At 60.2% G+C, this 57,671-nt stretch carries 54 protein-coding genes and 1 pseudogene (2 of these 55 cut by a window edge); 46 read left to right on the top strand and 9 right to left on the bottom strand.

The window, feature by feature from the left end; genetic code table 11:
• Positions 1-376, top strand: the 3' portion of a protein-coding gene (locus KJA79_RS17005; RefSeq protein WP_213043251.1) for a class II fumarate hydratase. Its footprint begins 1,079 nt before the window's first position; only the last 376 of its 1,455 coding nucleotides appear in the window; the start codon falls outside the window, past its left edge; the stop codon is at positions 374-376.
• Between the two features lie 180 nt (positions 377-556).
• Positions 557-1,927, top strand: coding sequence for an FAD-dependent oxidoreductase (locus KJA79_RS17000; RefSeq protein ID WP_213043250.1), 1,371 nt, complete (start codon positions 557-559; stop codon positions 1,925-1,927).
• Between the two features lie 16 nt (positions 1,928-1,943).
• Here the strand turns inward: KJA79_RS17000 and KJA79_RS16995 are convergent, their stop codons facing one another.
• Complete coding sequence (locus KJA79_RS16995; RefSeq protein ID WP_213043249.1) at positions 1,944-2,804, bottom strand: NAD(+)/NADH kinase; 861 nt, start codon at positions 2,802-2,804, stop codon at positions 1,944-1,946.
• Positions 2,805-3,103: 299 nt separating this feature from the next.
• Here KJA79_RS16995 and KJA79_RS16990 point away from each other — a divergent pair, with 299 nt between their 5' ends.
• From KJA79_RS16990 to thiE, 14 genes are all read left to right on the top strand, one after another.
• The gene (locus KJA79_RS16990) at positions 3,104-5,533 is read left to right on the top strand and encodes an ATP-dependent Clp protease ATP-binding subunit (protein WP_213043248.1); all 2,430 of its coding nucleotides are present in this window, start codon (positions 3,104-3,106) and stop codon (positions 5,531-5,533) included.
• 230 nt (positions 5,534-5,763) lie between these two features.
• Positions 5,764-6,852, top strand: coding sequence for a tRNA (adenosine(37)-N6)-threonylcarbamoyltransferase complex transferase subunit TsaD (tsaD, locus tag KJA79_RS16985; protein ID WP_246507751.1), 1,089 nt, complete (start codon positions 5,764-5,766; stop codon positions 6,850-6,852).
• Positions 6,801-8,573 (top strand): GTPase HflX, encoded by a 1,773-nt coding sequence (hflX, locus tag KJA79_RS16980; RefSeq protein WP_246507749.1) that lies wholly within the window; start codon positions 6,801-6,803, stop codon positions 8,571-8,573. The genes tsaD and hflX overlap by 52 nt, the downstream gene beginning before the upstream one ends.
• Before the next feature lie 34 nt (positions 8,574-8,607).
• On the top strand, positions 8,608-9,279 hold the full coding sequence (gene nth, locus KJA79_RS16975; protein WP_213043247.1) for an endonuclease III: 672 nt from the start codon (positions 8,608-8,610) through the stop codon (positions 9,277-9,279).
• The gene (locus KJA79_RS16970) at positions 9,276-10,154 is read left to right on the top strand and encodes a YicC/YloC family endoribonuclease (RefSeq protein ID WP_213043246.1); all 879 of its coding nucleotides are present in this window, start codon (positions 9,276-9,278) and stop codon (positions 10,152-10,154) included. The genes nth and KJA79_RS16970 overlap by 4 nt, the downstream gene beginning before the upstream one ends.
• A 30-nt stretch (positions 10,155-10,184) precedes the next feature.
• Positions 10,185-10,901: a guanylate kinase gene (gene gmk, locus KJA79_RS16965; protein WP_213043245.1), complete on the top strand. Its 717-nt coding sequence runs from the start codon at positions 10,185-10,187 to the stop codon at positions 10,899-10,901.
• On the top strand, positions 10,894-11,256 hold the full coding sequence (gene rpoZ / locus KJA79_RS16960; protein ID WP_213043244.1) for a DNA-directed RNA polymerase subunit omega: 363 nt from the start codon (positions 10,894-10,896) through the stop codon (positions 11,254-11,256). The genes gmk and rpoZ overlap by 8 nt, the downstream gene beginning before the upstream one ends.
• A 9-nt stretch (positions 11,257-11,265) precedes the next feature.
• Complete coding sequence (gene coaBC, locus KJA79_RS16955; RefSeq protein WP_213043243.1) at positions 11,266-12,513, top strand: bifunctional phosphopantothenoylcysteine decarboxylase/phosphopantothenate--cysteine ligase CoaBC; 1,248 nt, start codon at positions 11,266-11,268, stop codon at positions 12,511-12,513.
• A 10-nt stretch (positions 12,514-12,523) separates the two neighbouring features.
• Positions 12,524-13,216 (top strand): tetratricopeptide repeat protein, encoded by a 693-nt coding sequence (locus KJA79_RS16950; protein WP_213043242.1) that lies wholly within the window; start codon positions 12,524-12,526, stop codon positions 13,214-13,216.
• A 131-nt stretch (positions 13,217-13,347) separates the two neighbouring features.
• On the top strand, positions 13,348-13,842 hold the full coding sequence (gene aroQ, locus KJA79_RS16945) for a type II 3-dehydroquinate dehydratase (RefSeq protein ID WP_343224271.1): 495 nt from the start codon (positions 13,348-13,350) through the stop codon (positions 13,840-13,842).
• 25 nt (positions 13,843-13,867) lie between these two features.
• The gene (gene efp / locus KJA79_RS16940) at positions 13,868-14,428 is read left to right on the top strand and encodes an elongation factor P (RefSeq protein WP_213043240.1); all 561 of its coding nucleotides are present in this window, start codon (positions 13,868-13,870) and stop codon (positions 14,426-14,428) included.
• Complete coding sequence (gene accB, locus KJA79_RS16935; protein ID WP_246507747.1) at positions 14,425-15,003, top strand: acetyl-CoA carboxylase biotin carboxyl carrier protein; 579 nt, start codon at positions 14,425-14,427, stop codon at positions 15,001-15,003. The genes efp and accB overlap by 4 nt, the downstream gene beginning before the upstream one ends.
• A 178-nt stretch (positions 15,004-15,181) precedes the next feature.
• On the top strand, positions 15,182-16,531 hold the full coding sequence (gene accC, locus KJA79_RS16930; protein ID WP_213043239.1) for an acetyl-CoA carboxylase biotin carboxylase subunit: 1,350 nt from the start codon (positions 15,182-15,184) through the stop codon (positions 16,529-16,531).
• Between the two features lie 63 nt (positions 16,532-16,594).
• On the top strand, positions 16,595-17,218 hold the full coding sequence (thiE, locus tag KJA79_RS16925) for a thiamine phosphate synthase (protein ID WP_213043238.1): 624 nt from the start codon (positions 16,595-16,597) through the stop codon (positions 17,216-17,218).
• Here thiE and bioD read toward each other — a convergent pair.
• Both bioD and KJA79_RS16915 read right to left on the bottom strand, forming a co-directional pair.
• Positions 17,169-17,906 (bottom strand): dethiobiotin synthase, encoded by a 738-nt coding sequence (gene bioD / locus KJA79_RS16920; RefSeq protein WP_213043237.1) that lies wholly within the window; start codon positions 17,904-17,906, stop codon positions 17,169-17,171. The genes thiE and bioD overlap by 50 nt on opposite strands.
• 197 nt (positions 17,907-18,103) lie before the next feature.
• The gene (locus KJA79_RS16915) at positions 18,104-18,859 is read right to left on the bottom strand and encodes an SDR family oxidoreductase (RefSeq protein ID WP_246507782.1); all 756 of its coding nucleotides are present in this window, start codon (positions 18,857-18,859) and stop codon (positions 18,104-18,106) included.
• 118 nt (positions 18,860-18,977) lie between these two features.
• Between KJA79_RS16915 and KJA79_RS16910 the strand changes: the two genes are divergently transcribed.
• Positions 18,978-19,883 carry a hypothetical protein gene (locus KJA79_RS16910; protein WP_213043235.1) on the top strand — a complete coding sequence of 302 codons (906 nt, stop codon included), beginning with the start codon at positions 18,978-18,980 and terminating at the stop codon, positions 19,881-19,883.
• Here KJA79_RS16910 and KJA79_RS16905 read toward each other — a convergent pair.
• Positions 19,773-22,751, bottom strand: coding sequence for a proline dehydrogenase family protein (locus KJA79_RS16905; protein ID WP_213043234.1), 2,979 nt, complete (start codon positions 22,749-22,751; stop codon positions 19,773-19,775). The two genes, KJA79_RS16910 and KJA79_RS16905, sit on opposite strands and share 111 nt — an antisense overlap.
• A gap of 218 nt (positions 22,752-22,969) precedes the next feature.
• Here KJA79_RS16905 and KJA79_RS16900 point away from each other — a divergent pair, with 218 nt between their 5' ends.
• The 14 genes from KJA79_RS16900 to amrB all read left to right on the top strand — a co-directional run bounded on the left by KJA79_RS16900 (position 22,970) and on the right by amrB (position 35,171).
• The gene (locus KJA79_RS16900; protein ID WP_213043233.1) at positions 22,970-23,827 is read left to right on the top strand and encodes an acyl-CoA desaturase; all 858 of its coding nucleotides are present in this window, start codon (positions 22,970-22,972) and stop codon (positions 23,825-23,827) included.
• Positions 23,828-23,934: 107 nt separating this feature from the next.
• On the top strand, positions 23,935-24,822 hold the full coding sequence (locus tag KJA79_RS16895; RefSeq protein ID WP_213043232.1) for an Mrp/NBP35 family ATP-binding protein: 888 nt from the start codon (positions 23,935-23,937) through the stop codon (positions 24,820-24,822).
• Between the two features lie 44 nt (positions 24,823-24,866).
• Complete coding sequence (locus KJA79_RS16890; RefSeq protein ID WP_213043231.1) at positions 24,867-25,172, top strand: Rieske (2Fe-2S) protein; 306 nt, start codon at positions 24,867-24,869, stop codon at positions 25,170-25,172.
• A 74-nt stretch (positions 25,173-25,246) separates the two neighbouring features.
• Complete coding sequence (locus tag KJA79_RS16885; RefSeq protein ID WP_213043230.1) at positions 25,247-25,615, top strand: hypothetical protein; 369 nt, start codon at positions 25,247-25,249, stop codon at positions 25,613-25,615.
• Between the two features lie 6 nt (positions 25,616-25,621).
• Entirely contained in the window at positions 25,622-25,975 is a 354-nt protein-coding gene (locus KJA79_RS16880; protein ID WP_213043229.1) for a hypothetical protein, read from the top strand.
• Positions 25,976-26,113: 138 nt separating this feature from the next.
• Complete coding sequence (locus KJA79_RS16875; RefSeq protein ID WP_213043228.1) at positions 26,114-26,578, top strand: hypothetical protein; 465 nt, start codon at positions 26,114-26,116, stop codon at positions 26,576-26,578.
• A gap of 100 nt (positions 26,579-26,678) precedes the next feature.
• On the top strand, positions 26,679-27,053 hold the full coding sequence (locus tag KJA79_RS16870; protein ID WP_213043227.1) for a hypothetical protein: 375 nt from the start codon (positions 26,679-26,681) through the stop codon (positions 27,051-27,053).
• Positions 27,050-28,900 carry a glutamate mutase L gene (locus KJA79_RS16865; protein ID WP_213043226.1) on the top strand — a complete coding sequence of 617 codons (1,851 nt, stop codon included), beginning with the start codon at positions 27,050-27,052 and terminating at the stop codon, positions 28,898-28,900. Before KJA79_RS16870 ends, KJA79_RS16865 begins: the two co-directional genes overlap by 4 nt.
• A 154-nt stretch (positions 28,901-29,054) precedes the next feature.
• The gene (locus KJA79_RS16860) at positions 29,055-30,182 is read left to right on the top strand and encodes a hypothetical protein (protein WP_213043225.1); all 1,128 of its coding nucleotides are present in this window, start codon (positions 29,055-29,057) and stop codon (positions 30,180-30,182) included.
• Between the two features lie 5 nt (positions 30,183-30,187).
• Positions 30,188-31,426: a fibronectin type III domain-containing protein gene (locus tag KJA79_RS16855; protein WP_246507745.1), complete on the top strand. Its 1,239-nt coding sequence runs from the start codon at positions 30,188-30,190 to the stop codon at positions 31,424-31,426.
• Positions 31,423-32,073, top strand: coding sequence for a hypothetical protein (locus KJA79_RS16850; protein ID WP_213043224.1), 651 nt, complete (start codon positions 31,423-31,425; stop codon positions 32,071-32,073). The genes KJA79_RS16855 and KJA79_RS16850 overlap by 4 nt, the downstream gene beginning before the upstream one ends.
• Positions 32,070-32,915, top strand: a complete 846-nt coding sequence (locus tag KJA79_RS16845) for a hypothetical protein (RefSeq protein ID WP_213043223.1) — start codon at positions 32,070-32,072, stop codon at positions 32,913-32,915. The genes KJA79_RS16850 and KJA79_RS16845 overlap by 4 nt, the downstream gene beginning before the upstream one ends.
• A 5-nt stretch (positions 32,916-32,920) precedes the next feature.
• Positions 32,921-33,676: a hypothetical protein gene (locus tag KJA79_RS16840; RefSeq protein WP_213043222.1), complete on the top strand. Its 756-nt coding sequence runs from the start codon at positions 32,921-32,923 to the stop codon at positions 33,674-33,676.
• A 244-nt stretch (positions 33,677-33,920) separates the two neighbouring features.
• Positions 33,921-35,171, top strand: a complete 1,251-nt coding sequence (gene amrB / locus KJA79_RS16835) for an AmmeMemoRadiSam system protein B (protein ID WP_213043221.1) — start codon at positions 33,921-33,923, stop codon at positions 35,169-35,171.
• A 383-nt stretch (positions 35,172-35,554) separates the two neighbouring features.
• Here the strand turns inward: amrB and KJA79_RS16830 are convergent, their stop codons facing one another.
• The 4 genes from KJA79_RS16830 to KJA79_RS16815 form a co-directional block, all read right to left on the bottom strand.
• A complete protein-coding gene (locus tag KJA79_RS16830; RefSeq protein ID WP_213043220.1) occupies positions 35,555-35,926 on the bottom strand; it encodes a type II toxin-antitoxin system VapC family toxin in 372 nt (123 codons plus the stop codon).
• Positions 35,923-36,132: an AbrB/MazE/SpoVT family DNA-binding domain-containing protein gene (locus tag KJA79_RS16825; protein ID WP_213043219.1), complete on the bottom strand. Its 210-nt coding sequence runs from the start codon at positions 36,130-36,132 to the stop codon at positions 35,923-35,925. Before KJA79_RS16825 ends, KJA79_RS16830 begins: the two co-directional genes overlap by 4 nt.
• A 235-nt stretch (positions 36,133-36,367) precedes the next feature.
• Complete coding sequence (locus tag KJA79_RS16820; RefSeq protein ID WP_213043218.1) at positions 36,368-36,781, bottom strand: hypothetical protein; 414 nt, start codon at positions 36,779-36,781, stop codon at positions 36,368-36,370.
• Between the two features lie 19 nt (positions 36,782-36,800).
• Positions 36,801-37,322 (bottom strand): peptidylprolyl isomerase, encoded by a 522-nt coding sequence (locus tag KJA79_RS16815; protein ID WP_246507743.1) that lies wholly within the window; start codon positions 37,320-37,322, stop codon positions 36,801-36,803.
• 242 nt (positions 37,323-37,564) lie between these two features.
• On the opposite strand from KJA79_RS16815, the gene KJA79_RS16810 reads away from it, so the two are divergent.
• The 8 genes and pseudogenes from KJA79_RS16810 to KJA79_RS23195 all read left to right on the top strand — a co-directional run.
• Positions 37,565-39,094, top strand: coding sequence for a ComEC/Rec2 family competence protein (locus tag KJA79_RS16810; protein WP_213043217.1), 1,530 nt, complete (start codon positions 37,565-37,567; stop codon positions 39,092-39,094).
• A 299-nt stretch (positions 39,095-39,393) separates the two neighbouring features.
• Positions 39,394-40,944 carry a type I restriction-modification system subunit M gene (locus KJA79_RS16805; RefSeq protein ID WP_213043216.1) on the top strand — a complete coding sequence of 517 codons (1,551 nt, stop codon included), beginning with the start codon at positions 39,394-39,396 and terminating at the stop codon, positions 40,942-40,944.
• Positions 40,944-42,074: a restriction endonuclease subunit S gene (locus KJA79_RS16800; protein ID WP_213043215.1), complete on the top strand. Its 1,131-nt coding sequence runs from the start codon at positions 40,944-40,946 to the stop codon at positions 42,072-42,074. Before KJA79_RS16805 ends, KJA79_RS16800 begins: the two co-directional genes overlap by 1 nt.
• 2 nt (positions 42,075-42,076) lie before the next feature.
• Positions 42,077-42,262 (top strand): hypothetical protein, encoded by a 186-nt coding sequence (locus KJA79_RS16795; RefSeq protein ID WP_281412698.1) that lies wholly within the window; start codon positions 42,077-42,079, stop codon positions 42,260-42,262.
• A 69-nt stretch (positions 42,263-42,331) separates the two neighbouring features.
• Positions 42,332-43,522: a Fic family protein gene (locus tag KJA79_RS16790; protein ID WP_213043214.1), complete on the top strand. Its 1,191-nt coding sequence runs from the start codon at positions 42,332-42,334 to the stop codon at positions 43,520-43,522.
• On the top strand, positions 43,519-46,932 hold the full coding sequence (locus KJA79_RS16785) for a DEAD/DEAH box helicase family protein (protein WP_213043213.1): 3,414 nt from the start codon (positions 43,519-43,521) through the stop codon (positions 46,930-46,932). The genes KJA79_RS16790 and KJA79_RS16785 overlap by 4 nt, the downstream gene beginning before the upstream one ends.
• Positions 46,933-47,050: 118 nt before the next feature.
• Positions 47,051-47,770 (top strand): DUF3313 domain-containing protein, encoded by a 720-nt coding sequence (locus KJA79_RS16780; protein ID WP_213043212.1) that lies wholly within the window; start codon positions 47,051-47,053, stop codon positions 47,768-47,770.
• A gap of 6 nt (positions 47,771-47,776) precedes the next feature.
• Positions 47,777-47,980: pseudogene (locus tag KJA79_RS23195) on the top strand (DUF433 domain-containing protein); the annotation flags it as partial.
• 34 nt (positions 47,981-48,014) lie between these two features.
• Here the strand turns inward: KJA79_RS23195 and KJA79_RS16770 are convergent.
• Positions 48,015-49,259, bottom strand: coding sequence for an MFS transporter (locus KJA79_RS16770; protein ID WP_213043210.1), 1,245 nt, complete (start codon positions 49,257-49,259; stop codon positions 48,015-48,017).
• Between the two features lie 162 nt (positions 49,260-49,421).
• Here KJA79_RS16770 and KJA79_RS16765 point away from each other — a divergent pair, with 162 nt between their 5' ends.
• The 7 genes from KJA79_RS16765 to KJA79_RS16735 form a co-directional block, all read left to right on the top strand.
• Positions 49,422-52,841: a DUF3971 domain-containing protein gene (locus tag KJA79_RS16765; protein ID WP_213043209.1), complete on the top strand. Its 3,420-nt coding sequence runs from the start codon at positions 49,422-49,424 to the stop codon at positions 52,839-52,841.
• Positions 52,842-52,892: 51 nt separating this feature from the next.
• Positions 52,893-54,050, top strand: coding sequence for a M24 family metallopeptidase (locus tag KJA79_RS16760; RefSeq protein ID WP_213043208.1), 1,158 nt, complete (start codon positions 52,893-52,895; stop codon positions 54,048-54,050).
• 133 nt (positions 54,051-54,183) lie between these two features.
• Positions 54,184-55,158: a succinate dehydrogenase/fumarate reductase iron-sulfur subunit gene (locus KJA79_RS16755; protein ID WP_213043207.1), complete on the top strand. Its 975-nt coding sequence runs from the start codon at positions 54,184-54,186 to the stop codon at positions 55,156-55,158.
• 5 nt (positions 55,159-55,163) lie between these two features.
• Positions 55,164-55,604, top strand: a complete 441-nt coding sequence (locus KJA79_RS16750; RefSeq protein WP_213043206.1) for an archease — start codon at positions 55,164-55,166, stop codon at positions 55,602-55,604.
• 47 nt (positions 55,605-55,651) lie between these two features.
• Entirely contained in the window at positions 55,652-57,103 is a 1,452-nt protein-coding gene (locus tag KJA79_RS16745) for an RtcB family protein (RefSeq protein WP_213043205.1), read from the top strand.
• 87 nt (positions 57,104-57,190) lie between these two features.
• Complete coding sequence (locus KJA79_RS16740) at positions 57,191-57,529, top strand: PilZ domain-containing protein (RefSeq protein ID WP_213043204.1); 339 nt, start codon at positions 57,191-57,193, stop codon at positions 57,527-57,529.
• 47 nt (positions 57,530-57,576) lie between these two features.
• Positions 57,577-57,671 carry the 5' end (the start) of a hypothetical protein gene (locus KJA79_RS16735; protein WP_213043203.1) on the top strand. The gene runs 640 nt beyond the window's last position, so 95 of the gene's 735 nt are visible here — the first part of the coding sequence; its start codon is at positions 57,577-57,579; its stop codon lies beyond the right edge, outside the window.

Raw genomic sequence — 57,671 nt, 5'->3', positions numbered from 1 at the left:
CACGGTCGGCGGCCAGGCCGCCAACTTCGAATTGATCGTCATGTTGCCGGTCATGGCCTACAACCTACTGCAGTCCATCGAGCTCCTCGCGACCGCCTCGACGAACTTCGCCGTGAAGTGCATCTCGGGCATCAAGGCGAACGAAGCACGCTGCAAAAGCCTGATCGAGGAAAGCCTGGCGATGTGCACCGCCCTCGCTCCGGTCATCGGGTACGAGGCAGCCGCAAAGCTGGCCAAGGATGCGTACAAGTCCGGAAAGACCGTGCGCGAAGTGGCCCGCGAGCAGAACGTGTTGCCGGAGAAACGACTCTCTCAACTCCTCGACCCCTGGAGGATGACCCAGGCCGGCGGGCCGGTCGGCAGCGCCGGCGGATAGAAACCTAATGTGCCGTCACAATGGCAGCGACACGAGTCGGTGCCGGGCTGTCGGAAGCCCTCTCCGCTTTTGACAGCCCGACAACCCCTATGCTAACGTGCCAAAAATTTTGGGTTCTTTGGCCATCGGATGGTCGAAGATCATCACGATTCATTCTAGATATACATTGAAGGGTAGATAATGAGCGCAACCGGTTCCGAGACAAGCGGACATGTGGTAATCGTCGTGGGCGCAGGCCCCGCCGGAATGGCCCTGGCCAAGAACATGGCGGATGCGGGTCATGAGGTCATCATCCTCAATCGCGACATCAAGTTTGGCGGGTTGGCGGAATATGGGATTTTCCCCAGCAAACTCAAACTACGTGGCGGATTGAAGAAGCAATATTGGGACATGCTCGAACAACCCAACGTGCACTACTTCGGCAACGTCTCCGTCGGTCAGGGGAAAGACCTCTCCGTGGAGGACTTGCGGGCATTGGGCGCCAGCGCAATCGCCTTCTCAATCGGAGCGCAAGGCACGAAAGCCATCGGTGTCGAAGGCGATTCTGCCAAAGGTGTGTTCCATGCAAAAGACGTCGTCTACCACTTTAATCGCCTGCCTGGATTCGGCGACCGTCCGTTCGACATGGGCAAACACGTGGCTATCATCGGAGTCGGCGATGTGATGGTCGATATCGCCCACTGGTTGATTCGGTACAAGAAAGTCGAACGCGTCACGGCGATCGCCCGCCGCGGCCCCGTCGAACGCAAGTACAATCCAAAAGAAATCAGGGCCGTCTGCTCAAACATGGATCAGGAAGGCATCGCTAAGGAATTTGCACGTATCAAGGAGCGACTCGCCGCCGTCGGTCAAAACGCAGACGAGGTGCTGGCGAGCCTGACGGCAGAGTTCACCAAATGTGAGCAGACCGACAGCCCCTCGAAAATGGGCTTCCGTTTTCTCGCTTCACCCAAACGGGTGCTGGTCGACAGCAACAACCGCGTGCGGGCGTTGGAGATGGAAGAAAACAAACTGGAACCGAAAGGCGACGATACGGCCGCAGTCGGCCTCAAACAGTACTACGAATTCCCCGTGGATAGCGTGGTCTTTGCCGTCGGTGATCGGGTCGATGACACAGTGGGGCTGCCCTACAAGAACGGCGTCTATGTCACGAATCCTACCAAGACCGGCAACGATCCGGACGATGCCCTGTTCCAAGCGTATGATGAGAAGTCCGGTCAGGTGGTCGACGGCGTGTTTCTCGCCGGATGGGCGCGAAAGGCGAGCGAAGGTCTCGTCGGGATCGCTAAGCGGGATGGAGACTGGTGCGCGGAAGTGATTGCGCGCTACTTGGGGACCAAGGCCGGACAGCCACGCCCCGGAGCAGGGGAAGTGCTGGCAAAGCTACAGGGCTTGCTGAAGGAACGGAAGAGCAGGCCGGTTGACCTCGACGGTCTGAAAGTCTTGGATGCCGTCGAGAAGGCTCATGCCGGTTCACCGGATGCCATCGGAGAATTCAAGTTCGCGTCGAACGCAGACATGTTGGCCCATATCGAACGCGGGCGCGCCTAGCGCGCCCGCCGGTTCGTCACCCGTCGCCCCACTTCAGCTTCTCCCGCAACACTTCGTAATAGCTGCTTTCCGGAAAGCGAATGAGCCTGGTCAAATGCTCGGAGGCGTGAATCTCGACCGTATCTCCCTGTGTTAATGCCACGCCAACCTGGCCGTCCAGCGTCGCCATGGCGCCGTCGTCCCTGCTGGTCAACATCACTTCAATCTGGGCTGTGGCCGGCACGATCAAGGGGCGATGCGTCAGGGTGTGAGGACAGACCGGCGTCAGAATCAAGGACGGGACAGCTGGATTGATGATGGGTCCGCCCGCGGAGAGCGAATAGGCGGTAGAACCTGTCGGCGTACTCACGATCAACCCGTCACCGCGTAAATTCGTGACGAACTGCCCTTGGATGGCAATCTTCAGTTCGATCATTCGAGCAAGGGTGCCCTTGCTGACGACCACATCGTTCAGCATGACCCCGCGCGCCACCGTTTCTCCATGTCGATGGACATGGGTTTTCAGCATCAACCGCTCGTCGAGCACGAAATCATTCGCAAAGACCCGCTCAAGCGACGGATACAAATTCTCCAAGCGCACTTCCGTCAGGAAGCCGAGTCCGCCCATGTTCACCCCGAGAATCGGAATTCCACGCTCGCCGGCCAGCCGCGCCGCATTCAACATGGTCCCGTCTCCGCCCAACACCAGAAGCACATCGGCTTTGCTGGCCAGTTGGGTTTTTTGAAACCCGCCCGGTTCCCCGAGCAGGGCGGTTGCGGTCGTATCCAATAGCACGTCGATGTTCCGGGAACGCAGCCAGCTGACCACAGCCTGGACGGTCGCCTTGACTTCCGGAAATTTTGGTTTCGTCAGGATGCCGATACTTTTACTTTTCATACGTGAGACCGCGAGACGCTGAGGTGCGGAGCCGGTTGAAAGGTGCGGGATTGTATCGAGATGATTCTTTGACTGTCAAACACGAGCACCGTGATGACGCCGGTTTCACGATCACGTGCGCGTGCACAGGCGCGTGCGATTCGACAGTCGTAGCGCGCCTTCCGCGATTCGCTCAATACCTTGACACCCCATATTGCGGTAGTTAGAATCACATCATGACGAGTGTGTGAGTCGTCAATCTGCATCACATCACTCAGCTAAGGCTTCTCATACAGACCCCATCACCATAAGGAGGCGGGATGTTCGAACGGTTCACGGACAAGGGTCGCAAGATCATCATCCTGGCACGTGAAGAAGCCGAGCGCCATCAGAACGATTACCTGGGCACCGAGCACCTGGTGTTGGCCATCCTTCGCGAGACGGATGGGATTGCGCTGATGATCCTCAAGAAAATGGGCCTCTCCACGGAACAGATCCGTCTCGAGATCGAGCGAAATCTACCGGGCGGCGGGACAACGATGACCTTCGGCGAAATTCCATTCAGCCCGCGGGTGAAGAAAGTCATCGAGTACGGAGTGGAAGAAGCCCGGTTACTCGGTCACAACCATATCGGCAGTGAGCATCTCTTGCTCGGCCTCCTGCGTGAAGAGGAAGGCATCGGCGGAAAGATTCTGAGGAGTCTTGGCGCCAACCTGCTCACCGCCAGGCAGCTGACGGTCACCTTCCTCAGAAAGTCGGCCCCGCGGGAACGAGACCGCAAGAGCAACACCCCCGCACTGGATGAATTCGGGCGTGACCTGACCCAGTTGGCCCAAGAGGGGCAATTGGATCCCGTCATCGGACGGGCGGATGAAATCGAACGCGTCCTGCAGATCCTCAGCCGCCGCTCCAAGAACAATCCCGTACTGATCGGCGAATCCGGCGTTGGCAAGACCGCCATCGTCGAAGGCCTCGCGCAGCGGATCATTGCGTCGGAGGTTCCCGACAATCTCCTCTCCCGTCGGGTGATTGCGCTCGATCTGGGCTCCCTCGTCGCCGGCACCAAGTACCGCGGCCAGTTCGAAGAGCGGTTGAAGGTGGTGATGAAGGAGATCGTGCAGGCGGGCAACATCATTATCTTCATCGATGAATTGCACACGCTGGTCGGCGCAGGCGCAGCTGAAGGCTCGATCGACGCCTCCAACATGCTCAAGCCGGCGCTGTCGCGCGGTGAAATTCAGTGCATCGGGGCTACGACGCTGGACGAATACCGCAAGCACATTGAGAAGGACGGCGCACTCAAACGGCGTTTTCAACCGATTCATGTGCAACCGCCGAGCACGGATGAGACCGTCCGTATCATCCAGGGCCTGCGCGACCGATATGAAGAGCACCATGGCGTAGAGATCACCGAAGACGCCATCGTCGAAGCGGTCAAGTTGGCGGATCGCTATATCACTGATCGATTCCTGCCGGATAAGGCCATCGATCTGATCGATGAAACCGGTTCGCGCGCCAAGTTACAAACCTATGCGCTGCCGACTGAACTCAAGGCGCTGGAGCAGGAACTCAAGAAGATCTCGCGTGAAAAAGAACTGGCCATCTCGATGCAGAACTTCGAAGAAGCCGTGCGCCATCGGGAAGAAGAAGAACGCTTGAGAAAACTGCTCGACGAGTCCAAACGTGAATGGAAAAAGAATCAGGAAAAGCACAAGCCGACGATCGGCAAGGAAGAAGTCGCCTATGTCGTGTCAAAAATGACCGGCATTCCTCTCTTTAAGTTGGAAGAGGAAGAGTCCAACAAATTACTCCGCATGGAGGAATTCCTCCACAAGCGGGTCATCGGGCAGAATGAGGCCATTTCGGCAGTCGCCCGCGCGATTCGTCGATCCCGGGCCGGCCTCAAGGAAGCGAAAAAGCCCATCGGGTCGTTTATTTTCCTCGGCCCGACCGGTGTCGGGAAAACGGAGTTGGCCCGCACGTTGGCCGAATTCCTCTTTAACAGTGAAGATGCGCTGATTCGCATCGACATGTCGGAATACCAAGAAAAGTTCACCAGCTCGCGTCTCTTCGGAGCACCCCCCGGATACGTGGGTTATGAAGAAGGCGGGCAGCTGACCGAAAAGGTTCGCCGCCGCCCATACTCCGTGGTTCTGTTCGACGAAATCGAAAAAGCGCATCCGGACGTGTTCAACGTGCTTCTCCAAGTCCTGGATGACGGCGTGCTCACGGACAGCCTGGGTAGGAAAGTCGATTTCAAGAACACGGTCGTCATCATGACGTCCAACATCGGAACCAAGCTGATCCAGAAGGGTGTCTCGCTCGGATTCCAGAATGATGAAAAGAGCGGACAGGAAGGACGCAGGAAGGATGAAGTGATGGGCGAGCTTCGCCGGTCCTTCAGTCCGGAATTCCTGAACCGGATCGACGAAATCGTGGTCTTCCACCCGTTGGAGAAGGATCACCTGATTCACATCCTGGATATTCTGCTGCGGGAGTTGAATCTCCGCCTCATCGACAAGAGCGTCAGCATCGACGTGGACGACGAGGTCAAGCAGTGGCTCATCAAGGAAGGGTACGAACCGCTGTATGGCGCGCGCCCGATGCGCCGCATCATCCAGCGGGCCATCGGTGATCCGTTGTCCGAAGAACTCATCAAGGGCCGTTTCAAGGACAACCGGAAGATTAAGGTCGTCCTGCGAGACGGCGCACCAGCGTTTATCGAACAGGAGGCCATGGCGGGCGTGTAGCTCGACGGCCATCCGTCAGGGTAGGGTCAACGCGTACTTGAGATCCTGTAGTACTACCGGCAACCCCCGCGGTCCTCAATCGGATCCGGGGGTTGTCGTTTTTTCGAAGCGCAAACCGTCCTTCATGAGATTTCGGCTCATCCCGTCCCAGCTCCTACCCATGGCTATTGGGCTTCAACGCTGTTCTTGCTCATCCTGCGTAGGGTCATGTCGGCAACCGCACGAACTGTATGGCACCTGTCTGTAGCATGACCACCTTCGGCGCCACTACCGTCCTCGGCCCAATCCTGGGAATTGAAACATCCTGCGATGAAACCGCTGCGGCCGTGCTCGATGGCACCGGACATGTCCTCTCCAATATCATTTCCTCCCAACAGGCGGTGCATGAGCGATTCGGCGGGGTCGTGCCGGAATTGGCGTCGCGCGCGCATATTCAAAATGTGGATCATGTCACTCGCCGGGCCTTGGACAACGCGAGACTCGGATGGCAGGACCTCACCGCCATCGCCGTGACGCAAGGGCCTGGCCTGGCCGGCGCCCTTTTGGTCGGGCTGAGTTACGCGAAGTCCATCGCGTACGCCCTGGGAATTCCGTTGGTCGGCGTCAGTCACCTTGAGGGCCATATCGCTTCGGCCTGGATCGATCGCCCGGCGTTTCCTCGAAACTGCGTGGTGTTGATCGCATCAGGTGGCCACACCCATCTGTTTCATGCGGACGAGTCGGGTGGCTTTCGGCTCATGGGACGTACGATCGACGACGCGGCCGGAGAGGCCTTCGACAAAGGCGCGCAGATGCTGGGCCTGGGCTATCCCGGTGGGCCACTCATCGATGCTGCCGCCCGCAAGGGGCGCCCGACAGTGGTGCGGTTCCCGCGCTCTCGTGTGAGAACCGGGGCCTTGGATTTCAGCTTCAGCGGATTGAAAACCGCCTTGCTCTATCACCTTCAAACCCTGACCCCGAACGCGATCGCCGAGCAGCAGGCCGACTTGGCAGCCTGTTATCAGGAGGCCATCGTGGACGTCCTCGTGCGACAGGCGTTCGCAGCGGTCGAGAGAGCAGGGGTGTCCGCACTCGCGGTCGTCGGCGGTGTGTCTGCGAATTCCCGGCTGCGGGCCAAATTGACCGAGCGGGCCACCCAAGAGGGGATAGAGTTGGGACTCCCGGCTCTCTCCTATTGCACCGACAATGCAGCGATGATCGCCGCCGCAGGGCAGCGGGCACTGCTCCTCGGCCAGGTCACGGCGCTGGACGGCGAAGCCCTGCCGGATTGTGTGTTGCCTTCCGCCGCACCTGGCGGAGCCACTGGCCGAAGACGGTAACACTCAAGTACTTTGGGAGTCTGACCATCGCCACCATTCACGGACAAATCAGTGGCCTGAAAGCCAGTCACCTTGCGGCGTTGGAGCGGTTGTACCGTCGGCGCATTCCGGCCTCGGTCGTGATCACGACCGAACTGGCGCGCACGGCGAGCCAGCTCTCACGCGACATGCGCCGTCCCATCGGACTGCTCATCACGCGCCGCGGAGTCATCGAACAGGTATTGGTCGGGCCGGGGTGCGCCCCCACCATCGAATCATTGGCAAAATTCAGAGTCGGCGCACACTCACTCCGAGGACTCCGACTCATCCGGACACATCTGCACGAAGAGCCGCTCAGTCAGGAAGACATCACCCACCTCGCGATGCTGCGGCTGGATTTGATCGGCGTGCTCGGTGTCACCCAGGAAGGGGAACCCAGTCTGTTGCATCTGGCCCATCTGCTGCCGCCCAACCCTGAGGGCGAGGTCTGCCGTCTGCTTAAACCGGTCCCCTTCCACGAACTCGACCTCCAATTGGATACGTTCCTGCATACGCTCGAAAGCGACCTCCAGCGTTCAGCTACTCACCATACGGTATCCGCCGGCACGGAATCCGCGATTCTGGTGAGCGCATCACCCCGAAGTCGCGCCGAGCAGGAAGAGCATCTGGAAGAGCTCAGCGAGTTGGCCGAATCGGCCGGCGTTCGCGTCCTTGACCGTGTCGTTCAACGCACCCAGGAAGGCTACGAACGGTACTTGCTCGGCAAAGGGAAATTGAAGGAGATGGTGATGCGCGCGCTCCAAAAGGGCGCCGACCTGATCATTTTCGACCAGGATCTTGCTCCCGCACAGGCGAGAGCGATCTCCGAGGTGACGGACATCAAAGTCATCGATCGGACCCAGCTCATTCTGGATATTTTTGCCCGCCGCGCTCACACGCGGGAAGGAAAGGTACAGGTCGAGTTGGCCCAGCTTCGTTACCTGCTCCCCAGGCTCCTTGGACACGGTACCTCGCTGTCACGTCTTGGGGGAGGCATAGGATCCAGAGGGCCGGGCGAAACCAAACTGGAGACCGATCGCCGCCGCATCCGCGATCGCATCGCGCACCTGGAGCGGGAAATTGCGGATGTCGCCCGCCATCAGGATCAGCGCCGAGCGAAGCGTATCCGGCAGGGGCTCCCCATTCTTTCCATCGTGGGATATACGAACGCCGGGAAATCCACGCTGCTCAACACCCTGACCCACAGCGAGATCCCCGCACAGGATCGGCTCTTTGAAACACTCGACACCACCAGTCGCCGCCTACGCTTCCCGCACGACCGGGAAGTCATCGTCACCGATACCGTGGGATTTATCCGGGACCTGCCCAAAGACTTGGTTGGCGCCTTTCGTACGACCCTGGAAGAACTCCGTGATGCCGACCTGCTGCTCCACGTGGTGGATGCCTCCGCAGTCGATATTGATCAGCAGATCAAGGCGGTCGACAGCATCCTTCAGTCGCTGAACATGGATACCATTCCACGGGTCATGGTCCTCAACAAGTGTGATCGGCTTGCCGCACAGGAAGTCACCGCGCTGAGTGCGCGTTATCATGCCATCGGCATCTCGGCCTTGAACCGGGACAGTTTACGCCCGTTGATCGCGCACCTTGAGACACTCCTCCCTGTGGTGCCGTCCTTCTCAGCGCCTGCGGAGCATCCGGACCAACCGCCACAGGACCTGGCACTTGCATCTCGATCTTAAGCGCTGCACAATTGGTGCCCATCAGCAACGCATCATGAAATCTGTCGTGACACCGACATCTTCCGCCTCCGCGGAACGCCGCCGCCTCCAGCGCATCCTCACGACGTTACGAGACACCGCACCGGCTATGAAGGTGGAATTGGACCACCGCACCCCCTGGGAACTGCTGGTGGCCACCATCCTGTCGGCGCAATGTACGGACCAGCGTGTCAACCAGGTCACGCCGAATCTGTTCCGCCGGTATCACCACCCACGCGATTATGCGGAGGCCGACCCGGCAGAACTGGAAGCCCTGATTCGCCCAACCGGATTCTTCAAGACAAAAGCCAAGAATCTGATGCAGTGCGCGAAGGTCGTCACCGAGCAATTTCACGGTGAGGTGCCGGATACGATGGACGCCCTCACGACCCTGCCGGGAGTCGGGCGAAAAACAGCGAATGTGCTCCTCGGCAATGTGTTCGACAAGCCGGCTGTGGTGGTTGATACCCATGTCAAACGCGTCTCCGGACGCCTGCACCTGACTCGCCATACTGATCCGGACAAAGTTGAAGCTGACCTACAAATGTTGCTGCCTGCACGCCAGTGGACGGAAGGATCACAACGGCTCCTTCTGCACGGCCGATACGTGTGCCTCGCGCGCGCACCGAAATGCCGAGACTGCGCGATCGCTTCAGAGTGCCGTTGGGAGGGGAAAACCGTACGATGATCCGGAGCATGACGGGGTATGGGAAAAAAGACGTGACGTCGCAGACCGCAAGCGTCACCGTGGAGATCCGTTCAGTCAATCACCGGTTTCTGGAAGTGGCGGTGCGAGTGCCTCGTTCCCTCGCACAGTTGGAAGACCAGATTCGAAAAACCGTCCAGCAACGCTGCCTGCGAGGTCGGGTCGATGTGTCGGTCTCCGTTCATGCCGCCGGCGGGAGCCTGAAAACCGTCCAGATTGATCAGGCGCTCGCCAAGCAATATCATGTCGCCCTCAAGAAACTGCAAAAAGGTTTGGGGCTGAAAGGCACCGTCGATATTTCCCTGTTGGCCGGATTTCGGGACATCGTCTCGATCACCGATGAACCGGTCGACACAGAACATCTGGGCAAAACGGTCGTGCGAGCCCTCGGTGGCGCGTTGACGGACCTGGAAAAGATGCGTAGACGAGAAGGGGATGCGCTGGTGAAGGACCTGCATGCGCATCTGGACGCGATTCGCATCGCGAAATCCGTTGTGGCGGATCGAGCACCGGAACTGGCCGCCAACGCATTTGGTCGCATGAAGGGGCGGATTGAAGCCCTTCTCCAGACCGAACTCCCGGACCCCGCGAGACTCCAGCAGGAGCTCGCCCTCTATGCCGACCGGTCGGACATCTCGGAAGAATTGGTCAGACTCGAGTCACATATGCTACAGTTCGACCAGACGCTCCACAGCAAGGAGTCCGTGGGGAAGACCTTGGAGTTTCTGCTTCAGGAAATGGGACGGGAAGTGAATACAATCGGCTCTAAAGCAAATGACGCCGACATTGCCGCGCTGGTCGTTCGCATGAAAGCCGAACTGGAAAAATTGCGCGAACAAGTCCAAAATGTGGAGTAACGCCGGTCTTGTCGACGGCACGATGAATCTATGAGCACCGCGCCCGTTCCACCCAACGAGAAACCGGCACAAGTACGACGGGGCATACTCTTCATCATTTCCGCACCATCGGGAAGCGGAAAGACAACTCTGTGCAAACAGATCACGGCTAACGTCCCTGGTCTCTGGCACTCGGTATCCTACACCACGCGGAAGCCGCGGCCGGGAGAGGTAAACGGTAAGGATTATCATTTCCTGGACGAGACGGCATTCCGGCAGATGATCGATCGGAACGAGTTCGTGGAATGGGCTCATGTCTACGGTAACTTGTATGGCACCCCGCGTAAGGAATTGACAGAAAAGATGGAGCAGGGCATCGACGTGCTCCTCGAAATCGACGTGCAGGGTGCCCGCTCAGTGAAGAAAAAGTTTGAAGACGGCGTCTATATTTTCATTCTTCCGCCCTCGTTTGATACCTTGCGCACACGATTGCAGAATAGGGCCGGGGACTCGCCGGAAGAGATTCAACGCCGCCTGCAGAAGGCCAAAGAAGAAGTGTGGAGCTACCGCGAGTATTACTACATCGTCCGGAATGACGACCTGAAGCAGTCGTTGAAGGAACTGGAAAGCATTTTTCTGGCGGAACGGACCAAAACCAAACGCCTGAATATGACCTGGTTGGAAGAAAAATTTATTCTCGACAAAGAGGGGAAGTCTGGCAATGCCGCTCAGGCCCCCGCATCAAAGGAGCAGCCGAATCATGGGTGAAATGTTGACGTTATTGCCTGAATACTCCAGCGACGAATTCGATTCCCGACACCGTTTGGTGATCGTTGCCGCGCAACGGGCGAAGCAGTTGGTCCAGGGGGCACGCATGACCGCCTCGTCCAAGTTCACCAAAGAGACCAGCATTGCCCTCGACGAAGTCTTGCGCCACAAGGTGAAATTCCTGGTCGGCAAGGAAGCCCGAGATGCGATCAAGGAATCCAAGCGCGTGAAGGAAGGCGAAACCGAGCGCCTCGCCATGATGACCGGCGAAGACGCGAAGGAAATCAAGAAAGAGCTGAGCGTCTACGTCGACGATACCGCAAAGCCCGCTGCCGCCCCGGAGGGCGAGGAGTAGTCTTCCTTCGTGCAGACCACCGGCCCCTCACTCCCGGGTGTCCGCCTTGTGCTCGCCGTCACGGGGAGTATCGCCGCCTATAAGGCGGTGAGTCTGCTGCGCCTGCTTCGGCGAGAAGCCGCGACAGTCAACGTGGTCATGACGGCCGGCGCCTGCCGGTTCGTGACCCCCTTGACCTTTGAAGTGTTATCCGGGTCGCATGTCGCGACGGATCTCTTCGAAGCCCACCAGGAAATGCTCCATCTCTCCTTGCCGGAGCAAGCCCAGGCCATCGTCATCGCGCCGGCCACGGCCAATTGTCTCGCCAAGGCCGCGCTTGGACTCGCCGATGATCTCCTCTCGACGATGCTCCTCACGACCCAATGTCCCGTGATTTTCGTCCCCGCCATGGACGGGGACATGTGGCAACATCCGACAGTGGTAGAACATGTCGCCACGCTCCGTGCACGCGGGGCGGTGATCGTGGAACCCGAGGAAGGGCCGCTCGCGTCCGGCCGCTCCGGCCAGGGACGATTAGCTGATGAACAGCGAATCTTGGCAGCCCTCCAGACCGCACTGTTCCCGCGAAAAGACTGGTCCGGGCGTCGGGTACTCATCTCCGCCGGCCCGACACAGGAGGCGATCGACCCGGTACGGTTTATTTCCAACCGGTCGTCGGGAAAGATGGGGTATGCACTGGCCGAGGCCGCCAGGATGCGGGGTGCGGAGGTGGTGTTGGTGTCAGGCCCCACGGCACTTCCTGCGCCGACCGGCGTCGACTATTGTCCCGTGACCACTGCCGAAGAGATGCGGAAGGCCCTGCTGAGCCGGTTTACCTGGAGCGACACCGTCATCATGGCCGCCGCGGTCGCAGATTTTCGTCCCGCACACCCATCTCAGCACAAACTCAAGAAGCGTCACCACCCGATCACTCAGTTGGATCTCACCCCGACAGACGATATTCTCCAAGAGTTAGGCGAGCGCCGCACGACGCAAGTGCTGGTCGGGTTCGCTGCAGAAACCGAGGATCTCCTTGCCCATGCGAGAGAAAAGCTGCATGCTAAGCACGTTGACCTGCTCGTCGCCAACGACGTGTCGGCGGCAGGCTCCGGGTTTGGGTCGGACACCAACCGGGTTGTCCTGCTGGCTGCAGACGGCGAGGCCGAGGAGCTTCCTCTTCTGCCAAAACGCGACGTCGCAGACCGGATTCTCGACCGAATCCTGACAGTGCCGACCGCTCGTCGGACGACGAAGCCGGTTGGACGTTCCCGCCGTTAAGGAGTCGCACGTGGCAGCATCTCCGCGCATCGATCCGGCCATTGCCGCGGAAATTGATCGGTTGGCGACAGCCGTGGCCAAAGATCCTCGCTCGAAAGACTTTCTTCCCCTCGCAGATGAGTACATCAAGGCCGGCATGTGGCAGGAAGCCGCCGCCGTCCTCGAAGATGGCCTCAAAGCCTATCCCGGTTTTGTGACCGCCATGGCCGCGCTTGGGCGGGTCTACGACCAGCTGGGCCAGCCGGCGAAGGCGAAGTCTATTCTCGAAGACGTGGTGAAACAACGCCCCGATAATCTGCGCGCGCATCGTATTCTGGCGAAGCTCTACCAGAGCGAAGGGCACACCGAACAGGCCCTGAGTTCGTGCATGGCCATCCTCAATGCCAATCCCTTCGACGAGGAAGCGCTCTCCCTGAAGCGGACCATTACCGGCGCACCAATCGACGCGCCGCCCGCGAGGCGCGAGAAAAAACGTCTCGGGGTTGAGTCTACATCCGAGAAGCTCAGGATCGAGAGCCCTGCTGCCGTCGGTTCCGACTCGATCCGGCCATCGACACCAGCGACAAACGCAGCGGCTGCCACACCCGTGAGTGCATCGGTACCGGAACCGTCCACCATGAAACATGCGGCGACGATTGCCCGCCTCGAAGCGTGGCTCGGAACCATTCAATCCAAACGCCACCCTGAGTCTGGCCCACGCTAGTCCTCCTGGCTTCTCGTGCCACTCTGCGATCAGCGTTTGACCCACCCCCGGTAGCCTGTTAGAATGCCGCCGCTGCTGGCATCCCTATCCATTGCAGCCTACTGACAACCGGGGCGCGCGACAGACAGATGCTGCGGCTGCTTGTGCTTCATGGTCCCAATCTCAATCTCCTGGGCACGCGAGAACCGTCCGTCTACGGGCAGATGTCGTTACCGGACATCAACAAGTCCATCGCCCGCCGTGCCGGCGAGTTGGGGATTGCGGTACAGACCAAGCAAACCAATATGGAAGGGGAGCTGGTCACCTGGATTCAGAACGCCCGTGGGCATTTCGACGGCATCATCATCAATCCGGCTGCGTATACCCACACCAGCATTGCGATTCGTGATGCGATTGCCGCCGTTGCACTGCCCACGGTGGAAGTTCACTTGTCGAACATTCATCAGCGAGAGGAGTTTCGCCACCACTCCTTCATCGCGGCGGTCGCCCTGGGCCAGATTGCCGGATTCGGTCCGACCGGGTATCTGCTGGCCTTGGAAGCCTTGACCGCCCATCTTGAAGCAGGTGGCACACCGTCGCGCTCGCGCACGGACGTGAAGAAGCACCTTACGACTTCGCGCCGTTGAACCTGTTGTACCAAGGAGAGTTGTTGTGATTTCGACCGCAGAGTTTCGGAACGGCAGCCCGTTAATGGTAGAAGGCCAACCCTTTTATATCGTGGAATTCCAGCACGTCAAACCCGGCAAGGGGGGGGCATTTGTCCGGACGAAGCTGAAGAGTTATCTTTCCGGCAACGTCCTCGACCGGACCTTCCGTTCGGGAGAAAAATTCGACACGCCCCAGATCGAAGAATGCGACATGCAGTTCCTCTACGCCACGAACGACTCCTACACGTTCATGGATACGGAGACCTTCGAGCAGTCGACTTACGAAAAAAGTCAGTTGGGCAGCAATGCCGACCTGCTCAAAGAAAACATGATCGCCAAGATCCTCATCTACGAGCACAAGCCGATTACGGTCGTGTTGCCGAACTTCATCGAGCTGAAGGTGGTAGACGGCGAACCGGGTGTTCGAGGCGACACGGCCTCCGGCGGAAGCAAACCGGTGACGGTTGAAACCGGCGCCACGATCAAGGTGCCGCTGTACCTGGAAATCGGGGAAACCATCCGCATCGATACCAGAACCCGTGAATTTGTGGAGCGCGTGCGTTGAGCCCATCACGTAAAAAGACCGGAAAGAGCCGGAACGCCGGCAAACCGATTGTCATTCCGAGCGCCTTCGCCCCTCGCCCGTCGGGAGCCGACCAGATGCTGCTGCAGCCGGAACATGCGGCGCACATTCAGCAATTGGCCGACCTGTTGAAGCGCAATCACCTCACAGAATTGGAAATCGAACGCAGCGGGGTGCGCATTCGTCTCCGGCACGAACCGACCGTTCGCGCCACTACAACGCACACCGTCGAAACGGTACAACACCCATCGACCTCGTCCGGCACGGCTCCGGTGGCGCAAGCCCACCAACCCGCGGACACCGATGGCTTAGTCACGATTACGTCGCCAATCGTCGGCACCTTCTATCGATCGCCGTCCCCCGATGCCGATCCCTATGTGGAGGAGGGGGATTACGTCCGGAAGGGCCAGGTCTTGTGCATCGTGGAAGCGATGAAGCTGATGAACGAGATCGAGTCCGAGGCCGACGGACGGATCACCAAAATTTTGGCGGAAAGCACCAAACCTGTCGAATATGGACAACCGCTCTTCCTGATCGACCCCGGCGCCACACCCTAGACGCAACGGTCATGGGGATTCGTGATGGAACCGGTCCGGGACGTTCCTGCCCCATGAATTTCCAACTCCATGTACGGGCCATCGCCGGACCAGTCGGCCGATCCTGATGGAGTCGTGACCCTGACGATGGCGTGGAGTAGGACACAGAGACCTGGCATGACACGCAGCGGAGTATCTCGTGTTTAAAAAAGTGCTGGTTGCCAATCGCGGAGAAATCGCCCTCCGGGTCATCCGGGCGTGCAAAGAACTCGGCGTCAAGACCGTCGCGATTCATTCCGAAGCCGACGCGGCAAGCCTGCACGTGCGAGCGGCGGATGAACATGTGTGCGTCGGCCCACCCGAAGCCGCCCTCAGCTATCGCAACATCCCGAATGTGCTCAGTGCCGCGGAAGTCACCGGCGCGGATGCCATTCATCCAGGATACGGGTTCCTGTCTGAGAATGCGCACTTCGCTGAAGTCTGCGAATCGATCGGCGTCAAGTTCATCGGCCCGACCTCTGAAAACATCGCCTTGATGGGCGATAAATCCAAAGCCCGTGAAGTCGTGGCCAAGAAAGGTCTTCCGGTCACCCCTGGTAGTCCAGGCGAACTCCGGAGCGAACAGGATGCGCAAGAAGCCGCCAAGACGATCGGCTTTCCCGTCATCATCAAGGCCTCGGCGGGCGGAGGCGGACGCGGCATGCGCGTGGTGAACAAGCCAGAGGAATTGACGCGCGCGTTCCAGGCAGCGCAAGCCGAAGCCAAGTCCACGTTTGGGCACGACGGCGTCTATCTCGAACGGTACTTCCTCGAACCGCGGCATATCGAAGTACAGATCGTGGCCGACAACCGTGGCCATGTCGTGCACCTCGGCGAACGTGACTGCTCGATCCAACGGCGCCACCAGAAGCTGGTGGAAGAAACCCCGTCGCCGGCCATCGATGAACGGCTCCGTCGCGAAATCGGACGAACTGCGGTCGAGGCCGTCAAAGCCATCCGCTATTGCAACGTCGGTACGGTGGAATTTCTCCTCGACAAGGACCGCAATTTCTTCTTCATGGAAGTGAACACGCGTATCCAGGTCGAGCATCCCATCACCGAAATGGTCACCGGCATCGACTTGGTCAAGGAACAGATCCGTATCGCCTCGGGCATGCCGCTCTCGTTCAAGCAACCGGACATCAAACTGAACGGGCACAGTTTTGAGTGCCGGATCAATGCCGAAGACCCGGAGAAATTTACGCCCTGCCCCGGGCAGATCACGAAATACTCCGCCCCCGGCGGATTAGGCATCCGGGTCGATTCCGCCATGGAACCCAATGCGACCGTGGTCCCGTACTACGATTCGCTGATCGCCAAACTCATCACCCATGGCCGGGATCGCCAGGAAGCCATGGCGAGGATGCGCCGGGCCCTGGATGAGTTTGTCATCGAGGGAATCAAGACGACAATTCCGCTTCACCGGAAGATTTTCAACGATCCGGATTTCCAAAAGGGGCATGTCTCCACGACGTTCCTCGATCGCTTTCTCGCCGGCCAGTCCTCCTAGCCGAGCGGCGAGGCCAGGGAGCACGCCACGTCTCACGCCACACACCACCAGTTCCTCACCGGGTTGTATCTCGTCTTAGACCCGAGCGTCCGGCCTGATCGTCCGCTCGTCGACGTGCTGCGCCAGGCCGCGGCCTTGGGTGTCCGCCTCTTTCAATATCGCGACAAACAGGCCACGATGAAAGCCGCATATACCCAGGCTCTGGCTCTGCGCCAGGCCGCCACGGAGGTCGGAGCCTGCCTGATCATCAACGATCGTTGCGACCTCGCCTTGGCCGTGAACGCAGATGGCGTGCATCTCGGTCAGGACGATCTGCCCGTCGCCGATGCGCGACGGCTGTTGGGGCCAGAGAAGCTGATTGGGCTGTCGACCCATGGGCCGGAACAGGTTCGGCAGGCCATACAGCTCAAGCCGGACTATATCGGGTTCGGCCCGATCTTCAGTACGGCCACCAAGGCCGATCACGATCCTGTCGTCGGGCTGGAGGGGTTGCGTGCGGCCCGCACACTGACCACCTTGCCTATGTTTGCGATTGGCGGCATCACGGCTGACCGGGTTGGAGATATCCTCGCGGCAGGAGCGAACGGAGTGGCGGTCATCTCGGCAATTCTCAAGGCTCAGGACCTCGAACAGGCGATCAAGACCTTCCAGCAACCATGGTCAGGACCATCTCGGCCAACTCCCTGACCGGAAGACTGTCGGCGGCCGCATCGACCGCATCAGGCCACGCGCAATCCGCACGAGACTGATAGGGGAGCGGACCGAGCAACGGCACCGAGACCCGCTCGCGCAACAACGCCACCGTGGATCTCTGCTGTTCCGCTTGAATGGGACCGCCGGGAAACGCTGGTTCATTCAACATCAACGCCACGACGGGAATCTTGCGATGCTCGAGCGCTTCCAAGGTCAGCAGCGCGTGGTTGATCCCGCCAAGCCCAACCCGCCCAACCAGAATGACCGGCAACCGGAGGCGGACGATCAATTCGCGGAGATCCCAATCCTGGCCCATCGGTACGAGCAGACCACCGGCGCCTTCCACCACCATACAGTGGTGCCGCACAGCCAACTGCTCGTAACGATCCATGATGAGGTCTTGATCGATCCTCTGTCGTTCGGCGGAGGCGGCGGACAACGGCGCCAGCGGCAAAGGAAAGCGATAGGGTGACACCAGATCGAGCGAATCATTCACGTGAGCGGTCGCCATCAACCGGGCCGCATCGCTTTGATCCGGAGAGCCGGAAGACACGCCGGTTTCCACCGGCTTCATCACGCCGGCCGAACAGCCCAGCCGCACAAGCCTCCGAACCAGCGCGGCAGACACGAGTGTTTTTCCAACTCCCGTATCCGTTCCCGCGACAAATACGCCGTTACCCATTCTCAGTTCTTCCCATCTACCACACGTGACACACACTGTATCGTCCTGCGAAATCGACGACTCAATTTCCCAGCAGGATGCTCTACACGACTTCCGCCAGGCCGCAGGGAACACGACGACTGGGGAGGACCGTTATGGTACGTTGCAAGGAGACGCACCACTGAAAAGGTAGCTCGGGGAACGTTTTCAGCATCCTGTCAGACAATCCGGCTGTCCAAATTCCACACCTGCCCGGACACGTCCGGCAGTTGCGCCAGCCGACAGATGGTCATGCTCACATCATTCAGGTTGGATACCCGCCCCAGCACATGATCCTGCAAGTGCTCAACGGAAGGATAGGACTCGCCGGCCAGACCGGTTGGTTGCCATCCAGGGCAGGCGAGGTTGACCCGGATATTGTACGGCCCCCATTCGCGGGCCGCAGTCTGCACCAGGCCGAGGAGTCCGGCCTTCGAGGCTGCATAGGCGCCCTGTCCGAACGTTCCGTGCAACCCGGCATACGAGCCAATCACAAGGATGGACCCGCCTCCGGTCGTCATCACGGCGGCCGCCGCTGTCATGCTGCGATAGGTCCCGCTCAGGTTTGTCTCGATGATCCGCTGCCAGTCTGCTTCCGGGAAGCGCACCACCAAATGGCTGGCCGCGATCCCGGCATTGCAGAGCAGCACATCCAACCGGCCACGCCTGCGCTGCAGGTCGTCGACCATCGCCTGCACGTCGTCTCGACAACGGATATCCGCCTGGAACAAGTCACCCTGTCCACCAGCTGCCGTCAATTCAGCAAGGGTGTCTTCCGCCGCTTCTCGGTGACTGAAATAATGGACGCCCACCCAAAACCCGTCGCGTGCGAATGCGAGACAGAGGCGGCGACCGATCCCGCCCGACGCGCCGGTCACGAGTACCGTACGGGACTGAGGAGTTGGGAAAGAAGAGGATGAGTATGTATCCGGCATCACGGCTGGCGATTATGCGAGCCGGACGGGGAGAAGGCAAGACACCGCCACAGACTCAGGGCGTCTTGCTGCGGCCCATCGGGTATGGTACCGTGATTTTTTTGACTGGAGGACAGCCGTGACAGTTCAGCATCTCCTTCGTGCCACTGTGATTGCAGCAGGCGTGCTCGGCGCCACCACCCTCTTCTTCGGACCGGCTCAGGCACAGGCAGCCGAGGGCGGACAGACCATCGCACAGTCTGCGGATTATTTTCCCGACACCGTCGGCACCCGCTGGCAATATCGCGGACAGATCTCGGAAGGGCCGTTGCAGACCATCGAAAATAAGTATTTCAGCAACGTGTCCACCGTCACCGGCACCCGTACGCTGAAGGGCGGGCTCATCGTCACCGTGTTCCACGATACCAATCCCGGCAACCATGGCCCCTCCGACAGCTTCTACCGGCGCGATGCCGCCGGCGTCGTCTACTACGGCTCCGAGCCCGGCACACCGTTGGAGAAGCAATTGACGCCCTACCAAATCATCCGTTTCCCCATGAAAGTGTCGCAATCGTTTCAGCAATTCAACCGCACCGACATCGACTTCGGCAGCGACATCGATGGAGATGGCACCAACGAACATGTGGACGTGGAAGGGTTGTCGACGGTGATGGGCCAAGAATCGATCACCGTCCCCGCCGGCACTTATCCGGACGCCGTCCGAGTGGAAGCGCGCATGACGCTCAAGATCCGGCTCTCTTCGGTCGATCGCACGGCGGTCGGCACCGATGTCATGACCGCATGGTTCGCCAGAGGCGTAGGGCTGGTGAAGTACATCGAACGGCAGGAATTGGCCGCCATGAAGGACGACCGCGGTAACATCACGGACATCACCGAAGAGTTGGAAGAAGTCAGCGTGAAATCGGCACCGGGCCTACAGGGTCGGAACGAATCCGCGCCGGAGGGTCTGTTCGCTGACCACGCGGGCGACCAGGAATTGCTTCACATAGTCGTCGCCCCCAGCCTTCGCACCGACGCCCGATAGCCGGTGTCCGCCGAACGGCTGACGACCGACCAACGCACCGGTGATGGCGCGGTTGATGTACAGATTCCCGACATCGAACGCCTCACGGGCACGCGCTATGTGCCGGGGACTGCGCGAATAGAGTCCGCCGGTCAGCGCATAGGCCGTGCCGTTGGCCAGATGCAGCGCCTGCTCAAACGACGCGGCTCGCATCACGGCCAGCACTGGACCAAAAATCTCTTCTTGGGCCAGCCGGTGGTTTGGTTCGATGTCCGCGATCACCACCGGACCAACTGTATACCCGGGCCCCTCCGTCGACCGATCCACCACCACGCGTCCCTCACGCCGCCCGATTTCGATGTAGTCCAGAATGCGCCGCTTGGCGCGTGAATCGATGACCGGCCCGACCTGCGTGGCAGGATCGTCGGCCGTGCCGATGCGCAGGCTCATCACGGCATCACTTAACCGGTCGAGGAAAGCGTCGTGCACCATGTCCGACACGATCACCCGTGAGCAGGCGGAACATTTCTGCCCGGCATAGCTGGTAAACGACTGCACCACGCCGGTGACCGCTTCGTCGAGGTCCGCGGTTTCATCGACGATGATGGCGTTCTTTCCGCCCATTTCGGCAATGACCCGCTTCACGACATGCTGCCCCGGTTGTAGCGTGGATGCTGCCTCGATGATACTGAGCCCCACGTCTTTCGAACCGGTAAAGGCAATCGTCCGCACCGCCGCCGAGATCACCAACTCACGCCCTAGATCAGGTCCTCCCGGAACGTATTGCAACAGCCCCTTCGGCACCCCGGCGTCTAACAGAATTCGCACCAGTTGGTAGCCGATAGCCGAGGCGCGCTCCGATGGCTTGAAGAGCACCGGATTGCCTGCGACCAAGGCCGCCGCCACCATGCCAGTCGGTATCGCGAGGGGAAAATTCCACGGCGCGATCACCGCGGTAAGCCCACGCGCCGTCCAGTACAGCTCATTGAGTTCACCGGGATACCGGCCCAAATGCGGCGGAGGATCGAGCCGTGCCATGTCCCGCGCGTAATACTCCAGAAAATCGATCGCCTCGGCAATGTCGGCATCAGCCTCCCGCCAAGGTTTTCCCTCCTCGTACACTTCCAAGGCCGCGAGCTCCCAGCGTTGCGCCCGCATCAGGGAGGCGGCCTTGCGCATTACCGCGACACGATCGGCAACCGACCGTTCCTTCCACGCATCTGCGTGACGCTCAGCCGCCTTCACCAGTGACGCGACATCGGGAGGTTGATAACTCGACACGACCGACACGAGTTCACCCGGTCGGCTCGGATTGAAGGAGGACAGGTCCGGACCGGTCGGAGGATGCAAGGCCAGCTTCATCACATCGAGACGCTGTCCAAGCAGGGCGCGTCGGTGATCGAGAGCCGCGGCCATCGCCTGCCGGACCGGGACACGAGAGAAATCGGAGACCGGCTCATTCATGAACTCAGCTTCGGCGGGGTGAGTCCCGTCGTGACCGGTCGGCCTAACAGAAGCAGCGTGGTTCGGAACGACGCCGGGAGGGGACAACAGCAGGGACAAGGGCTGTGACTCCACATACTCCTTGCGCAAGAACGACTCGTTGGAGGTGTTCTCCAACAACCGGCGCACGAGATAGGCCATGCCCGGCAGCAATGCTCCAACCGGCGCATAGAGTCGCAGGCGGCGACCCCGATCACTCATCGCATGCTGAAACGGTTCCGCCATGCCGTAGATCATCTGATATTCCCAAGCTGCCGTCGGTAATCTGAGGGCCTCGGCCACCGCTTCGACTACCGCCAGACTTCGCAAATTGTGCGTCCCGAACGCCGGTCTGATCAGGTGTGACTGTTCCAGCAACACACGAACCAGCGATTCATAATTCACGTCGGTCTGGGATTTCTGTTCGAACAGGGGCATCGGCCAGCCGCGCTGGCGATAGCGGATCGCATCAGAATCCCAGTAGGCGCCCTTCACCAGGCGAATTGTGATGGGAACCTGGCGCGCCTTCGTCCAGGCAAGCAACCTCCGCACATCCTCCTGCGTGTCGGTGCGGTAGGCCTGGAGCGCAATCCCCGCATGGGGAAAGGTGCGGTACGGCTCCTCGTCGAAGAGCTGCATGAAGATGCTGAGGATCAGCTCCTTGGTCTCCGCCTGCTCCATATCGAAGATGATGGAGGCGGGGAGTGTGCCCGCGACATTCAGCAGCGGCCTCAACCGCGCAGCCACCGCGCGGTAACTGCTTTCGAAATCAATCGGATCGAGCTGCGAATAGAGCGCGGAAATCTTGATCGAGAATTGGATGCGGGGAAGTGGCCCGAGATGGTCTCGCTCCAGCAACGGAGAGGAGGACCAGGCAGGACAGACCTCGCCCAGACGTCGCAAGGCGGCCAGGCAACGGTCGCGGTAGGCATCCGCCTCCCGTTCATTCACGCTGGCCTCGCCCAGAAGATCCACCGAGAAGGCGCGGCCCTGGCCCCAAAGCCGCTGGAGAGTGGGCAGGGCTTGATCGACGGAGGCTCCGGCAATAAAACTGGTCGCCATCTGTTCCACCTGATGCCGGATGGCCTTGCCGCTGAGCGCCGCGCCGAACGTCGTGGCGGCGAGGGCCTTCAACCCCCACTGTGCGCCGAACAACTGGTCGCTCAACTCGCCGAAGTATTCCTCGGCCAGCCGCACGACCTGCGCATCATCCTTGAGCGACGGCAGCACATCGATGAAACGAAACAACTGTGCCTTGAACGCCGGGTCCTTCATCGCCAGGTTGATCGCCGCCTGCGACCACCAACGGGAATCGAACAGACCGGGCGACATCCCGCTGGACCGGCTGGCTAAATCTTCACCGATGGCACGAATACGGGGTTCGAGCAGGGCAGGGTCGAGCGTCATGTAGTCCTCCCGGACGACGTGAAGAGCACTTTCCTGCAGTATACACCGCCCTGGCGCCTCTGAATATTTGATGGGCTGATCATACCGTCCAGCGCACCACGTCTTCCCTTGAAAAATCGCTCCCGGCTCCGGTAGAGTGCGCCGTTTGCTTTCACCAACACCTTTACCACGACGGTGCACTGTGACGATGAGTGGCGCACAGGTTCCGAAGGAGTACGATGGCCGACTCATCCACACAACCCGTCTGCTGGGGCACGGTAGCCCTCTTCACCACGATCACGGTTCTGACTGTCATCGGGGTTCCGCTCTTCGCCTATTTTTATGACTACACGATGCTGGACTGGACGCTGTTGGCCATCCTCTATGTGGTGACCGGCATGGGGATCACGGTGGGGTACCACCGTATGATCACCCATCGCAGCTTCGAGAGCCATCCCTGGGTGAAGGCCTGCCTCCTGGTGATGGGCGGGTGGGCCGTCCAGAATTCCGCGCTGCTCTGGTGCGCCGACCACATTCGCCACCACGCATATACGGACGAGGAAGCCGATCCGTACAATGCGACCAAGGGCTTCTGGCACAGCCATGTCGGCTGGTTGTTCAAGAACACGCCCTATCGAGAAGACCGGTTCGCAGCCAAACTGCGCACCGATTCAATGGTGATGTGGCAACATCGGCATTATTGGCTGATCGTCGCCTCCGGCCTCCTCCTGCCCTTTGTCGCCGGATACCTGAACGGCGGTTTCACCGGCGGGCTCGGTTGTTTCCTCCTTGCCGGAGTGCTGCGCACGGTACTCGTACTGAACTCCACCTTCACCATCAACTCGCTCTGTCACATGGTCGGCACCCAACCGCACGGGACGCAGGACAGCAGCCGCGACAGCTGGCTCATCTCCTTCATCAGTTTCGGCGAGGGCTACCACAACTATCACCATACGTACTCCCACGATTACCGGAATGGATCGAAATGGTACAATTTCGACCCATCAAAATGGTTGATCTACTCGCTCTCGCTGCTGGGCCTGACCTATAACCTGCACAGAGAACGCCCCGAACGGCTCCAAGCCCCTTCTGCCTAGCTCCGCTCTGCGTCTACTGGCCCATTTCTTTTCGTCGCAGCGATAGCTTAATATGCAGCCGAGCTCCGCGTTCCGACCGGAACGGCGGGGGTGGAGGAGGCATCACCATGGCAGAGGAACAATCCGGCGCACCGCACCAGGATGAGGCGGCCGCCAAGCAGAATATTATCCCCGGCGTCAAACACGTCGTCGCCATCAGCAGCGGTAAGGGCGGGGTCGGCAAGTCCACCGTGTCGGTCAATCTGGCGGTCGCCCTCGCGCTGACCGGCGCCAAGGTCGGCTTGTTGGATGCTGATATCTACGGCCCCAACATCCCGATGATGATGGGCGTGGAGAAACCCCCCGAACAGAAAGACGGCAAGATCGCCCCGGCGGAAAGCCACGGCGTCAAACTGATCTCGATGGGGTTTTTCGTCCCGGAAGACACGGCGGTGGTCTGGCGCGGTCCGATGGTGCACACCGCGATCCAACAACTCTTCCGGGATGTGTTATGGGGCGAGTTGGACTACTTGCTGATCGACTTGCCGCCCGGCACGGGGGACGCCCAACTCACGCTGACCCAGCTCGTTCCCCTGTCGGGCGCCGTCACGGTCACGACCCCGCAGGAAGTGGCCCTGCATGATGTGCGCAAGGGCATGATGATGTTCCAGAAGGTCAATGTGCCGCTGCTTGGTATCGTGGAGAATATGAGCTTTTTCGTCTGCGGCCATTGCGGAGAACGGACGGAAATTTTCTCCCATGGCGGAGGGGAGCGCGCGGCCGAGAAGCTGGGTATTCCGTTCCTGGGGCGGGTGCCGATCGATCCCGTCATTCGCGCAGGCGGGGATACCGGCAACCCCATCGTCGTCGCCAAGCCCGAGTCCCCACAAGCGCAGGCCTTTCGCGAGATCGCGGCCAAACTCGCCGCAGCCTTGCAAACGGGCGGCGTATCGGCGACCAAGAGTCGCATCGAGAGTTTATTAGACAAAATTAAACGACCGGCTACGGGTCGCTGACCAGGCGCCGGATCAGGGAAGACAGCCGTACTCAGGGAGGATCTATGGGCGAGTTGATCAGAATTGCAGGAACCGCTGACGTGAAGCCGGGAGCCGGCATGGTCGCGGAAGTCAACGGAAAGGCCATCGCCGTGTTCAATGTCGACGGTGCGTTTTACGCCATCGACAACACCTGTGTCCACCGTGGCGGACCGCTGGGCGAGGGTGACGTGGAAGGTGATGTGGTGTCCTGCCCGTGGCACAACTGGCAATTCAACGTGAAGACCGGGAGTTGTCTGAACAATCCCTCGGCCAAGGTGACCGCCTACGAAGTCACGGTCGAAGGTACGGACATTAAAGTCAAGCTGTGAGGCAGAGCCTGCCCGGGCGTGCCACGCACATCAACGTAACGACCATTCCAAGACCACAGTGATAGGAGGATCTCATGCCGGATAACCAGCTCACTCCGAAACATATCGAGATCGCCGAAACCTTTGTGCGGCTCTATGTCTTTCTGACCCAGTACATCGACCGCTGCGAAGACGAAGCGGCGCGGAAGGAATATCCTGAGGCGGAGCTGCAAAAACACCTGGCCGAAACCCGCGCCAAAATGATGGACATCCTGAAGGTGAATCCCGTGGTGAAGGGCAAGGTCGAAAAGGAATGCGAACGGGTTCTCGCGCTGGGGAGCAAGTGCCTCATGGGCGGAACGGAAAAAGTCGCAGCGTTGGACGTGTTGGGAGCGGAGCGGGTCATTCTCAAGAACAAGACCATCGCGCTCAGCGATCTGTTGGCCGTCTATCGCGCCTTGTAAGTCGCCATGCCGGAGCCGGCTGGAGAGAAACATCAACTCGCCGGGTTCGATGCCAGGGAGCGAGGCTTTAATCGTCCCGTGGAATTTCTGCGAACCTCGTCCGGCTTCCAGGCGAGCTTGCGATATGAAGCCGTCCATCTGCTCACTCCCGCTGCCGCCAGTACGGCCGATGCCCTGCAACAGCTGATCCACCTGTTACACGAGCAAGGCTACACGCAACTGCGTAGCCAGCAAAGTTACCGCGACGGCATCTACCTGGGCTCACAGGAACCTTGGATCGAATATCCCGACCGGCAACCGGAGCCGGAACTGGGCCTCTTGGGCCTGCTCAAAAAATGGTTCGGACAATCAGAAGGGTAGGTGCCTGATCCTCCGCAGAGCACCGACCTCCGCCGATTGACTCTCCCTCCGGTCACGCCTATAGTCCGCAAGGATCCGTCAGGCGTCGCGTAACGGTACGAACCGGCTTCAGTCTCATCGTACACGAGGCACACAACTATGATCTGGAGGCACCTCCTGCGACTCACCCTCGTGGGACTGCTTGTGCCAGGTGCAGCCCTGGCAAAAATCTACAGCTGTGATGCGCCCAATGGCGGCACCATGCTGACGGATCAGCCGAAGGGGAAACAGGGCTGCAAACCCATCAGCACGCTGTCACCCTCTCCACCCGGCGGGTACACCCCCCCGGTCGAAACTCCTTCGACCCCGGAGGCCGAATCGCTTCCCCCGCTTCCGCCCAATGCCTTCGCTCCTCCGTTACCTTCACCGATGACGGCACCGGGACAACGCCCACCAATCCCACCCGATCAGTCGCAGCCGCCGACCGGCTCACAAGCCGCAGGGGAGAAGGCGGCGCCGGAAGCCCAACGCTGTACGCCGCGCGTGAACCCGCTCAATCCCTTCGCTGGAATCAATTGCCCACCGGCATCCGGCAATCCCCCCGAGGAGACAACAAAGCACTAGCTCGACTCGCGCAGGCAGTGGCGGAGTCGCTTGATTGACTCTCCTTCTGCCCCTTCATATAATGCCGAACCAATCGTTTAAGCTGATCTGACAAGCACTTATGGCTGTCTTCTCATCCGGATTATTCTCCCGTCGCACCCAAGATCTCCGAGCCGGTCTCCGGCATGCCTTTGCCCTGCGTGCCGAACATCAGGCCTTCACCACGGAAGATCTCGCGCTGCTTGAACGGATCGCCGAGGCCATCGTGGCACGGCGCATGACGGCACCGGCCACGCTCTTCCTCGAATCGATGGGCCCCATGAATTTTCTCGGCAGCCAGGCGTTGCACTTCCTGGCTCCCATCGTGGAATGTATCTTCAACAGCAGCGAACTCGCACAGGTCGCCCGCCTGTTGGAGCAACGGGATTCACTGCAGCGCCTCACCGCGCTCATCGAAGCTAAGGCCGCAGCGTCCAAAGGAGCGCCGGCTCGATGACGGCAGCGCAGCAGTCTCCCGCGACATCAAACCCCACACATCCCTTGAACGTCATTGTCGCGACCGACTGCGGCAGCACGACCACCAAAGCCATTCTGATCGAGAAGGTCGGCGACGAATATCGCCAGACCTACCGCGGCGAAGCTCCCACCACCGTCGAGGCTCCGTTCGAAGACGTCACCCGCGGCGTGCTCAATGCCATTGCTGAAATCGAAGAACTCTCGGGCCGGACCATTCTGGACGGCGACCGCATCATCACGCCCAACCAGGCCGCGCAGGGCGACCCGAAGCGAGGCGTGGATATTTACGTGTCCACGAGCAGCGCCGGCGGCGGCTTGCAGATGATGGTGACAGGCGTGGTGCAGAACATGACAGGAGAAAGCGCCCAACGTGCCGCACTCGGCGCCGGTGCCATCGTCATCGACGTGCTGGCCTCCAACGATGGACGGTTGCCCTACGAAAAGATCGAACGGATTCGTACCATGCGGCCCGACATGATTCTCATGTCCGGCGGCACCGACGGCGGCGCCGTGACCCACGTGGTCGAGATGGCTGAGTACATCGCCGCAGCCGAACCTCGTCCGCGCTTCGGGAGCACCTACCGCCTGCCGCTCGTCTACGCAGGGAACAAAGATGCGCAGCCGCAAGTCAGCAAGATTCTCGGCGAGAAGACGGCGCTCGAATTTGCCGACAACATCAGGCCTGTATTAGAGCGCGAAAACCTCGCGCCGGCGCGCAACAAGATCCATGATCTGTTCCTTGAACACGTCATGCAGCAGGCCCCCGGCTATAAGAAACTGATCGAGATGGCGGGCGCCCCCATCATGCCGACTCCGGCCGCTGTCGGCGTCATCATGGAAACCATCGCCAAGCGCGAAGGCATCAATCTGATCGGCGTGGATATCGGCGGCGCGACGACCGACGTGTTCTCGGTATTCGGCGGCCTATTCAACCGTACGGTCAGCGCGAACCTCGGCATGTCGTACAGCATCTCGAACGTGCTGGCCGAAGCGGGTCTGGACAACATCATGCGTTGGGTACCGTTCACCATCGACGAACAGACCCTCAGGAATCGCATTAAGAATAAAATGGTGCGCCCCACGACCATTCCGCAATCGCTCGATGAATTACAAATCGAACATGCCATCGCTCGCGAGGCCCTGCGGCTGGCACTGATTCATCATAAGTCGCTCGCAACCGGGCTCAAAGGCTTGCAGCAGGAACGCACCATCTCCGATGTGTTCGAGCAACGCACCTCCGGCAAAACCCTCATCGACCTCTTGAAGTTGGATTTGATCGTCGGCAGCGGCGGCATCCTCTCGCACGCGCCACGCCGCATCCAATCCATGTTGATGATGGTCGATGCCTATGAACCGCTCGGCGTGACGACGCTCTCGGTGGACAGCATTTTCATGATGCCGCACCTCGGCGTGCTCTCTACCGTCAATGAACAGGCAGCCACCGATGTCTTCGTCCGCGATTGCATGGTGTATCTCGGCACGTGCATTGCGCCGATCGGGCAGGGCAAAGACGGGGAGCGTTGCGCCGACTACGAGATCGCGTTGCCGGATGGACGCATCGAAAAAGGCACGCTGGCGTTCGGCGATCTCAAGTTATTCAGTCTCACCCGCGATCAGCAAGCCACGGTCACCTTGCAACCGGCGAAGCAGGTGGACCTCGGCAAGGGACCTGGACAATCGTTCACGCGAACGGTGAAAGGCGGGGTAGTCGGTCTCATGCTCGACGGGCGCGGCCGGCCTTTACAGCTCCCGTCGGATCAAGCCGCCCGGGTCGCCATGCTGACACGCTGGTATCAGGCGGTTGGATTGTATCCAGCAGGGAGCTGATGGCTGATGCGAATGGCTTATGGCAAAGAGAGGTTGCTCACAACGTCTTGCAGCAAGGCCGCAAGGCGCAAGAGCCCCGAGTCGTACTGTTGTAGTACGGCGAGGGGAATGAGCAACTGAGAACGTCGCTGAAAGGCGTGTTCAGCAACCGACTATGGCGCATAGTTACACACCAGGCCTCACCGTCACCGAACGGACGACCGTCCGCCGTCGGCGCATGCTGCCATTGCCTGGCTCGGTCTTGGTCCAAATCGGCGACGCCGTGCGGGCCCACACCGCGGTGGCCCGCGCCGAGCTGCCGGGAAAGGTCGTGCCGCTCAACCTGGCCAACCAACTCGGCATCGCACCAGATGAAATCAACGACTATCTGGTCAAAAAGGAAAAAGACTCCGTCCAGAAAGACGACGTCCTGGCTGAAAACAAACCCTTCATCAAATGGTTTAAGACGGAAATTCGTTCGCCGATCACCGGCACCGTGGAATCTGTCTCGACGATCACGGGCCAGATCCTCTTGCGTGAACCTCCGCGGGTGTTGGAACTTCGCGGCTACATCGACGGCACCATCGCCGATGTCCATCCGGAGCAGGGCGTCACGGTCGAAACCACCTGCAGCCTCGTACAAGGCATCTTCGGTATCGGAGGAGAAACCAGCGGTGAACTGGTCATGGGCGTGAAGACGCCTGATCAACCACTGTTGCCGGAACAGCTCAACCCATCGATGAAGGGCAAGGTCGTCGTCGGAGGCGCGTTTCTCTCCGCTGCGACCATGGCGCGCGCGAAAGAACTCGGCGTCGTCGGCCTGGTCGTCGGGGGCATCCACGACAAGGATCTGCGCGCGCTGCTCGGGTATGATCTGGGCGTTGCGATCACCGGCACCGAGCAAGTCGGCTTCACGTTGATTCTGACGGAAGGGTTCGGCACGATTCCCATGGCGCCCAAGACGTTCGCCTTGCTCTCCGCCCATGCGGGACAAAAGGCGTCGATCTCAGGGGCCACGCAAATTCGCGCGGGCGTGATCCGCCCCGAAATCATCATCCCGCACAGCGGGCCGGCGGCAGCCACGAAGGTCGCGCAGGCCGAACGGGAAGGGATTCAGCTCGGCGACCCGGTCCGTATCATTCGCGACCCGCTGTTCGGCAAAATCGGCGCCGTCTCAGGACTCCCGTCGGAACTGCGCGCCATTCCGACCGAGAGCGAAGTCCGCGTGCTCGAAGTCCGTTTCCCGGACGGCACGACGACCGTGGTGCCGCGCGCCAACATCGAAGTGATCGAAGGAGCCTAAGCCGCGTGCTGCCTCGCGTCCTCATCGTGATCTTCATCATCTGCCTGCCGGCGCTGATGCCGCCGTTCGCTCCCGCGCAGACCATGCCGCAACAACTGCGTGTGATCGATACCCCCAGCGATGGAGGCGGAAGCCTGACGGTACTCTGGGCACCTTCTGCGAGCGACAGTGCCGGTACGAAATACCAAATTCTGGTCCACGAGGGCGGCCTGCCCCAGGACCCCACGGCCTGGAAGGTCGTGGCAGAATTTCCTGCCAATACGCGCTATGTCCGCGAGGGGAAGTCGGCTTGGTGGACGAGAGCGGGCAATCCCAATGAGCATCTTTTTTTGATCAAGAACGGCAAAGGCATGGAGGTCAAATCCGGCCAGCCCTATGCCGTCACCGTCGCAGCCGTCAATGGGCAGGAACGATTCATTGCGCCGCCGGTCGTCGCCTCGGCGGAACCGAACTGGATGAACTGGAACCAGGTGAACAACCTTGTGTTGGCCTTGATGTTCGGCGTGATCGTGTTTTATGCCATCAACCTGGCCAAGCGGAAAGATATCTTCCTCCGCCGTATTCCCGGCCTGGATGCCGTCGATGAAGCCATCGGGCGAGCCACGGAATTGGGCAAACCGGTGCTGTACATGACCGGCGCACATGATATGAACGATCCGTCGACGATCGCCGCCGCCGTCATCCTCGGACGCGTCGCCAAGAAGGCTGCGTCTTACGAAACGGAACTGCTGGTACCGCATCGCGAACCGATCACGATGGCGGTCTGCCAGGAAATCACCAAGCAGGCCTACATGGAGGCAGGGAAGCCGGATCTCTTCAAGGAAGACGCGAACTTTTTCATCACCAGCGATCAGTTCAGTTACACGGCGGCGGTCGACGGCATCATGCTCCGGCGGAAACCGGCGGCGAACTTTTTTATGGGGTCCTACTTTGCCGAATCGCTGCTGCTGACGGAAACCGGCGCCAGTACCGGCGCCATTCAAATCGCCGGCACCGACTCGGATCACCAATTGCCGTTCTTCGTGACCACCTGTGACTATACCCTGATCGGTGAGGAACTCTACGCCGCCAGCGCCTACCTCTCGAAAGAACCGATCCAGATCGGCACGCTACGCGGGCAGGACTTGGGCAAGGCCTTTATCCTCGGCGTGATCGGCGTCGGCACCCTGTTGGCGACGCTCGCCGTGATCACTGGCAGTGACTGGGCGCAGCCGCTGCTGGACCTGTTTAAGGATCTCAAATGATTTTCCTTCGCCGACAATTGCCGCTGCTCATCACCATGATCACGGGACTGGTCATGGCCGCGCAATACTACGTGCCGCATCCGGCCTCGGAACAACTGCTCACCACCGTCACGAAGTGGCTGCAGATCATCGGCGGCTTCGCGCTTGTGCTCGGCATCACCAGCCTCTTTCACCTGCATGCGGCCAAGATTCGCCGGAAGGAAGCGGGATGGGCCTATAGCCTGGTGCTCTATGTCGGTATGCTCGGCACCATCATCGTGGGACTCTGGAATAACGGCAAGGAGAGTATCGACGGCGCGCTGACGTCATTCGGTTGGGTGTATTCATATACCCTCGTGCCGCTGCAGGGCACCATGTTCGCCATCCTGGCTTTCTTCATTGCCTCTGCCGCCTACCGGTCGTTCCGCGCGCGGAGCCGCGAGGCCGCCGTGCTGTTGGTGGCTGCCGTGATCGTGATGATGGGGCGTGTGCCGCTCGGCGAATATATCCTGCCGCTCAGCGGCGATCTGTCGAGCTGGATTCTGAATGTGCTCAACGCCTCCGTGCGGCGGGCGATCCTGATCGGTGTCAGCCTGGGCGCCGTCGCCCTCTCGTTCAAAATTATCTTCGGCGTGGAACGCTCATACCTGGGCGGAGGCAAGGAATGAGTCTCGCCGAACGCATGTTGCGCATCGACCGGCGGATCATTTTCCTGGTGATCGGCCTCTGCACGCTGCTGCCGCTCCTGTTCCCGGTCGGGCTGCCCATCAAAATTTCCTCAGAAGTGCGCGGCGTCTACGACTACATCGAGGGTTTGCCGGAAGGCTCGGTCTTTCTTCTGTCGTTGGACTTCGATCCCGCGTCCAAGCCCGAACTCTATCCGCAGGCCATCGCCATTTTGCGTCATGCATTCAAGAAGAATCTGCGAGTGGTGGCCATGACGCTCTGGGTCTCCGGCACCGGTCTCGCCGACCAAATCCTGTCGCAAACGGCCAAAGAAGCGGGCAAGGAGAACGGCAAGGACTACGTCTTTCTTGGCTGGAGTCCAGGCGGCAGCGCCGTCATTCTGAACATGGGGCAGGACCTCTACAACGCCTTTCCCGCCGACTATGGCGGCAAACCCACCAAGGGCCTCCCGGTATTGGCGGGCGTCCAGAACCTGCGCGACGTCACCTATGCGGTCAGTCTGGGCGCGGGCAATCCCGGCGTCGAAGCCTGGTACGTGTTCGGCAAGGACAAATATAAGTTCGAACTCGGGGGCGGCTGCACCGGAGTGATTGCCCCGGGTCTGTATCCGCTGTTGCGCAGCGGGCAGATCAATGGCTTGATCGGCGGCCTGCGCGGCGCGGCGGAATACGAAACGTTGATCGGCCAGAAGGGGAAAGCGGTCGCGGGCATGGATGCCCAGTCGGCCACGCATTTGGCCATCATCGTCCTCGTCGCCACCTGCAACATCTTTTACTTCTCACTGCGGCGGCAACAGCGCCGGCAGGACGGGATGGGATCCTAGGCCCTATGGAATTGTCATTCTCCGTCATACTCGGCGCTTGGATCGCCACAGGACTGACCCTGTTCATCCTCTCGTTCCTCTACGAGGACAATCCGCTGTTCAAGCTCGCCGAACATCTCTATGTCGGCGTTTCGCTCGGCTACACCATCGTCAAGACCTACGACACGGTGGTGATGACCTTGATCGTCCGACCGATCCTCGACAAGGGGGAATGGTCGCTGTTGATTCCCGTGGGTATCGGCATGCTCATGCTCACACGCTACGTGCCCAAGGCGGCCTGGCTGTCGCGCTATGCCTTCGCCTTCATCGTCGGCGTCGGGGCGGGGTTGGCAATTCCCCGGACCATCTCGTCGTTCATCCTGAAGCAGATCGAAGACACCGTGCGTCCGCTCTTGAGCGCCGCACCGGGCGGCGGCATCACGTTCGACTATTCGCTGCTCAACCCGTCCAGCCACCTGAACGGCATCATCATCTTGATCGGTGTGGTGTCCGTGCTGTTTTACTTCTTCTTCTCGGTGGAACATTCGGGTCCTGGCAAGACCGTCGCGCGTGCCGGCATTCTGTTCTTGATGATCTCCTTCGGCGCAGCCTTCGGCTATACGGTCATGGCCCGTATGTCGCTGCTGATCGGCCGATTGACCGACCTCATCGAATTTTCCGACACCTCCTATGGACGCCCCACGCTGTGGCTTCTCCTCCTGACCGTCGCCACCCTCATCGTCCTCAGCCGCCGCAACAGCACCCATCCGCCGAATCAGTAAGCCATCGCCGGCACCACGAGATTGTTCGTGAAAAGCGACCAGGCTGTACATTGCGAAGCACCTGCTGCGCCGCAGGATGTTCAACAAGTCGTCCAGCAAGGCCGCAGGGAGTGAAGAGGCGAGGCGTACTGCGGGTCGTACATTGAGCCTCTGAACGATCCGAGAACGCCGCTGGAGGCGTTTTTCCGCATCCTGCTCAGGCTGTTGCGCCTGAGAAGTTTGCTCCGTTACAATGCGCGTCATTATGGAATCCACACCGACCATGACCGCCAAAGATCCCAAGCAGTATCCGCTGCTGCGCAACCTACAATTTTCGCCGATCAAGGAAGGGGAGGAGCAGTTCATCGTGCTCTGGGACCCCACCGGATTGAGCAAGGAACGTCTGGTCCTGCCGTTGAATTATTTCTTCATCGTGCAGCACCTTGACGGGGAGCATAGCGTCCAGGACATCGGCGCGATTTATCTGAAGCGCTTCGGCGAATTTCTCATGCCGAACAAGGTCGAGCAGTTGCTGGCCGATCTGGATACCAAACTCTTTCTGGAAGGTGAACGCACCGAGCAGGCCAAGCAGCAGGCACTGGCCGCCTATCGTCAGGCCCCCTCCCGCTCACCGCAATTTGCCGGTCGCAGCTATGAAGCCGATCCCGCCAAGTTGCGCGCCCAGATCAATAGCTTCTTCGTCTCGAAGGAAGGGCCGGAGGTGAAAGCCTCCGAACACAAGGGCAAACTCATCAAGGCGCTCGTCGCGCCCACCTACGAGATGAAACAAGCCGGACCGATCTATGCCTGGGCCTATAAAGAACTGCAGGACGCCCAGAAGCCTGATCTCTACGTGCTGATCGGCACCGCCCACTCAGGACTGGAACACCCGGTCGCGGTGACCGACAAAGATTTTCAGACACCATTGGGGCTCGTGAAAGTCGACCGCACGGTCACCGACCGGCTACGCGCGCACATCCCCTCCGCTTTCACCGACGAATTGGCACATCACAATGAACATGCATTGGAATTTCAGCTGCCGTTCCTGCAAGAGACTCTCGGCCAAGACCAGGCGTTTACGATTGTTCCGATCCTCACGGCGTTTTCGGCGGACAGCTTGCGCGATCCGCAGATCCGGGAGCAGGTCGAGACGTTTCTTCAGGCCTTAAAAGAAGCGCTCGCCGCCACCGGCAAGTCGTACTGCGTGGTGGTCGGCGCGGAACTGGCCCACATCGGCATGCGTTACGGCGACTCGGCACCGCCGACGGACTTCTCCTTTCATCGTTGCATGCAGACCGATCTCGAGATGTTGAAACATGTCGAGAACCGCGACCCGGAAGAATTCGCGAAGTTCATTCAGAAGGAAAACGACCAGCGTCGCATCTCCGGCTTCTCGCCGATCTACTCGATGCTGCGGTTGATCCAGGCTGAAACGGGGCAGGTGCTGCGGTACGATCGCGGGATTACGGATCAGTATAATTCGACGGTGACGTATGCCAGCCTGGCCTTCTTCTAGAGCAGAACGGTGAAAAAGACCGCCACCGTCGTTCTCGCGTCTCTCAGATCGCTCAACGTAGCGCATGGCTACGCCTCGCTCCTTCGTTAGCTGCGGCCTAGGTGAACGGTCGTTTTGACCGTTCTGCGGTAAGCTTCCTTAAACAGATCTCCAGATTCAATCTCCCCTCGAAACCATCCTCAACGCACCCCTAAGGGTACGCCTCCGGTTTTCTCTCGCCTGCGGCCTTGTTGGACGGGCTTTTTGAGCAACCTGCCTGAGAAAGCGACCCCTCGTTCTCAGCTTCGTTCTCGCTTCCCTCAGAACCTCAACGTACTAATCAGTACGCCTCGGCTCTTCGTTCGCTGCGGCCTTGCAGGATGACCTGTTTGCGCAGAGAACCACTACTTCACATAGAGCACTCCAGGCAGATCCTTCAGATTCGCCTCACCCGTCACGACATCCGCATTCTGGTCCAGGGCCGTCGCATAGACGATCGCATCAGCCATCGCTAAACCGTGCCGAAGGCTGATATCCGCGGCTAAATAGGCGATAGATTCGGTGAGTTGAACCACCTTGGTCGCATGAAGTCGTCCGCAAAATAGGATCGCAGTCTCCTCGCCACGCTCGCGCTTGATCTTTTTATAGACCTCGTACAACACAATGGTCGGCGTAATGATCTCGTAGCGGGAAGAAAAGTAGGCAGCATAACGATCAGCGAGTGGTCCCCCCGTAAAGAATTCGATCCATCCACTGGAATCCAACAGGATCTTCACACACGATCCTTCTTTTCTCGGAGGCCTGTCCTAGACATCCCCTTGAGTGCTCCCTTCAGCGACTTGAGCGGCACTTCCGGCACCAAGGTAATCACGCCACCCTTTTCGAGGACCTGCAAGCGCTGAGAAGGACTCAGGTGAAGCTTTTCTCTCACATCTTTTGGGATCACGATTTGGAACTTCGGCGAGATAGTCGTCACAGACACTGCAGCACCTCCTTACCGATTATCGATCGATCATCGTACCGTCATACACCCCACACGTCAAGGACGAAGGCTATGTCGGCACGTAAGCTGGCGAGCCCCGCTTCGCGTGACAGGCTGTTCAGAAAGGCCGTCCAGCAAGGCCGCGGGAAGCACGGCGACTGAGGCGTAATTTTTCGGAACGCAGGGGCGGACGAGCGACCGAGAACGATGCTAGGCGAGTTTTCTCGACAGTCTGCTAATAGGCGGGTACGCCGCCGGCCGGATCGGTATATCGGGTGGGGATCTTGAAATAGTCCCAGGTGGTCACGGCACCCTGCTCAAAGTAGACGCGAAAGGCGCTGGTGACGCAGGCATCGCGGCCGATGGGTGGGTACAGCCAGACGGTCACGGATCGGCCTTCATCGTCGACGCTTTTCTTGCACACCGGTGAACCCAACGCCAGGTAGACCTGATCCTCCGTCATGCCGCGAAGAATATTTCCCTTATCAATAGACCGGCGGACGCTCTCTGGGTAGGAAGAGTAATGCTCTGTCATCAGGCGCTGGCGCTGGCCGTCGCAAGCCGCGATGGTCAAAGCAAGCAGGAGGAAGCAGCAGGGACAGATCACACGGGAGAGGGGATTCGGTCGTTCAACAACGATGGTAGGCACAGTCGAGCGTCTCTGGTTCCTACTCCTTCACCGTCACCTTCATGCGAATCGGCTCCAGTGGATTGTCCCGTTCGTCGCGCGGCATTTTGGCGATCATGTCGATGACTTCGATGCCCCGGATGATCTCGCCGAAAATCGAATAGCGCCGGTCGAGGCCGCTGTTGTCCTGCAGGGAAATGAAAAACTGGGAGCCGTTGTCGTTGAAGTCGCGCGTGCTGTTGCCGTCGCGGGGCATCTTCGCCATCGAGATGGCGCCGCGCTTATGGGGCCGGTCGTTGGTTTCGGGATTGAGAAAGTAGCCGGGGCCGCCGGTGCCGTGCAACAGGCGATCCGGCGTCTTGCTCAACGGGTCGCCGCCCTGAATGATGAAGCCCGGCACCACGCGATGAAAGGTGGTGTCGTCGTAAAACCCCATCTTCGCCAGGTTGATGAAGTTCTCGACGTGGCGGGGCGCATCGTCCGGGTAAAAACGAATCCGGATTTCACCGAAGGGGGTGCTGATCGTGGCACGCGGATCTTTTTTCTGAAATTGCATGGTCATGGGGCAAATGTAGCAGGCTGGAGATTCCGTCGGCAAGAGGGTGGACCGCGTGATTTCTCCCGATGAACGGCGTATTCTGACGCCGACATCATAAGGCCGCAAGGCGCCAAACAGGACGGCAGCGTGAGACCGAGGCCGCAGGGAGCCCGTCGACTGAGGCACCCCCTTGCGGGGCGAGGCAGGGAGAGGGGCGACCGAGAACGCCGCCGTCATCCTCAACAGTCTGACCAGGGAGAACGCAGATGTCTGACCAAGCCGTGCTCAACGTCGATCTGGCCGATGTGTGGAAAGAACGGGGTCGCAAAGAGTACCTCCGCACGATCGGGTGGGGCGACGAAATTACCGTGGTGAAGCAGGCCGCCACCTACCTCGAAGTCAGCATCACGGTCTTCCGCGAAAAGCCCGACGGCAGCATCCTCCCCGAGTCCATCACCGGCTACATCGAACCGATCAAAACCCCTCGCATCAAGGTCGCCGACCTGACCAGGCCCGTCGCAGAGAATCAGGTCCTGAAGGTCAATTTTGTCGATGTCCAGCAGGGCGACGGCATGGTCATCGAATCGCCCGACGGCAAAATCATCCTCATCGATGGCGGCGACAACCAGATGTTCGCGCGCTACCTGGCCGGGCGGTTTCGCGGCACCAGTCTCCAACAGCCGAAAGACATTGACTGCCTCGTCGTCACCCACGGCGACGCCGACCACTTCTCCGGCCTCAGCGAGATCCTCAAATCCGAAACCAACAAGGTCAAACGCAAGCAGTTCTTCATGCAACCGCAGCGCGTCTACCACAACGGCATCGTGAAGCGCCCGAGCAAAATAAACAATAAAACCGTGCCGGACAGCAAACTCCTCGGCCCGACGAAGTCGGTGGATGGCCGGCTCTACCTCACGGGCCTGGAAGAGAATCTGCTCGAGGTGGACGACAGGGACATGAACGAGCCGTTCAAGAAATGGAAACAGACCCTCGCCACGTATAACGGCCGCAGCCCGCTCAGCTTCCGGCGCCTGCAACTCGGCGACAATCAGGCCTTTGAGTTCTTCAATCGGGACGACCTGCGGATCGACATATTAGGGCCGATCACCACAGACGTCGGGGGCACCCCGGCGCTGCGCTTTCTCGGTGAACCACCCACGGGACCGCGCATCGGCCATGACTCGCTCAACGACAGCGACGAAGGCTTTCCCGGCCATTCCGCTTCCCACACCATCAATGGGCATTCGATCGTGCTCCGCCTGAGCTACGGCGGCTTCAGCTTCCTCTTTTCCGGCGACCTGAACGACGAGGCCAGCCGCTTTCTCGCGCGCGAACACAACAAGGGTACCCTCAATCTGCGATCGGAAGTGTTGAAGGTCCCGCATCACGGCTCGGCCGATTTTTCCGGCGCGTTCATTCAGGCCGTGTCACCCATCGTCAGCGTGGTGTCGAGCGGCGATGAAAACGCGCGCAAAGAATACATCCACCCGCGCGCGACGCTCATGGGCGCCCTGGGCAAATGGTCGCGCGTGCCGGAACCGCTCATCTTCGCCACCGAACTAGTGGCATTCTTTGAAGAAGAAGGCCTCTCCCGCCTCCAGGACGAGAAGAAGGCCAAAAAGCGCGGCCCCTTCTACGGCTTCAGCCGTACGGCCTACGGCCTCGTCAAAACCCGCACCGACGGCCAACGCCTGTTCGTCTACACCGACAGCGGCAACGTGAAGATGAAGGAAGCGTACGCCTACCAGCTGGATTCCTCCGGCGTCCCGCAACCGGCAGAAGTCAAACGCGCCTGAGCGGCAGAAGTCGCGCAAGGCCCTCTGGACCACTCGCTGTTCTTCCCCCACAAAATGCGCTTCACGGGTGACGTGAGACGACGTTGTTCCCCTGTGACCCCGGATGTCACGGAAGGATGGTAGGAATAGGCCTCAGCGAGGCGTTGCCGTATTGCGTCGTTCGCCTCTCCATGTGAACAATCCAAAAGCGAATCTGGACGTTGTGTCCGGTGAGACAAGCAGGTATTCTGCCGGGCACGTTTAGAATTGGCACTTGCAGCAGAAGTGCTCATGAATAATGCGGGCTAAAGGAATCGTGCATGCTCACCGGTGAAATCCGTAGCCAAATCGACCGCATCTGGGATGCCTTCTGGTCCGGTGGGATTGCGAATCCGCTGGAGGTGATCGAACAGATTACCTATCTCCTCTTCATCCGTCGACTCGACGACCTGCATACGCTGGAAGAGAACAAAGCCAATCGGTTCAAGCAGCCGATAGAGCGGCGAATTTTCCCCGAAGGCGAGGATCCCAAGGGCCGTTCCTACGAAGATTACCGCTGGTCTCGCTTCAAGCATTTTGCCCCGGCAGACATGTTCACCCTGGTCGGCGAGCACCTTTTTCCTTATCTGCGTACCGATCTCGCGCGGCAGCTCGGCAACGACGACTCCACCTACGCGCAGCATATGAAAGATGCGCGCTTCACCATCCCCACGCCCGCGCTGCTGGCGAAGGTGGTGGACCTGCTCGACCATGTGCCGATGGAGGCGCGCGATACGAAAGGCGATGTCTACGAATACATGCTGGCGAAGATCGCCAGCGCCGGGCAGAACGGCCAGTTCCGCACGCCGCGCCACATCATCCGGTTGATGGTGGAATTGACCGCGCCGCAACCCACCGACGTGATCTGCGATCCGGCCTGCGGAACGGCCGGCTTTCTGGTGGCGGCAGGGGAGTACCTGCGCGAACGGTTTCCGAAACTCCTGCACAACGCGGATCAGCGAGAGCACTTCCACCATCGCATGTTCCACGGCTTCGACTTCGACAATACGATGCTGCGTATCGGCAGCATGAATATGCTGTTGCACGGCGTGGAGAGCCCGGACATCCGCTACCGCGACTCCCTCGCGCAAGACCATGCGGGCGAGGAGGAGACATACACGCTGGTGCTGGCAAATCCGCCCTTCGCCGGCAGCCTCGACTATGAGAACACCGCCAAGGACCTCCTCCAGATCGTCAAGACCAAGAAGACCGAGTTGTTATTTCTCGCACTCTTTCTGCGGCTGCTCAAGCCGGGCGGGCGGGCGGCGGTCATCGTGCCCGACGGCGTCCTCTTCGGCTCCAGCAAGGCCCACAAGGAATTGCGTCGCGTCCTGGTGGAAGACCAGAAGCTCGACGCCGTAATCAAGCTGCCCGGCGGGGTGTTTAAACCCTACGCGGGCGTCTCGACCGCGATCCTCGTTTTCACCAAGACCAACTCCGGCGGCACGGACTTCGTGTGGTTCTACGACGTTGCGGCAGACGGTTGGAGTCTTGACGACAAGCGCCAGCCGCTCCTGCCTGAGGACAAGCTCGGGCCCACACCCAGCGCGCCGCTCACCGAGGCCGAGCAGGGGAAGAACAACCTGCCTGACCTGCTGACACGTTGGAACCAACGCGCCGGCACCGAGCGAGAACGGCCACGCACCGCACAGAGTTTCTGCGTACCCAAGGCCGACATTGCTGCCCAGGGTTACGACCTCTCGCTCAACCGCTACAAGGAAGTGGTGCACGAGGCGGTCGAGCACCGCCCGCCGAAAGCAATTCTCGTCGAGCTGGCAGAGTTGGAAGAAGAGATTCAGCGAGGGATGAAGGAGTTGGAGGGGATGCTTTAGTGGATAGTGACCCCAAAACGTGGACCGAGGCTTTGCTCTACAGTTTCTGCAATCCGAAGCAGTGGCCCACTATTCCTCAAAATGCTTTTACGGAGAACGGCTATCCGGTCTACGGCGCGAACGGGAAAATAGGTTTCTACAATGAGTTTAATCATGAGAAGCCGACGGTTTTGATTACATGTCGTGGAGCAACCTGTGGAGCGATTAATGTGTGCGAGCCAAAATCGTATGTCACTGGCAATTCGATGGCTCTCGACGATCTCGACGAAGCTCGAGTTGATCTGAAATTTTTGGTTTATGCACTACGCAATCATGGCCTTGGTAAGGCAATTACGGGAACGGCACAGCCTCAAATAACACGAGAAAGTTTGACCAGTATCAAGGTTCCCCTTCCGCCGTTAAATCAACAGCGGCGGATTGCGGCGATCCTGGACAAGGCGGATGAACTGCGGGCCAAGCGCCGCGCCGCCCTGGCGAAGCTCGACAACCTCACCCAATCCATCTTCCTCGACATGTTCGGCGACCCTGCCACGAACGATAGGAATTGGCCAACGAAGATGCTCCAGGAGCTTTGCCATAGCATCACTGATATTGATCACAATATGCCAGCAACAGTTGAACAAGGCGTACCATTCATCTCTGCAAAAGACCTTTCAGCGAATGGTCATATATCGTTTGAAGACGTAAAACGAATTGCCCCCGAAGATTTTCGACGCCTGTCCCGCAAGAGTAAGCCTGAAAAGGGCGACATCATCTATTCACGGATTGGGGTGAACTTGGGAAAAGCCAGAAGGGTGGAGGTCGACTTTGATTTCCTCGCATCGTACTCATGCTGCACCATAAAACCCAATCTCAGAATTGTTGACGGGACATACCTCTGCCAATTATTAGATTCGCCCTTTATCCTCAGACAGGCACGAAGAGGTATTCGAGCTATCGCCGTCCCAGACTTAGGGCTTGGGGAGATCAAGGCGTTTAGAATCATCGTTCCACCTATTGAATTGCAGATGGAGTTCGCTCGACGAATATCTAATCTTGGCTCTTTGAAGAATTCGCACCGTGCCTCTGCTGTTCAGATAAATAAAATCTTCGCCTCCCTCCAACACCGCGCTTTCCGGGGAGAACTGTAAGTATGCCCTTCGCCCCGCGCTTCACGATCACGAATCCGATCACCGGCGCGCGCGCGGCCATCGAACGTGCCCGAGGGTTTCTGGAGGCGGCCACGCTGTCAGAAGATTGGATCGGACGCATGAGCCGGCAGGCGCTGTTGCTGGAAGCACACCACACCACCCCCATATCGAGGGCACGCAGCGCATGATTTACATTGTTTTAGGTAAAAGGACCGTCCTAAAATAACGACGATTGCTATTTTAGGGTCTCGACCACCATGCATCGTCCATTGCCTGGCCGCTATGTGAAGGTGCGCTCTCCGGAGGAGTCATTCCAGGCCTTTGTGCCGGCGCCGCTGCCTCCTCAGCCGCCGGTGGAATGGAGCCCCGCGCTGCGCCGGCGCTTCGACGATGCGCTGGTGGCACTCGGCCGCCTCGATGCGGTCACCGCGCTCTTGCCCAATGCAGACTTGCTGCTCTACAGCTTCGTCCGTAAGGAAGCGGTGCTGTCGAGCCAGATCGAAGGCACGCAGTCGTCGCTAGCCGATCTCCTACTGTTCGAAATCCACGAAGAACCAGGCGTACCGATCGACGATGCGCGGGAGGTGAGCCGTTACGTCGCGGCGCTGGATCGCGGACTCACACTGCTGCGCGGCGGGTTGCCGATCTCCACCCGCTTGCTGTGCGGAGTGCACGCGACACTGCTCGATCATCCGCACGGTCGCGGCAAGACGCCCGGCGAGGTGCGCCGCTCCCAGGTCTGGGTCGGCGGCACGCGGCCAGGGAACGCGGTGTTCGTCCCGCCCCCGGCGGACGCCGTATCGGCATCCCTTACCGCGCTCGAGCAGTTTCTCAACGACAAGCCTTCGCCGACACCGCCGCTGATCAAGGCGGCGCTGGCACACGTGCAGTTCGAGACGATCCATCCATTCCTTGACGGCAACGGTCGCCTCGGACGGCTGCTGATCGTGCTGCAGCTCGTCGCAGACGGCATCCTCCGCGAGCCGCTCTTGTATCCTAGCCTGTTTTTCAAAACCCACCGCGCACTGTATTACGAACTACTCAACGGCGTGCGCCTGCACGGAGACTGGGAACGCTGGTTGGACTTCTTTGCGGAAGGTATTGCCGTCACCGCCACACAGGCCATGATGACCGCACACGCCCTCTTGACCCTGGTGGACAACGATCGCAACCGCATCGCGGGGCTCGGCCGTGCGGCGCCCTCCGCGCTCGCTGTGCATCAGGCGATGCAGAAGCAACCGCTGGCGACATCGGCGACACTCGTCCAGGCGGCAGGGCTGACACCCGCGACGGTGAACAAATCGCTCGCGCACTTGCAGAATCTTGGCATTGTACAAGAGATGACGCGCCGCCAACGCGATCGGGTGTTCAGTTATCGTCGCTATGTGCACCTGCTCAACGCGGAACTGGAGTCAGACAAGGCGCAGGGAGGCGAGTCGGGGCTGTGAGCCAGTTCCTCTTTCTCCAACGCGAATGGACCGCTGTGTTCGAAGCCGCGTCGAAGGCGGAAGGGGCAGTGTATACCGATCCCCGCACGGCGTGCTTCTATGCGAGGCGTGCACTGGAGCTGACCGTCGCGTGGGCCTACAAACATGACGCGGCACTGAAGCTTCCCTATCAGGACAACCTCTCCGCCCTGATTCACGATCCGAGTTTCAAGCAGGTAGCCGGTGAGGCCGTGTTCAGCAAAGCGCGGGTGATCAACACCCTCGGCAACCGGGCGGTCCATAGCCACCGCCCCGTGCCCGAGGCGGATGGGCTCGCTGCGGTGCGCGAGCTGTTTCATGTGGCCTACTGGTTCGCACGCATGTACGGGCGCCTGGCTCGACCGGCGCCGGGCCTCGCCTTCGCTCCGGCCTCACTGCCACGGCCGGAGCGGGCAACGGCGCAAAGCGCAGAGCAGTTGCAGGCCTTGGAAGCGCGTTTGCGTGAACAAGACGAAAACCTTTCGGCGCTCCTGGCCGACAAGACCGCGCTCAACGAGGAACTGACACGCCTGCGCGCCGAGGTGGCCGAGGCCAAGAAGGCGGCAGCGGCTCAGCCCGATCCACACGACTACTCCGAGTCCGAGACCCGCGACTACTTCATCGATTTGTTGCTGAGGGAAGCCGGTTGGCCGCTGGATCACCCCCATGACCGTGAGTTCGAGGTCAGCGGCATGCCCAACCAGCAGGGCAAGGGTTTCGTGGACTACGTGCTGTGGGGCGACGACGGTAAACCCATCGGGTTGGTCGAAGCCAAGCGCACACGCCGCGATGCGCGGGTGGGGCAGCAACAGGCCAAACTCTATGCCGACTGTCTGGAACAACAGTTCGGGCGGCGGCCGGTCATCTTCTATTCCAACGGCTATGAACATTGGCTCTGGGACGATATTCACTATCCACCGCGCCGGGTGCAGGGCTTCTACAAGAAAGCGGAATTGGACCTGATCATCCAGCGGCGCAAGACCAGACGCTCGCCGGCCCAGACGTCCATTAACCCGACAATCGTCGAGCGCCACTACCAGACGCGCGCCATCCGCCGGATTGCTGAGGCGTTCGAGCGCGACCATGAGCGGAAGGCGCTGCTCGTGATGGCGACGGGAGCCGGGAAGACACGCACGGTGATTGCGCTTGCGGACCTGTTGATGCGGTGCAACTGGGTCAAGCGTGTACTGTTCCTTGCCGACCGTGTGGCGCTGGTCAATCAGGCGGTGAACGCCTTCAAACGGTACCTACCGGATGCCTCCCCTGTGAACCTGGTGACCGAGAAGAACGCGGAGGGGCGTGTCTACGTTTCGACGTATCCCACCATGATGGGGCTGATCGACGAGGCGACTGACGGCCAGCGGCGGTTCGGCGTGGGACATTTCGACCTGGTCATCATCGATGAGGCACACCGCTCGGTGTTCCAGAAGTACCGCGCCATCTTCGATTATTTCGATTCCCTGCTGGTCGGCCTCACCGCGACGCCCAAGGACGAAGTGGACCGGAACACCTACAGCCTCTTCGACCTTGAAAACGGCGTGCCGACCGACTCGTATTCATTGGAGGAGGCGGTGCGCGACGGATTTCTTGTCCCGCCGCGAGCGGTCTCGGTGCCGCTCAGGTTTCCGCGCCAGGGGATCACGTACGACGAGCTCTCGGAAGACGAAAAAGACCAGTGGGACGCCCTGGAATGGAGCGACGACGGCACGGTTCCGAACCGTGTCGAGGCGGAAGCGGTGAACACGTGGCTCTTTAATACGGACACGGTCGACAAGGTGCTGGAACATGTCATGACCCGGGGGCTCACGGTCGCCGGCGGCGATCGGCTCGGCAAGACGATCATCTTTGCCAAAAATCAGCCCCACGCCGACTTTATCGCCGAGCGGTTCAACGCCAACTATCCGCATTTCAAAGGTGCCTTCGCTCGGGTCATTACGTTCAAGACGGAATATGCGCAGAGCCTGATCGATGACTTTTCGAATAAGGACAAGGCACCGCATATCGCGATTTCGGTCGATATGCTGGATACCGGCATCGACATTCCGGAGGTCGTGAACCTCATTTTCTTCAAGCTGGTCCGATCCAAGACGAAGTTTTGGCAGATGGTCGGGCGTGGTACGCGCCTCTGTAATGATCTCTTCGGACCAGGCCGTCACAAGGAGTCCTTCTACATTTTCGATTACTGCCAGAATCTGGAATTCTTCAGCCAAGACATCCCAGGGACTGAGGGTACGGCGGCGGCCTCCCTAGGCAAACGCCTCTTTCAGACACGGTTGGAACTGATTGCCACGATTGACGGTCAGGCGAAAGAGGTGCCTATCCCGGGTATGCCGGAGGCGCCGGCGTTCTATGGGTATCCGACAACGACAGCGGCGGTGCGTCAATCCCTCGCTACGGTGCTGCAAGGGGAGGTGGCCGCGATGAACATCAATAACTTCGTCGTCCGGCCTCACCGCCGTCTCGTTGAACAGTATGCCAACCCCGGGGCCTGGGCGATCCTGGAACCTCCCGCGCTGGCTGAGCTTTCCCACCAGGTGGCAGGCCTGCCTACCGAACTCAATTCCGAGAATGAGGAGGCGAAGCGTTTCGATCTCTTCGTTCTCAGGCTGCAGCTGGCCTTGTTGCGTGTCGAGCCTGAATTTACCCGCCTGCGGGACCGCGTCCGGGAGATTGTGGGACTGCTGGAGGAAAAGGCCGCCATTCCGATGGTCCGCGAGCAGCTGGCCTTGATCCAGGATATGCAGAGTGATGAATGGTGGCAGGACGTGACGGTGCCGATCCTAGAGGCGATGCGTCGCCGGCTGCGCGAGTTGGTCCAGTTTATCGAAAAGCGGCGCCGGCAGCCCGTCTACACCGACCTTGAAGATCTCATGGGGAGCGAGACGGAAGTTGTTCTTCCCGGTTTTTCGGTAGGTACTGACCAGACTAAGTTTTTGGCCAAAGTTCGAGCGTTCCTGCGCGAACACCTCGACCATGTGGTGATTGCCAAGTTGCGCATGAACCAGCCGCTCACCGCCACAGACCTTTCCGAATTGGAGCGTGTGCTTGCAGAGGGCGGCGCTGCTCCGCTGGACGATATCCGTCGGGCCGCGGGACACGCTCAAGGTCTAGGCCTCTTCGTGCGATCGCTCGTCGGCATGGATCGTAGCGCGGCCAAAGAGGCACTCGCGGGATTCATTACGGTTAAGACGTTCACCGCCAACCAACTTGAGTTCATCAACCTCGTCGTGGACCACCTGACAGAGCATGGCGTCATGGAACCGGCCCGACTCTATGAATCGCCCTTTACCGATCTCAGTCCACATGGGCCAGACGGGTTGTTTCAGCCAGGAGAGATGGACAATCTGATTCGTATTTTGGAATCCGTGCGGGCCACCGCCTTGGCGGCCTGAGGGGTACTATTGCCGGTTCCCAGCGAGTTCATCGGTCGCAAGTACAGAAATGGTGCCGGACGTAAGAACTGGTGCCGGCGATTCCTGAGCATAGCCGGCTGCTTCGGAAGGAGGCCGTATGACTTGTCGATGGATACTACTCTCGATAACCGCCTTCCTGACCTTGGCCGCCTGCGCCCCGACGAAACATGCCCGGTCGGTCGAGCCTTCTGGGTTCCTCCACGATCTCTATCCGCAGATGCGCAAAGGCACGGGCGACGAAGCGCTCTTGGTCTATCGGAACCAGCAGGTCGAGTGGTCGGAGAAGGCGACCTACGATAAACTCCTCCTTGATCCGGTGATGATTTGGCGGGGCACAGATTCGAAGGTCCTGGGTCTCGATCAAAAACACGCACAGGTCATCGCCGATGCGTTCTACGCACTCCTGTACCAGGAACTGGCCAAGGACTATCAGATGGTGACGGAGCCGGAATCGCGCACCTTTCGCCTCCAGGCGGCACTGACCGAAGCGGAGCAATCCCTTCCCGTCCTGGATATCGTTTCGAGCGTGCCTGCGCCGTTCAACGTGGCCTTCGTGGCGTCCACCATCAAGACCCTGGCGACCGGCAAGCCACTCTTCAAAGGCGCCGCCGCTATCGAGGGAAAACTCATGGACGCAGTGTCCGGTGAAGTGTTGGCGGCCGCGGTCGATCGGCGGGTAGGCGGACGGTTTCTCGACGCAGAGGTGTTCGATTCCTGGAACGATGTGCATGCGGCACTGGCATACTGGGCTCAGCTGACCCGGTTGCGCCTGTGCCAATTGCGCAAACAAACCAATTGCGTCTCGCCAGGGTCTTGATGAGTGATGTCACGTCTCCTCCGCAAGCCTATCGTCCGCGGTCGCCGATTGGCGGTCGAGCATGTACGTGGGATGTTCGCCGCCGGTGACACCCCTGACACGATTCTTCGTGGCTATCCATGGCTGGAGCCTGCAGACATTCACGCCTCCCTTGCCTACGCCCATCGACTGGTTGGTCATGAACGCATCGAGCCGCTGCCCCTCGAATCTGCTCCGTGTATAACAAGGCCTCACCCCAATTCTTTCACTCCCTCAGTCCCTCCGTCGGATCGACCTTCGTCCACATGAGCCCGCCGCAGAGCGCGATGCCGGCGGCAACCAGCAGCGACGCCGTCCAGCCCCAGTGATCGGCCAGCCAGGGCGTGAGGCTCGGGGAAATCACGCCGCCCACGTTGGCCCCCGTATTCATCACGCCCGACAGAGTCCCCGCGTGGGTTTTGGAGAGATCCGTCGTCACGCTCCAGTAGGCTCCCACGGTAAAGTAGAGCCATCCGGCGCCGAGTGAGAGGCAGACGATCGCCATGGTCTGCGACTCCACCCAGGCCCCGACGGCAATCAACCCGCCGGCCAATGCCATACCAAGCAGCCCGATCGACAGCCGGGCCCTGCGCAGGCCGAGCGTCGGCACGAGCTTGTCTGTCACCCAGCCCCCGAGCGGGCAGAAGAGCAGAATGGCGAGAAAGGGTCCCGCCGCCAGCCAGCCGCCGCGCAAGAGATCGATCCCGCGCACGTTCACGAGGTAGAGATAAAACCAGCTCATATAGATGTAGGCCACGTAACCCAGGCAGGCATAACTGGCAACGAGCCACCAGAGCGACCGGGAACAGAGGATCCGCCGCCAGGGTATCGGGAGTGACCTCGTCTGTGCCTTTGTCGTTCTGCCGCTCCGCCGATCTTGCGAACAAAACACCCACAGGATCGCGACCACCAGGCCGATCAGAGCCGAGAGATAAAACACCGACTGCCAGCGATAGTTCACCATGACCCAGGAGGCAAGGGGAGGGGTGATGGCCGCGCCGACGCCGATACCACCGATGGCAATGCCGATGCCGAGCCCACGCTGTCCCGGCGGCATCCAGTCGGCCACGGCGCGATTGAAATTCGGCAAGGCGACCGATTCGCCCACACCGAGCAGGAAGCGCACGATCACGAGCGCGCCCACGGTGCCGACCAGGCCGGCCAGCGGCAGCGTGGCGACCACGGCGGTCAACACCGTGCACAGAGACCACCAGACCAAGGCGCAGGCCAATACCACCCGCGCCCCCCAACGATCACCCAGGCGGCCGCCGGGAATCTGGCAGAGCGCATAGCCGAAGACGAAGGCCGAGAACACATAACCCATGTCCTGATCGGTCATGCCGTAGGCAGGCATCATTTGCCGGGCCGTGACGGAAATGTTCACCCGGTCCATGTAGGTCACCGCGCTGATCGCAAACAGCAGGGCAAGAATGCCCCAACGCGGTCGTGTCGTCGATGTGTCATCGCCCACTCGTGATTCCCCCAGTGTCCGCCGTTCGGCGGCCGGCGCATTATAGACCCGTCCACGCAGGACGTGAACTGTGAAAGGTGAGGCGTGGAGGCACGCACCGTATGGATTTCACGTCGGCGCATCCAGTACACTGCGCTTTTGAGCTACGTACCTGGAGGTGGAGTGAGGGTTCGTCCCCGCACGGTAGTGTTGTCGCTGCTCGGCCTGGTGGTGGTGGGTGTGCTCCTCCTCCTGTATTCGCGCGAGCTGTTCGGCGTCGACATCCTCAAAAATTTCTTTCTCCAGCAGCTCGAAACCAGCCTCCGCCGTAAGATCGAAGTCGACCGTGTCAAGTTGGTGGTGCTCCCCAGCCTCCGCCTGGAACTCAGCAACGTCGGCGTCTACGGCCACGACGACCCAAGCCACGTCGTCTTCACCGCCAAGGAAATCGACATCGTACTGCGCCTGCTCCCGCTGCTGAAGAAGCAAGTGGTGGCCAAACGCATCTTCCTCGATGAGCCGACGGTGACGTTGATCCGCAATCGATCGGGCCACTGGAACGTGTTGGCGGGATTGCCCTCGGCGGCCAAGGACGAATCAGCCTACCAGATGTTCAGCCGCTTGCTGCAAATCCGGGAAGCCACCATTCAGAAGGGACACATCACTGTCACCGACGAGGCGCGACCGGACGGCGTCCGCACCACGAAGCTGGAATCGGTCGAAATGGCGCTCAAGGTCTACCCAAGCAAGGCCCAGGGCGATTTGCATATCTCCGCCGCGCTGCCGGCCGCCGACGCCCCTTCGTCCTTTTCTCTGACCGGCACGATCAGCCTTAGCGAGTCGTCCTCGTCGCTGGCGGCCGAGGAACCCTACTCGGTGCATCCTGCGTTTCAATTCGAGGGGGAGATCGACACGACCAACCTGCGCCTGCGTGAGGCAGCCGATTTCTTTGGTCCCCGGCCGGTCCCCCCGCAACTGCAAGGCGGCGCGAGCCTGCAGAGCCGTATTCGTGTGGCCCCCGGCGTGGCCGGGTACGACGTGGTGCTCACCGACGTCGCCGCCAATGTCGATGAACTGGCCGTTACCGGCAAGGCCAACATGGCCGGGCTGCTGACCACACAACCCACGTTCTCCATCACCTTCACCGCGCCCTCGATCGACCTTCGCCAACTCTTTGCGCGGATTCCGGCACAGTGGATCCACCCCCAACTGCCGGCGTTGGTCGAACGACGCCAATTGGGTGGCACGGTGGAGATCCTCTCCGCCACCTTAACCGGCGCGACCGCACCCAGCCCGCAACTCTCACTGACCGGTGATTTCCAAATCGAGAAGGGCACGGCGCTCATTGGAAACGATCTGGTGCCGACCCAGGATCTCTCGGCCACGGTGTCGGTGGAACCGGGACGCATCCGTGTCGGGAAACTGAGCGGCGCATACGGCAACCTGAAGATCACCGACGGGAAGGCCGTGGTCTCGTTCTTGGACGATGGGCCCTGGATGGAATTGGACATCGGCGGCGACATGACTGCGGCTGATCTGGTGAAATTTCTCACCAAGACCATTCGCGCGGACAAGCTCACCTCGCTGCTCGCGCAGTCGCGTGAGATCGAAGGGCAGACCCATCCGACGTTCCGCCTCGTCGGCCCGCTGGACAAACCGGACGGCATCACGTTCGCAGGCGGGGAGGTGCTGACCGAGCAAGTCAGCCTTCTCAATCCTTCGCTGCCGCAACGACTGACGGCCATGCAAGGGCGGATCATCTTTTCACAAACCGGCGGCGTGCAGTTCGATCAGGTCACGGCCAATGTGGGGGAGGCGCAACTCCAATTCAACGGCATGATCGGCGGGGGCACGCCCAGCGTCTTCCAGGATTTCGTCATTCGCGCCAAGGGCAACGCCACGCAACTGCGTCAGATGCTTTCGGCCGGCGCCTTTCCCGACGACCTGCTCTACGGCACGGTCAGCGCCAAGATGCAGTTGTCCGGCCCGTCAGGCGCACCGCATCTGCGTGGAGAGATCGGATTGAACGACGCGAAACTCGTGCTGCCGACGCTGGGCGAGAAGCCCTATGGCTCACCGGCCTCCTTGGAACTCGACGCCGACGCCGTCAAAGGCATCGGCCTGGTCATCTCTCGCCTCGAACTCGTGGTACCGCCGTTACGGCTGCCGTTGAAGGGGCGCATCATCCTCGGCGACCAGTTTTCCATCGACGCCTCGCTGGCCACGGGCACCGTGTCGGTGTCCAGCCTGCCGGAATGGGTCTACCGGAGCGGCTTCGAAGCGGGCAATCTCGAAGTGTCCATGGACGTGAAGGGGTCGGATGCCGAGTGGAGGAACTGGCGAGCGGGCGGATGGCTGGCGCTGACCAACGGCTTGATGACGCTGAAGGGCGTGGACGGATCGGTCGAAGATCTCTACCTTCGCTTGAAGTTTTCGAAAAACATCGCCGACATCAAGCAGTTGTCGTTCCGCATCAAAGACAGCGACGTAAGTTTGTCCGGCGCATTAAAAAACTGGACGACGAAGCCGGTCATCGCGGTGAAAATCGAATCGGCCCAGATGGATCTCGACCTGCTCATACCGAAGGGCCACCGGTCGCCGATTCGGGAATTTTTGGAGACGCTGGCCTCGACCAGCCAGGTGAGCGCCACCGCCACGATTGAAAAGGGCCTCTACAAACATCTTCGCTTCGGCGGGCTTTCGGGGCGGCTGACCATTCAAGACGGCATGTTGGATCTCGACCGAATTGTCACGCAATCGGGCACGGGCCATGCGGCGGGGCGAATGGTGGTGCGCCTGCCGAAGGGCGAGCCAGCGGAAACGGAAGCCTCGGTGCGCATGACCGGCATTCCCGTCGAAGCCTTGCTCCCGCTCCTCGGCGCCAACGATCAGCCGGTGACCGGGGATATGAAACTCACCGGCGCGCTACGCGGGCACGGACGGAATCCACACGGCCTCCTGCCCACACTGAATGGAAAGGTTGAACTGGTATTGCAGGACGGGCGCATCCTGAAAACCGAAAAACGCGCCATCTGGAAGATCCTCTCCATCCTGAACTTACCGGCCGTGTTGCAGGGCAAGGTCGATCTGGAAAAAGAAGGGCTCCAGTACAACCGGGCCAGTGCCACCCTGACGGTGCAGAACGGCCTCGTCAAAACGCAGAACATCATCCTGGACAGCCCGGTACTGAAGATCTCCGCGGTCGGCAGTTATGACATGCCCACCGACCAACTCGACATGATCTGGGCCGTAAGTCCGTTCGGCTCCTATTCGCAGTTTTTGAAATCCATTCCGCTCTTCGGACGCCTGATGGCCGGGGACCGGAAGGGGTTGGCGACGGCGCTGTTCCAGGTCAAGGGATCGATCGACGATCCGGAGGTGACCTATCTGCCGATGAAGTCCTTCACCACGGGACTCACCGGCGTCGCGCAACTCGCGTTCGACCTGTTGAAGAACACGGTCATGCTGCCGATCGACATTCTTTCGCCGCAAGAAGAAAAGGAACCGCTCTTCGACCCGGCGTTGGAGATTCAAACGCCGCCCTCCACACCGCCGCCGGTCGATGTGCCGCAACAACCGGCGCGTGTGCCGGCCACGCCTTGACCACCTCCGGACCGCATGATAGCATCCGAATCATCTGATCGCCTCGACCTCATGAGCCATTCCACCGAGCACAACCAGACTCCCGGCCCCAGCGCGACCCTCTTCATCGCCGCCAGCGAAACGGACTCGAATCTCTATTACGCGACGAAGTTCATCGCGCCCGATCCCTTCATTTATCTGGAGGTGAAAGGGGAGCGCCTGATGATCATGAGCGACCTGGAAGTCGACCGCGCGCGACATCAGGCCACCGTCGATCGTGTCTTGTCCTATTCCGAATTGGAACGGCGCGCGAAATCTCTGGGTGTGAAGGATCCCGGCAATATCGATGTGATCCATCTGGTGCTGCAGGACGCAGGACTGGGCGACATCCTGGTTCCGCCGACCTTCCCGTTTCTCCATGCACAACGACTGCAGGAACTGGGCTATCGGCTCCGCACGAAGCGCGAACCGTTTTATGAGCGACGCGTGGTGAAATCGGATGAAGAGGTCCGCCACATCGAAGCGGCGCAACGGGCAACTGAAACCGCGGTGGCCGCGGCACATGCGAGTCTCCGTCGGGCCGACATTCGCGACAACGTGCTCTGGCTGGACGGTGAGGTGTTGACCTCCGAACGCGTGAAGAAGTTGATCAACGTCGCCCTGATGGAATGCGACTGCATCGCGCAACATACCATCGTGGCAGGCGGGGAGCAGGCCTGTGACCCGCACGACGAAGGCAGCGGCCCCTTGCCGGCGCACCGCAGCATCATCTTCGACGTGTTCCCGCGCTCGGCCGGTTCCCGCTACTTCGCCGACATGTCGCGCACGGTGGTTCGTGGACGGCCCTCGCCGGAATTGACGAAGCTGTACCAGACCGTCAAAGACGCGCAGGAAGAGGCCATCACCAACATTCGCGACGGCGCCGACGGCGCGGTGATCCATCAAGGCATCTGCGATCGGTTTGAGAAGGCGGGCTATAAGACCGGTTTGGTCAACGGCCGCATGCAGGGATATTTTCACGGCACCGGGCACGGCGTCGGCCTGGACATCCACGAGGCGCCGCGCATCAGCCGGACCGGATCGTTGCTCCAGGAAGGGCACGTCGTGACGGTGGAACCCGGGCTCTATTATCCGGGGTTGGGCGCCGTGCGCATCGAAGACATGGTGCTCGTCACCAAGGACGGCTGCCGCAACCTGACGAACTATCCCAAGGTCTTCGAACTCGGATAGGCAACCCAATGTCTGAGTATTTAGTTTTGAGTGGTGAGTGTTGAGTCGCTGAGAAGTCTCCCGGTTCAACCGACAACTCAGCACTCAAAACTCAACACTGACATCTTCAGTTCTCACGCCACGCCAGAACGTCATGCGCCTGACCTTCACCATCCAACGCTTTAATCCCGAAACAGACCAGCACCCACACCAGGAAGAGTATCGCCTCGACATCGGGCGGGGCCTGACCGTGCTCGAAGCGCTGATCCGCATCAAGAACGAATTGGACGGCCGCTTGGCGCTGCGCTATTCCTGCCGCTCCGCCATTTGCGGCTCCTGCGCCATGCACATCAACGGCACAGAGAAACTCGCCTGCCGCACCTCCGTCCGCAAAGAATTGGAGCGGCACGGCAAGATTACGATTCAGCCCTTGCCGAACCTTCCACTCATCAAAGACCTGGTCGTCGATATGGCGCCCTTCTGGGAGAAGATCCGGGCGGTCACGCCTTGGCTGACGCCGATCACCCATCCCACGAAGCGCTACGGACCATCGGGGCAATTGCGGCTGCTGCCGGAGACCTACCAGTTTCACAACGTGGATGCCTGCATCATGTGCGGCGCCTGCGTGGCCGCCTGCACCTCGCATGAAGTGTCGAAGGGATTTCTCGGCCCGGCCGCGCTCGCGAAGGCGGCACGATTTGTCGCGGACCCGCGCGAACCGGCCGATGCCAAACAAGTGCGGCTCTCGGCGTTGCAGGAGGCCGACGGCATCTGGGATTGCACACGCTGCAACATGTGCGTGCAAGTCTGCCCCAAGGATGTGCAACCGATGGAAGCCATTATCCGCTTGCGCCGCTCTTCCATCCGGCACGGCTTGACCGATGCGGAGGGCGCCCGTCATATCACCGGCTTCGTCGATCTCGTCCGGCAGGAAGGGCGGTTGAACGAAGCGCTCATGCCGCTCAAAGTGGTCGGCACGAATCTGCAACGGATCCTGCACGTCCTCCCCTTGGGTGTGCGTATGTTTTTCAAGGGCAAGGTGCCGCTGCCGTTCGGCCATACCATTCCAGGGATCGAGCAGGTCCGGGCGATCTTCTCCGCCGCGCGCCGCCGCGCCGGTCACGGCTGACGCCCATGTCGGGCACCTTTCGATTCCTCGACGACATCGCGATGGCCGACATGGCCTTCGAGGCCGAGGGCGACTCTCTCTCGGCGCTCTTCGACGCCGCAACCGAGGCGCTCCTGCACAGTCTGGCCGACCCGGCCAGCGTGACACCAACCTGGCGCCGCACCCTGGATTTGTCCGAGCCGGACATCGAAACCTTGCTCTTCGAATGGTTAAGCCGATTGGTGTATCTCAAAGATGCGGACGGCGTCGTATTTCACCGGGCCTCACTGACGTTGGCACAGGAGCCCGGGGGCTCAGCCTGGCATCTACATGCCGATGTCACCGGCGCGCCGGTCGATCCGGCCAAGCAGGAACTTCGGTCAGACGTCAAGGGCGTGACCAAACATCTCTACGCAGTCACACAAGACGGAAACAGGTGGACCGCCAGAGTCGTGTTGGATGTCTGACTGTGCGGCTCAGACGATCCGGCACGTACTGACCATGGAGTGACGTGATGAAACTCAACACCGACATGCTGGTCAACCGCATCGACGACTACCTGTGGGAAATTCCGTCATCTGAAAAGGCAGGCATGCTGGTCCCCGCGAGAATTTATGCCAGTCCGGCCATTCTCGGCGGCATGGATCGCGGAGTCTTCGATCAGGTCACCAACGTCGCCTGCCTGCCCGGCATTCACCGCTATGCGCTCTGTATGCCCGACGGCCATTGGGGTTACGGCTTTCCCATCGGCGGGGTCGCGGCCTTCGATCCCGAAGACGGGGTGATCTCTCCAGGCGGGGTCGGCTATGACATCAACTGCGGCATGCGGTTGATCCGCACCGACCTGACCTTGGCTGAAGTCCAGCCCAAACTTGAACTGTTGATGACGGAATTGTTTCGCCGCGTACCGGCCGGTGTCGGCTCACGCGGGTTCGTCAATCTCAACCGGCGCGAGTTTCGGGACGTCATGCGCAAAGGCGCCAGCTGGTGCATCGCCAACGGCTACGGTTGGGCAGAAGACCTGGATCGAATCGAAGAGCGGGGATGCCTGGAAGGGGCCGACCCGACACACGTCACGGATTACGCCATTGAACGCGGCATCAACCAACTGGGGACCTTAGGATCGGGCAATCACTACTTAGAGGTGCAGGTCCTGTCGGACAAGGGCATCTTCGATCGGGAGACGGCCGCGGCGATGGGCTTGACCGGTCGCGATCAAGTCGTGGTGATGGTCCATTGCGGCTCGCGCGGCTTCGGACATCAAGTGGCCAGCGACTATCTCAAAGTCTTTGAAAAGGCGATGCGCCGCTATGGGATCTCCGTCAAGGATCAGCAGCTCGCCTGTGCGCCTTTTCGTTCTCCGGAAGGACAGGAGTATTTCGGGGCCATGAACTGTGCCGCCAACACGGCATTCGCCAACCGCCAGGTCATCACGCATCAAATCCGCGATGCCTTCGCCGCCGTCTTCGACTCAACTCCGCATGCGCTCGGCATGCACCTGATCTACGATGTGGCGCACAACATTGCCAAGGTGGAGCGGTACCAAGACGGACAGTGGTTGGTGCATCGCAAGGGGGCCACGAGGGCGTTCGGCCCCGGCAGTCCCGAGCTGCCGGCCTGCTATCGCCACATCGGCCAACCGGTCATCTGCGGCGGCTCCATGGAGACCGGCTCCTACCTCTTGGTCGGCACCGATCGCGCCATGCACGACACCTTCGGTTCGACGATGCATGGGTCCGGCCGCACCATGTCGCGCGCACAAGCCAAACGCACGGTGCGCGGCGAACAACTGCTCCGCGACATGAAACAACACGGCATTCTGGTGAAGGCCGTGTCCATGTCTGGTCTCGCCGAAGAAGCCGGGTTGGCCTACAAGAATATTTCCGACGTGGTCGAAACAGTGGACCACGCGGGAATCACAAAAAAGGTGGCGGAACTGAAACCAATCGGCAATATAAAGGGCTAGTGCTGCCTGCAGACGATGGCGCCTGCAGCGCACAGATTCGCCGACAAGGATCAGGGGTCGTCGCCCGTCGCTTCACCCCACGTCATCATGGACCAACGCCGACATCAGCGGGTTTCCGTCCGTTTCCACAGCTCCTTCTCGTCGGTGAACCGAGTGGAGGGGGAGGGCCACGTCGTTGATCTGTCTTTGCGCGGCTGCGGCATCCTGACGCAAGCGGCGGTCCATCCCGGCACCACCCTCACCGTACGCATGCATCAGTCGCCTGACGAGGCGGCATTGACGGTCCAGCAAGCCGTGGTACGTTGGTGCCGCAATGGACGCATCGGGCTCGAATTCGTGACCCTGCAACCCGACGACTGGGTTCGCCTACAAGCCATTGTGAAGGACCTCACCCGGCAACCCTACGAACGCACCGACGAATCATAAGATGGTGGCGGCACCCGGCCGCTCTTTCCTGTCGAGGAGGATACAGCATGGCCGATGCGCCCGCTTCCACATCGAAATTGCCCCGCACCTGGCTTCCAGCACTCCTGATCAGCCTGCTCGTCTCAGGATTCTGCGCCGCGGC

Source organism: Nitrospira defluvii (assembly GCF_905220995.1).
GTDB lineage: Bacteria > Nitrospirota > Nitrospiria > Nitrospirales > Nitrospiraceae > Nitrospira_A > Nitrospira_A defluvii_C.
Note: the sequence above shows the minus strand (reverse complement) of the source record. Positions and strands in the feature narration are given on the sequence as shown.

Bases quoted from the DNA above. Each gene is read 5' to 3' on its own strand.
- KJA79_RS16880 (WP_213043229.1), top strand. From the start codon at position 25,622: ATGCCGGAGCCGGCTGGAGAGAAACATCAACTCGCCGGGTTCGATGCC.
- KJA79_RS16990 (WP_213043248.1), top strand. From the start codon at position 3,104: ATGTTCGAACGGTTCACGGACAAGGGTCGCAAGATCATCATCCTGGCA.
- bioD (WP_213043237.1), bottom strand. From the start codon at position 17,906: ATGGGTAACGGCGTATTTGTCGCGGGAACGGATACGGGAGTTGGAAAA.
- KJA79_RS16970 (WP_213043246.1), top strand. From the start codon at position 9,276: ATGATCCGGAGCATGACGGGGTATGGGAAAAAAGACGTGACGTCGCAG.
- KJA79_RS16750 (WP_213043206.1), top strand. From the start codon at position 55,164: ATGTCGGGCACCTTTCGATTCCTCGACGACATCGCGATGGCCGACATG.
- KJA79_RS16760 (WP_213043208.1), top strand. From the start codon at position 52,893: ATGAGCCATTCCACCGAGCACAACCAGACTCCCGGCCCCAGCGCGACC.
- KJA79_RS16745 (WP_213043205.1), top strand. From the start codon at position 55,652: ATGAAACTCAACACCGACATGCTGGTCAACCGCATCGACGACTACCTG.
- KJA79_RS16795 (WP_281412698.1), top strand. From the start codon at position 42,077: ATGCCCTTCGCCCCGCGCTTCACGATCACGAATCCGATCACCGGCGCG.
- KJA79_RS16870 (WP_213043227.1), top strand. From the start codon at position 26,679: ATGGCTGTCTTCTCATCCGGATTATTCTCCCGTCGCACCCAAGATCTC.
- KJA79_RS16885 (WP_213043230.1), top strand. From the start codon at position 25,247: ATGCCGGATAACCAGCTCACTCCGAAACATATCGAGATCGCCGAAACC.
- tsaD (WP_246507751.1), top strand. From the start codon at position 5,764: ATGGCACCTGTCTGTAGCATGACCACCTTCGGCGCCACTACCGTCCTC.
- KJA79_RS16810 (WP_213043217.1), top strand. From the start codon at position 37,565: ATGTCTGACCAAGCCGTGCTCAACGTCGATCTGGCCGATGTGTGGAAA.
- KJA79_RS16875 (WP_213043228.1), top strand. From the start codon at position 26,114: ATGATCTGGAGGCACCTCCTGCGACTCACCCTCGTGGGACTGCTTGTG.
- KJA79_RS16890 (WP_213043231.1), top strand. From the start codon at position 24,867: ATGGGCGAGTTGATCAGAATTGCAGGAACCGCTGACGTGAAGCCGGGA.
- rpoZ (WP_213043244.1), top strand. From the start codon at position 10,894: ATGGGTGAAATGTTGACGTTATTGCCTGAATACTCCAGCGACGAATTC.
- KJA79_RS16850 (WP_213043224.1), top strand. From the start codon at position 31,423: ATGATTTTCCTTCGCCGACAATTGCCGCTGCTCATCACCATGATCACG.
- KJA79_RS16845 (WP_213043223.1), top strand. From the start codon at position 32,070: ATGAGTCTCGCCGAACGCATGTTGCGCATCGACCGGCGGATCATTTTC.
- KJA79_RS16865 (WP_213043226.1), top strand. From the start codon at position 27,050: ATGACGGCAGCGCAGCAGTCTCCCGCGACATCAAACCCCACACATCCC.
- nth (WP_213043247.1), top strand. From the start codon at position 8,608: ATGAAATCTGTCGTGACACCGACATCTTCCGCCTCCGCGGAACGCCGC.
- KJA79_RS16905 (WP_213043234.1), bottom strand. From the start codon at position 22,751: ATGACGCTCGACCCTGCCCTGCTCGAACCCCGTATTCGTGCCATCGGT.
- KJA79_RS16755 (WP_213043207.1), top strand. From the start codon at position 54,184: ATGCGCCTGACCTTCACCATCCAACGCTTTAATCCCGAAACAGACCAG.
- KJA79_RS16815 (WP_246507743.1), bottom strand. From the start codon at position 37,322: ATGACCATGCAATTTCAGAAAAAAGATCCGCGTGCCACGATCAGCACC.
- KJA79_RS16915 (WP_246507782.1), bottom strand. From the start codon at position 18,859: ATGCCGGATACATACTCATCCTCTTCTTTCCCAACTCCTCAGTCCCGT.
- KJA79_RS16805 (WP_213043216.1), top strand. From the start codon at position 39,394: ATGCTCACCGGTGAAATCCGTAGCCAAATCGACCGCATCTGGGATGCC.
- KJA79_RS16860 (WP_213043225.1), top strand. From the start codon at position 29,055: ATGGCGCATAGTTACACACCAGGCCTCACCGTCACCGAACGGACGACC.
- KJA79_RS16895 (WP_213043232.1), top strand. From the start codon at position 23,935: ATGGCAGAGGAACAATCCGGCGCACCGCACCAGGATGAGGCGGCCGCC.
- KJA79_RS16900 (WP_213043233.1), top strand. From the start codon at position 22,970: ATGGCCGACTCATCCACACAACCCGTCTGCTGGGGCACGGTAGCCCTC.
- amrB (WP_213043221.1), top strand. From the start codon at position 33,921: ATGGAATCCACACCGACCATGACCGCCAAAGATCCCAAGCAGTATCCG.
- KJA79_RS16995 (WP_213043249.1), bottom strand. From the start codon at position 2,804: ATGAAAAGTAAAAGTATCGGCATCCTGACGAAACCAAAATTTCCGGAA.
- gmk (WP_213043245.1), top strand. From the start codon at position 10,185: ATGAGCACCGCGCCCGTTCCACCCAACGAGAAACCGGCACAAGTACGA.
- KJA79_RS16840 (WP_213043222.1), top strand. From the start codon at position 32,921: ATGGAATTGTCATTCTCCGTCATACTCGGCGCTTGGATCGCCACAGGA.
- KJA79_RS17000 (WP_213043250.1), top strand. From the start codon at position 557: ATGAGCGCAACCGGTTCCGAGACAAGCGGACATGTGGTAATCGTCGTG.
- KJA79_RS16740 (WP_213043204.1), top strand. From the start codon at position 57,191: ATGGACCAACGCCGACATCAGCGGGTTTCCGTCCGTTTCCACAGCTCC.
- KJA79_RS16790 (WP_213043214.1), top strand. From the start codon at position 42,332: ATGCATCGTCCATTGCCTGGCCGCTATGTGAAGGTGCGCTCTCCGGAG.
- KJA79_RS16780 (WP_213043212.1), top strand. From the start codon at position 47,051: ATGACTTGTCGATGGATACTACTCTCGATAACCGCCTTCCTGACCTTG.